This window comes from Azospirillum sp. SYSU D00513 (assembly GCF_017356015.1).
GTDB lineage: Bacteria > Pseudomonadota > Alphaproteobacteria > Azospirillales > Azospirillaceae > Azospirillum.
The window spans coordinates 1-56,927 of record NZ_JAFIQV010000020.1 but is presented as its reverse complement, the minus strand read 5'-3'; the positions used below and the strand labels follow the sequence as shown (position 1 = coordinate 56,927).

The 56,927-nt window shown below is 68.7% G+C and carries 45 protein-coding genes and 1 pseudogene (1 of these 46 running past the window's edge); 25 read left to right on the top strand and 21 right to left on the bottom strand.

Annotated features, from left to right (window positions below):
* Both JUB11_RS16120 and JUB11_RS16115 read right to left on the bottom strand, forming a co-directional pair.
* Positions 1 to 2,232, bottom strand: the 5' portion of a protein-coding gene (locus JUB11_RS16120) for a serine/threonine-protein kinase (RefSeq protein ID WP_348771443.1). The gene continues 378 nt to the left of window position 1, outside the view; 2,232 of the gene's 2,610 nt are visible here — the first part of the coding sequence; it begins with the start codon at positions 2,230 to 2,232; the stop codon falls past the left edge of the window.
* A complete protein-coding gene (locus tag JUB11_RS16115) occupies positions 2,226 to 2,372 on the bottom strand; it encodes a hypothetical protein (protein WP_207459590.1) in 147 nt (48 codons plus the stop codon). The genes JUB11_RS16120 and JUB11_RS16115 overlap by 7 nt, the downstream gene beginning before the upstream one ends.
* A 280-nt stretch (positions 2,373 to 2,652) precedes the next feature.
* On the opposite strand from JUB11_RS16115, the gene JUB11_RS16110 reads away from it, so the two are divergent.
* Positions 2,653 to 3,561, top strand: coding sequence for an aldose 1-epimerase (locus tag JUB11_RS16110; protein ID WP_207459589.1), 909 nt, complete (start codon positions 2,653 to 2,655; stop codon positions 3,559 to 3,561).
* A gap of 12 nt (positions 3,562 to 3,573) precedes the next feature.
* Here the strand turns inward: JUB11_RS16110 and JUB11_RS16105 are convergent, their stop codons facing one another.
* Positions 3,574 to 4,482: a hypothetical protein gene (locus JUB11_RS16105; protein WP_247887098.1), complete on the bottom strand. Its 909-nt coding sequence runs from the start codon at positions 4,480 to 4,482 to the stop codon at positions 3,574 to 3,576.
* Positions 4,483 to 4,777: 295 nt separating this feature from the next.
* Between JUB11_RS16105 and JUB11_RS16100 the strand changes: the two genes are divergently transcribed.
* The 3 genes from JUB11_RS16100 (at position 4,778) to JUB11_RS16090 (ending at position 11,928) form a co-directional block, all read left to right on the top strand.
* Positions 4,778 to 8,140, top strand: a complete 3,363-nt coding sequence (locus tag JUB11_RS16100; RefSeq protein WP_207459588.1) for a transglutaminase family protein — start codon at positions 4,778 to 4,780, stop codon at positions 8,138 to 8,140.
* 208 nt (positions 8,141 to 8,348) lie between these two features.
* Positions 8,349 to 11,003, top strand: a complete 2,655-nt coding sequence (locus JUB11_RS16095) for a circularly permuted type 2 ATP-grasp protein (RefSeq protein ID WP_348771442.1) — start codon at positions 8,349 to 8,351, stop codon at positions 11,001 to 11,003.
* 31 nt (positions 11,004 to 11,034) lie between these two features.
* Positions 11,035 to 11,928 (top strand): transglutaminase family protein, encoded by an 894-nt coding sequence (locus JUB11_RS16090; RefSeq protein WP_207459587.1) that lies wholly within the window; start codon positions 11,035 to 11,037, stop codon positions 11,926 to 11,928.
* Between the two features lie 102 nt (positions 11,929 to 12,030).
* On the opposite strand, the gene JUB11_RS16085 is transcribed toward JUB11_RS16090, so the two are convergent.
* The 3 genes from JUB11_RS16085 to JUB11_RS16075 all read right to left on the bottom strand — a co-directional run bounded on the left by JUB11_RS16085 (position 12,031) and on the right by JUB11_RS16075 (position 17,641).
* Positions 12,031 to 13,641 carry a peptide chain release factor 3 gene (locus tag JUB11_RS16085; RefSeq protein WP_207459586.1) on the bottom strand — a complete coding sequence of 537 codons (1,611 nt, stop codon included), beginning with the start codon at positions 13,639 to 13,641 and terminating at the stop codon, positions 12,031 to 12,033.
* A 182-nt stretch (positions 13,642 to 13,823) separates the two neighbouring features.
* Positions 13,824 to 14,840 carry an aspartate-semialdehyde dehydrogenase gene (locus JUB11_RS16080; protein ID WP_207459585.1) on the bottom strand — a complete coding sequence of 339 codons (1,017 nt, stop codon included), beginning with the start codon at positions 14,838 to 14,840 and terminating at the stop codon, positions 13,824 to 13,826.
* Positions 14,841 to 15,142: 302 nt separating this feature from the next.
* Positions 15,143 to 17,641 (bottom strand): glycogen/starch/alpha-glucan phosphorylase, encoded by a 2,499-nt coding sequence (locus JUB11_RS16075; protein WP_207459584.1) that lies wholly within the window; start codon positions 17,639 to 17,641, stop codon positions 15,143 to 15,145.
* Between the two features lie 788 nt (positions 17,642 to 18,429).
* Here JUB11_RS16075 and JUB11_RS16070 point away from each other — a divergent pair.
* Positions 18,430 to 18,903, top strand: a complete 474-nt coding sequence (locus tag JUB11_RS16070) for a sigma-70 family RNA polymerase sigma factor (protein WP_207459583.1) — start codon at positions 18,430 to 18,432, stop codon at positions 18,901 to 18,903.
* A 121-nt stretch (positions 18,904 to 19,024) separates the two neighbouring features.
* On the opposite strand, the gene JUB11_RS16065 is transcribed toward JUB11_RS16070, so the two are convergent.
* Positions 19,025 to 19,885 (bottom strand): SDR family oxidoreductase, encoded by an 861-nt coding sequence (locus tag JUB11_RS16065; protein ID WP_207459582.1) that lies wholly within the window; start codon positions 19,883 to 19,885, stop codon positions 19,025 to 19,027.
* A 426-nt stretch (positions 19,886 to 20,311) separates the two neighbouring features.
* Between JUB11_RS16065 and JUB11_RS16060 the strand changes: the two genes are divergently transcribed.
* Entirely contained in the window at positions 20,312 to 20,536 is a 225-nt protein-coding gene (locus tag JUB11_RS16060; protein WP_207459581.1) for a NepR family anti-sigma factor, read from the top strand.
* 81 nt (positions 20,537 to 20,617) lie between these two features.
* On the opposite strand, the gene putA is transcribed toward JUB11_RS16060, so the two are convergent.
* Positions 20,618 to 23,797 (bottom strand): bifunctional proline dehydrogenase/L-glutamate gamma-semialdehyde dehydrogenase PutA, encoded by a 3,180-nt coding sequence (putA, locus tag JUB11_RS16055; protein ID WP_207459580.1) that lies wholly within the window; start codon positions 23,795 to 23,797, stop codon positions 20,618 to 20,620.
* A 134-nt stretch (positions 23,798 to 23,931) separates the two neighbouring features.
* On the opposite strand from putA, the gene JUB11_RS16050 reads away from it, so the two are divergent.
* Together JUB11_RS16050 and JUB11_RS16045 are read left to right on the top strand one after the other, a co-directional pair.
* The gene (locus tag JUB11_RS16050; RefSeq protein WP_207459579.1) at positions 23,932 to 24,420 is read left to right on the top strand and encodes an Lrp/AsnC ligand binding domain-containing protein; all 489 of its coding nucleotides are present in this window, start codon (positions 23,932 to 23,934) and stop codon (positions 24,418 to 24,420) included.
* A 38-nt stretch (positions 24,421 to 24,458) separates the two neighbouring features.
* The gene (locus JUB11_RS16045; RefSeq protein WP_207459578.1) at positions 24,459 to 25,916 is read left to right on the top strand and encodes an alkaline phosphatase family protein; all 1,458 of its coding nucleotides are present in this window, start codon (positions 24,459 to 24,461) and stop codon (positions 25,914 to 25,916) included.
* Between the two features lie 10 nt (positions 25,917 to 25,926).
* On the opposite strand, the gene JUB11_RS16040 is transcribed toward JUB11_RS16045, so the two are convergent.
* The gene (locus JUB11_RS16040; RefSeq protein WP_348771441.1) at positions 25,927 to 27,273 is read right to left on the bottom strand and encodes a methyltransferase domain-containing protein; all 1,347 of its coding nucleotides are present in this window, start codon (positions 27,271 to 27,273) and stop codon (positions 25,927 to 25,929) included.
* Between the two features lie 446 nt (positions 27,274 to 27,719).
* Here JUB11_RS16040 and JUB11_RS16035 point away from each other — a divergent pair, with 446 nt between their 5' ends.
* Entirely contained in the window at positions 27,720 to 28,379 is a 660-nt protein-coding gene (locus JUB11_RS16035) for a transglycosylase SLT domain-containing protein (protein WP_207459577.1), read from the top strand.
* A 118-nt stretch (positions 28,380 to 28,497) separates the two neighbouring features.
* On the top strand, positions 28,498 to 29,346 hold the full coding sequence (rlmJ, locus tag JUB11_RS16030) for a 23S rRNA (adenine(2030)-N(6))-methyltransferase RlmJ (RefSeq protein ID WP_207459576.1): 849 nt from the start codon (positions 28,498 to 28,500) through the stop codon (positions 29,344 to 29,346).
* Between the two features lie 222 nt (positions 29,347 to 29,568).
* Here the strand turns inward: rlmJ and JUB11_RS16025 are convergent, their stop codons facing one another.
* Both JUB11_RS16025 and JUB11_RS16020 read right to left on the bottom strand, forming a co-directional pair.
* Positions 29,569 to 30,042 carry a winged helix DNA-binding protein gene (locus JUB11_RS16025; RefSeq protein ID WP_207459575.1) on the bottom strand — a complete coding sequence of 158 codons (474 nt, stop codon included), beginning with the start codon at positions 30,040 to 30,042 and terminating at the stop codon, positions 29,569 to 29,571.
* A 420-nt stretch (positions 30,043 to 30,462) separates the two neighbouring features.
* Complete coding sequence (locus tag JUB11_RS16020) at positions 30,463 to 31,110, bottom strand: TetR/AcrR family transcriptional regulator (RefSeq protein ID WP_207459574.1); 648 nt, start codon at positions 31,108 to 31,110, stop codon at positions 30,463 to 30,465.
* A 210-nt stretch (positions 31,111 to 31,320) separates the two neighbouring features.
* Between JUB11_RS16020 and JUB11_RS16015 the strand changes: the two genes are divergently transcribed.
* The 3 genes from JUB11_RS16015 (at position 31,321) to JUB11_RS16005 (ending at position 37,254) form a co-directional block, all read left to right on the top strand.
* Positions 31,321 to 32,520, top strand: coding sequence for an efflux RND transporter periplasmic adaptor subunit (locus tag JUB11_RS16015; protein WP_207459573.1), 1,200 nt, complete (start codon positions 31,321 to 31,323; stop codon positions 32,518 to 32,520).
* 68 nt (positions 32,521 to 32,588) lie between these two features.
* Positions 32,589 to 35,738: an efflux RND transporter permease subunit gene (locus JUB11_RS16010; RefSeq protein ID WP_207459572.1), complete on the top strand. Its 3,150-nt coding sequence runs from the start codon at positions 32,589 to 32,591 to the stop codon at positions 35,736 to 35,738.
* Positions 35,739 to 35,763: 25 nt separating this feature from the next.
* Positions 35,764 to 37,254, top strand: a complete 1,491-nt coding sequence (locus JUB11_RS16005; RefSeq protein WP_207459571.1) for an efflux transporter outer membrane subunit — start codon at positions 35,764 to 35,766, stop codon at positions 37,252 to 37,254.
* Between the two features lie 21 nt (positions 37,255 to 37,275).
* Here JUB11_RS16005 and JUB11_RS16000 read toward each other — a convergent pair whose 3' ends face one another.
* Positions 37,276 to 38,271, bottom strand: a complete 996-nt coding sequence (locus JUB11_RS16000) for an aldo/keto reductase family protein (protein ID WP_207459570.1) — start codon at positions 38,269 to 38,271, stop codon at positions 37,276 to 37,278.
* Positions 38,272 to 38,412: 141 nt separating this feature from the next.
* On the opposite strand from JUB11_RS16000, the gene JUB11_RS15995 reads away from it, so the two are divergent.
* The 4 genes from JUB11_RS15995 to JUB11_RS15980 are packed head-to-tail and all read left to right on the top strand — an operon-like array spanning position 38,413 to position 41,467.
* Positions 38,413 to 39,372 carry a diacylglycerol kinase family protein gene (locus JUB11_RS15995; protein ID WP_207459569.1) on the top strand — a complete coding sequence of 320 codons (960 nt, stop codon included), beginning with the start codon at positions 38,413 to 38,415 and terminating at the stop codon, positions 39,370 to 39,372.
* The gene (locus tag JUB11_RS15990; RefSeq protein WP_207459568.1) at positions 39,369 to 40,217 is read left to right on the top strand and encodes a metallophosphoesterase; all 849 of its coding nucleotides are present in this window, start codon (positions 39,369 to 39,371) and stop codon (positions 40,215 to 40,217) included. Before JUB11_RS15995 ends, JUB11_RS15990 begins: the two co-directional genes overlap by 4 nt.
* Positions 40,218 to 40,277: 60 nt before the next feature.
* Positions 40,278 to 41,291, top strand: coding sequence for a porphobilinogen synthase (hemB, locus tag JUB11_RS15985; RefSeq protein ID WP_207459567.1), 1,014 nt, complete (start codon positions 40,278 to 40,280; stop codon positions 41,289 to 41,291).
* Between the two features lie 17 nt (positions 41,292 to 41,308).
* Positions 41,309 to 41,467, top strand: a complete 159-nt coding sequence (locus JUB11_RS15980; protein WP_207459566.1) for a hypothetical protein — start codon at positions 41,309 to 41,311, stop codon at positions 41,465 to 41,467.
* A gap of 81 nt (positions 41,468 to 41,548) precedes the next feature.
* On the opposite strand, the gene JUB11_RS15975 is transcribed toward JUB11_RS15980, so the two are convergent.
* From JUB11_RS15975 to dapA, 3 genes are read right to left on the bottom strand one after another with little or no spacing between them, the layout of a single operon-like run.
* Positions 41,549 to 42,577 (bottom strand): methyltransferase, encoded by a 1,029-nt coding sequence (locus tag JUB11_RS15975; RefSeq protein WP_207459565.1) that lies wholly within the window; start codon positions 42,575 to 42,577, stop codon positions 41,549 to 41,551.
* A 16-nt stretch (positions 42,578 to 42,593) separates the two neighbouring features.
* Positions 42,594 to 43,070 (bottom strand): SsrA-binding protein SmpB, encoded by a 477-nt coding sequence (gene smpB / locus JUB11_RS15970; RefSeq protein ID WP_207459564.1) that lies wholly within the window; start codon positions 43,068 to 43,070, stop codon positions 42,594 to 42,596.
* A gap of 31 nt (positions 43,071 to 43,101) precedes the next feature.
* Positions 43,102 to 43,977 (bottom strand): 4-hydroxy-tetrahydrodipicolinate synthase, encoded by an 876-nt coding sequence (dapA, locus tag JUB11_RS15965; protein ID WP_207459563.1) that lies wholly within the window; start codon positions 43,975 to 43,977, stop codon positions 43,102 to 43,104.
* Positions 43,978 to 44,007: 30 nt separating this feature from the next.
* On the opposite strand from dapA, the gene JUB11_RS15960 reads away from it, so the two are divergent.
* From JUB11_RS15960 to JUB11_RS15950, 3 genes are all read left to right on the top strand, one after another.
* On the top strand, positions 44,008 to 46,017 hold the full coding sequence (locus JUB11_RS15960; protein WP_348771440.1) for a lytic transglycosylase domain-containing protein: 2,010 nt from the start codon (positions 44,008 to 44,010) through the stop codon (positions 46,015 to 46,017).
* Entirely contained in the window at positions 46,014 to 46,715 is a 702-nt protein-coding gene (locus JUB11_RS15955) for a haloacid dehalogenase type II (protein WP_207459561.1), read from the top strand. The genes JUB11_RS15960 and JUB11_RS15955 overlap by 4 nt, the downstream gene beginning before the upstream one ends.
* A gap of 197 nt (positions 46,716 to 46,912) precedes the next feature.
* A complete protein-coding gene (locus tag JUB11_RS15950) occupies positions 46,913 to 47,140 on the top strand; it encodes a hypothetical protein (protein ID WP_207459560.1) in 228 nt (75 codons plus the stop codon).
* A 144-nt stretch (positions 47,141 to 47,284) separates the two neighbouring features.
* Here the strand turns inward: JUB11_RS15950 and JUB11_RS15945 are convergent, their stop codons facing one another.
* From JUB11_RS15945 to fabD, 6 genes are all read right to left on the bottom strand, one after another.
* Positions 47,285 to 47,701 carry a DUF2934 domain-containing protein gene (locus JUB11_RS15945; protein ID WP_207459559.1) on the bottom strand — a complete coding sequence of 139 codons (417 nt, stop codon included), beginning with the start codon at positions 47,699 to 47,701 and terminating at the stop codon, positions 47,285 to 47,287.
* Positions 47,702 to 47,836: 135 nt separating this feature from the next.
* The gene (gene mltG, locus JUB11_RS15940; RefSeq protein WP_207459558.1) at positions 47,837 to 48,850 is read right to left on the bottom strand and encodes an endolytic transglycosylase MltG; all 1,014 of its coding nucleotides are present in this window, start codon (positions 48,848 to 48,850) and stop codon (positions 47,837 to 47,839) included.
* An 11-nt stretch (positions 48,851 to 48,861) separates the two neighbouring features.
* A complete protein-coding gene (gene fabF, locus JUB11_RS15935; RefSeq protein WP_207459557.1) occupies positions 48,862 to 50,124 on the bottom strand; it encodes a beta-ketoacyl-ACP synthase II in 1,263 nt (420 codons plus the stop codon).
* A gap of 97 nt (positions 50,125 to 50,221) precedes the next feature.
* The gene (locus JUB11_RS15930; protein ID WP_207459556.1) at positions 50,222 to 50,461 is read right to left on the bottom strand and encodes an acyl carrier protein; all 240 of its coding nucleotides are present in this window, start codon (positions 50,459 to 50,461) and stop codon (positions 50,222 to 50,224) included.
* 187 nt (positions 50,462 to 50,648) lie between these two features.
* Positions 50,649 to 51,386: a 3-oxoacyl-[acyl-carrier-protein] reductase gene (fabG, locus tag JUB11_RS15925; protein WP_207459555.1), complete on the bottom strand. Its 738-nt coding sequence runs from the start codon at positions 51,384 to 51,386 to the stop codon at positions 50,649 to 50,651.
* 7 nt (positions 51,387 to 51,393) lie between these two features.
* On the bottom strand, positions 51,394 to 52,335 hold the full coding sequence (gene fabD, locus JUB11_RS15920) for an ACP S-malonyltransferase (RefSeq protein WP_207459554.1): 942 nt from the start codon (positions 52,333 to 52,335) through the stop codon (positions 51,394 to 51,396).
* A 402-nt stretch (positions 52,336 to 52,737) separates the two neighbouring features.
* Between fabD and rpsF the strand changes: the two genes are divergently transcribed.
* The 5 genes and pseudogenes from rpsF to JUB11_RS15895 all read left to right on the top strand — a co-directional run bounded on the left by rpsF (position 52,738) and on the right by JUB11_RS15895 (position 56,812).
* A complete protein-coding gene (rpsF, locus tag JUB11_RS15915) occupies positions 52,738 to 53,172 on the top strand; it encodes a 30S ribosomal protein S6 (RefSeq protein ID WP_207459553.1) in 435 nt (144 codons plus the stop codon).
* On the top strand, positions 53,172 to 53,444 hold the full coding sequence (rpsR, locus tag JUB11_RS15910; RefSeq protein ID WP_207459552.1) for a 30S ribosomal protein S18: 273 nt from the start codon (positions 53,172 to 53,174) through the stop codon (positions 53,442 to 53,444). The genes rpsF and rpsR overlap by 1 nt, the downstream gene beginning before the upstream one ends.
* Before the next feature lie 40 nt (positions 53,445 to 53,484).
* On the top strand, positions 53,485 to 54,432 hold the full coding sequence (locus JUB11_RS15905) for a DUF2232 domain-containing protein (RefSeq protein WP_247887100.1): 948 nt from the start codon (positions 53,485 to 53,487) through the stop codon (positions 54,430 to 54,432).
* A pseudogene (gene rplI, locus JUB11_RS15900) lies at positions 54,432 to 54,887 on the top strand (50S ribosomal protein L9); the annotation flags it as partial. The gene JUB11_RS15905 and the pseudogene rplI, both read left to right, overlap by 1 nt.
* 395 nt (positions 54,888 to 55,282) lie before the next feature.
* Positions 55,283 to 56,812, top strand: coding sequence for a replicative DNA helicase (locus JUB11_RS15895; RefSeq protein WP_207459549.1), 1,530 nt, complete (start codon positions 55,283 to 55,285; stop codon positions 56,810 to 56,812).
* Positions 56,813 to 56,927 lie beyond the last annotated feature (115 nt).

Here is a 56,927-nt window from a genome sequence, read left to right as displayed (position 1 = left end):
GATCACGATGTTGTCGGGGCTGACGTCCCGATGGATCAGGCCCCGGTCGTGGACGGTCTGCAGGGTGGCCATGACCGGAGTCAGGATCGCCATGGCCCGCCGCAGATCGAGCCGTCCGCCATTGTCCGTCACGCAGCGCTTCAGGGTCGGCCCCTCCAGCAACTCCATCACCAGATAGGCGGTGCCGTTCTCCTTGAAGCAGTCACGGACGGCGACGACCCCCTTGATGTCCCGCAGCTGCGCCAGAAGCTGGGCCTCGTTGAAGAACTTCGCGAGGCCGGCGGCGAAGCTCTGCGCGTGCTCGTCGGAGAAGGGGGTCACCTGCGGGGTGCCGACGGCGCGTGCGATGAGGTTCGCCGGGTAGTATTCCTTGATGGCCACCCTGGCCTGATGCCGCTCGTCCCAGCCGATATAGGTCGCACCGAAGCCGCCCTGGCCCAGGATCCCGCCGGTCCGGTAACGCTCCTTCAGCCCCGTTCCGGGTGCGAGATGGATCCCTCTCCGATTCTCCATTCGGGCCGGATAGCCGCAAAGCCCGCAGGGCCCGACACCGGCCAGAACGGCGAAACAGCCCTGGCAGCGGAGCTGGGGCGGAGAGGCGGTCTGCGCCGGGGGCGTCGAATCCGGCGGGCTCGCCTGCGGCTCCATGGCGGCAACGCCAGCGGTGACGGTGAGGGTCTCTCCGGTCCGGCGCTGCGGCTGCGACAGTGTGCGGGAGCCCTGGCGGAGACGGTCGAGAAGCTCATGCAGCCGCTTGAGTTCGGCCTGGACGATGGTGTCGTTGCGGCGGGAGGATAGTTCGCCCTGGAAGCTCGGATGGCGGACGATCTCCATGATGTTCTGGCGCATCAGCGGCAGAGCGCCACCGTCGCGGACGATGCCGGAGCAGGCGAGTTCCGCGAGCCGGATCGCTCGGCGGCGCGGCACGGGCTCGACCGCCAGCAGGTGCCGTCCGAGCCTTCCCCGCTGGGCGTATTCGTCCACGATGTGCAGCGCGCGCCCGGCGATGCGCGCCCGCTCCGGCCCCGGAAGGCCGGACGACTCGATGGCCGCGACCGCCGCTTTCAGCCGGTCCCGGACCAGCTCCGTGTCCGCCGACCCGAAGACCATCGCCTCGACCAGCGCCTCGTTCCCGAGCGCCTGGTCGAAGGCGCCCACGATGTCGGCCATGAGCCGTGCGGCCAGCGGCGCCGTTGCCAGCGCGGCCAGATAATGGAGCGTGCAGACGAGGTCGGCCTGGACCCGGCACACCGCCCACACGGCCCGCTGCAAGGCGTCGGCGCTTCCCTGCTCCTCCAGGCGCCGGGCGAAGCGAATGGTGAGCGCCTCCGCCATGGGTCCGCCGCCGGCCATGCCCGCCGGTGTCAGAAGGTTGGCGAGCAGGGCCTGCAGCGTCTTTCCTTCGAGTTGCGGCTGTCCGGGCGCCAGAGGCTGCGGCGAACGGAGGTGACGGCGAAGCCGGTCCAGCACCGCCGCCTGCGCCACGGGCAGCTTGCCCTGGCGGAAAAGGCCGTTCAGCACGCCCATCCGGTCCGGACCGGCGCGGCCGACCGCGATGCGCCCGAGCACCAGATCGCACAGGTTCAGCAGCAGGACGGTCTGCGTGCTCCCGGTCCCGAACAGTTCCTGCATGGCGCCGGGGGAGGCCAGCAGATCTCCGATCACGTCATCCACCGCGGCGGTCAACTCCTCCCGGCGCTCCGGCTGGATGAGCTGGAGCAGCCGGTCGAGCTTGGCGCCCCATCCGCGGACGCCGGAGAGGTCGAGGCTGAGCGCCACGCGGCAATCATAGCCGGCGTTCCCGGTCGGGCTGCGCTCGGATCCCAGCAGGAGAAGCGTGTCGACGGCCGAGCGGACGTTCGGCGTGCGAGCGAAGGCGAGTTGGGCGTCTGCGGCCCGGGCGACCGTCTGCTCCAGCGCCCCTTCGATCGCCGCATGGCGTTCCGCCGCCGTCTGCCCAGATTGGCGGGCCTGGGCTGCCGCGATCCGCGCGATGAGGGCGCCGATCAGCTCCCTCTGCTCCAGGAGCGGGCGCAGCGCACGGCTGTTGTGGATCAGTTCGGTCGGGGTCAGCCACTGCGAGTCGAGCTGGCGGCGCAGGATGTTGCCGAGGACCGTTCGCCCGCCAGGGCCATGAAAATCGGCCAGGGTCCGGCAAGGCTCCGCCTCCTCCAGGATGGGAACCGCCCCATTCCCGGACTGGACGGGCCGCGCAGGCGCGACCTTCAGCACGCAATGACCTTTGGCAGGAACGGCATCGTCATGGGCGCGTGTCGATGGCCCTTTGCCGGATTGCCGTAGCGGATCGCGTTGAGATCCTGTTCCACCAGCCCTTGTTCCACAAGCCCGTATCTCCGGCGGTACGCCGCCATGGATGCTCTCCCGTGGTGCACCGCACCGAGATCACGTCATTGTCGCCGCCCTTTGGTAAAGGCATCGTATATGCCCATGGACTACATGGCGGGCCGCGGCGCCCGGATGCCTCCCCGGTCGCCTTCTGGCCCGCCCTGCGTCCGCGCACCGCGCCGGCCAGAGCATTCGGGATGTTTTCCGGTCTGCGGAGCGGCGGTCCACACAATGACATTGCGTGGGTCCCCCGCCATCCGTCACACTCATTGCGGTGCAGCATGCATCGTCGACCGGAGCCCGTACATGCTTGATGCCCTCGAGATGGTAACGTTGCGCAGCGGCGCGCTGGAATGCGTGCTGAATCCGCGTTGCGGCGGCTCCATCGGGCGTCTGACCTGGCACGGCCCGACGGCGGGCGGAGGCCCCGTCGAACTGATGCGTCCGGCGGCCGAGCAGCGGATGCGCGACGGTTCGGCCCACGACATGGCCTGCTACCCGCTCTTCCCCTTCTCCAACCGCATCGCCGAGGGGCGCTTCCACTTCGCGGGCCGCGACGTCGCGCTGCCGCTGAACCAGCCGCCCTGCCCCCACGCCATCCACGGCCATGGCTGGACTTCGGCCTGGCAGGTCGACCGCTGCGATGCCGCGTCCGCCCGGCTGAGCTTCCGCCACGCGGCCGGTGCCTGGCCTTGGAGCTACACGGCCGTCCAGACCTTCGGGCTGGAGCCCGACGCGATCACGGTCACGCTCGATCTGACCAACGAGGGTGACACGCCGATGCCCTCGGGCATGGGGCTCCACCCCCATTTTCCGAAGCCGGCGGGGACGCGGGTCACGGCCCGGCTCGGCTCGGTTTGGATGAACGATGCGGCGATGCTGCCCGACCAGCGCATTACCCTGCCCGAGGAGTGGGCCTTCACCGGCGGCGCCGTCATGGACGAGCTGGTTCTCGACAACTGCTTCGCGGGCTGGGACGGCGAGGCCTTCATCGCCTGGCCCGACCGCAAGCTTGGCCTGTCCGTCACGGCCGAGGGTCCCTACGGCCATCTCGTGGTCTATGCGCCGATGGGCGGGGATTTCTTCTGCCTGGAACCGGTCACCCACATGACCGATGCCCACAATCGACCGGAAGAGAGCGACAGCGGCCTGCTCAGCCTGGCGCCCGGCGAGCGGCTGTCCACCACGGTGCGCTTCGCCATCGAAGTCCTGTAGGGCAAGAGCCTCCTATTCCGGAAAGGCCCGCAGGATGGCTTTGATCTGGCGCTGGAAATCGGGGTCCTCGCGGTAGCGCGTGAGCACCGTCCGGTCCCGCTGGATGTAGAACATCATCGTGTCCCGGTCCGGCAGCGAGCGCGGGGATGGCTTCTCCAGAAGCTCGCCGTTCCAGTCGATGCGGGCGTTGAAGTAGCAGGCGCGCGAGAACAGCATGAACAGCTTGTTCTCTGGGTTCAGCTTTTCCCGCCGCAGCAGGGCGTAATAGTAATAGTTTCGCCCATGGAAATAGGCGGTGTGAATCGCCTGCAGCGCGGCGAACCGTTCGTCGGGATTCGTGAATTGCTTGATCTGGCGCTCCATCCGGAAGCCGGCGAGCAGATATTCCTTCGCCTCCGCCTCGAAGGAGAAGGCGCCACCGCGCATGAGCCCGACCTGTTCGCCATAGCGCCGGAGGATACGCATCAGGACGAGTTCCAGGAAACGCCGTTCGGCCGCGACCTCGTCGGGAATCTGTGGAAGCATGTCGAACACGTGCCGCAGATGGTAGGGATGACGGACCGTGACCACCGGCACGGTGCCGCCGCCACGCGCCGCCGGAGCCCGCCGGTTCGGCCTCTGCGCCGCCGCGGACACCGAGGCCACCACCGAGGCGAGCGTGTCCTGCATCTTCCAACGCAGGCGCGTGCCCGCCGACTGGCGTCCGAGACGCAGCCCCACGAGCAGGCGCTGGAAGCGGCCGCGCCAATTCTCCTTCGGCCGCTTGTGCGCCGGCAGGTCGGGCACGACCAGCGGCTTTCCCAATAGGTCAGGCTGCGGCGGCAGGGGATTGAAGTTGAAGTAGTTCCCGGTGACGACCCCGCGCGCCGTTCCCTCCCCGGCACCCCTGGCGCCGGCCGGCCCGGTGATCGATCTGGCCATCAATTTGGCCATCGGCGTGGCCGCCCGCAGAGCCATGGGACCGTCCATCCTCATCGACGACGTCCGGCGCGCCTGCCGCCCGGCACCACGAAACGGTGCCGGCGGGCCGCGCCCTCCCCCTTCGCCCTTGCGAAGAAAGATCTTTATAGCTCTGATAAGGCACGGGAAACAGTGGCCTTGGCCGCTTGTGCGGGTGCGTGGCTTTTGCGCAACGCCTCAGCCGCGCAGCCTGTTGGTCGAAATGCGTCGATGAAAACGTGCAACCGGCTCGGACTCTTGGGAGAGGTAGGCATAGATGGCGATCCACGTCGCGCTGAACCACAAAAGCATCTACCACTATGATCGTCTGGTGTCGTTGGGACCCCAGATCGTGCGTCTGCGCCCCGCCCCGCATTGCCGGACCCCCATTCTCAGCTATTCGCTGAAGGTCACGCCGAAGAAACATTTCCTGAACTGGCAGCAGGACCCCCAGTCCAACTTCCAGGCCCGGTTCGTCTTCCCGGAAAAGACCCGCGAGTTCATCGTCGAGGTCGACCTCGTCGCCGAGATGGCGTCGATCAACCCCTTCGACTTCTTCCTTGAGGAGAAGGCGCAGACCTTCCCCTTCGCCTACGAGCCCTGGCTGGCCCGCGAGCTGCGCCCCTACATGGAGACGGAGGAGCCGGGCCCCCTGCTGGCCGCCTATCTGAAGACCGTGTCGCGCGAGCCGACCGCGACGATCAACGCCATCATCGAGATCAACCGCCGCCTCCAGCAGGAGATCGGCTACGTCATCCGGCTCGAGCCCGGCATCCAGAGCTGCGAGGAGACGCTGGGCAACCGCACCGGCTCCTGCCGCGATTCGGCCTGGCTGCTCGTCCAGATCTGCCGCCACATGGGTCTGGCCGCGCGTTTCGTGTCCGGCTACCTGATCCAGCTCACCGCCGACCAGAAGGCCATCGACGGCCCCTCCGGTCCGGAGAACGACTTCACCGACCTGCACGCCTGGACCGAGGTGTTCCTGCCCGGCGCCGGCTGGGTCGGGCTCGACCCCACCTCGGGCCTGCTGGCCGGCGAGGGGCACATCCCGCTGGCCTGCACGCCCGACGCCTCCTCGGCCGCACCCATCTCCGGCCTCGTGGACGAGGCCGAGGTGGAGTTCCGCCACGAGATGTCGGTCACCCGCATCTACGAGGCACCACGCGTCACCAAGCCCTACGCTCCCCGGCAGTGGGCCGCCATCGACGCGCTGGGCAAGCGCGTGGACGCCTTGCTGAACGAGGGCGACGTCCGGCTGACCATGGGCGGCGAGCCGACCTTCGTTTCCGTCGACGACATGGAAGCGCCGGAGTGGAACACCAGCGCGGTCGGACCCACCAAGCGGCGTATGGCCGGCGACCTCATCCACCGGCTGATGCGGCGCTTCGCGCCGGGCGGCCTGCTGCATTTCGGCCAGGGCAAATGGTATCCGGGCGAATCCCTGCCGCGCTGGGCGCTGACCCTCTACTGGCGCCGCGACGGCGAGGCGCTCTGGGCAAACTCCGACCTGCTGGCGCGGGAGGACGTCGATTACGGCCACAAGGCTCCGGAGGCCGGGCTGTTCCTGGTCACCCTGGCGAAGAGGATCGGCATCGACCCGGCGCTGGTCGTCGCGGCCTACGAGGACCCCTGGCACTACATCCGGCGGGAGCAGCAGCTTCCCGTGAACGTCGATCCGCTCGACAGCAAGCTCGAGGATCCGGAAGAGCGCGAGCGCCTTGCCCGCGTCTTCGGCCGGGGACTGTCCGAGCCGGTCGGCTTCGCCCTGCCGATCAGCCGCAAGATGACGCAGCAGGGACCCGTCTGGCTGTCCAGCACCTGGCCCTTGCGGCAGGAGCGGCTGTTCCTGATGCCCGGCGACAGCGCCATCGGCTATCGCCTGCCGCTCGGCTCCCTGCCCTGGGTGGCGCCGCAGGACTATCCCTACCATTGGGAAACCGACCCCTTCGAGGAGCGGGCGCCGCTGCCCCCGCACCCGGTCCCCTTGCGCCAGCGCGCGATCAAGGGCGCCGACGAGCCCCCCGCCGGCCGTGGCATGCCCCCCGGCGCCCGTAGCGCGCAGATCCAGCGCGCGATGGCCGAGGTCCGCACCGAGATGCCGGAGGAAGGCAAGTCGGCCTGGTGGATCGTCCGCACGGCGCTCGCCTGCGAGGCGCGCAACGGGCGCATCCACCTGTTCATGCCGCCGATGAACACGCTGGAGGATTATCTGGCGATGCTGGCGGAGATCGAGGCCACGGCGCTCGAACTCGACCTGCCCGTGGTGATCGAGGGCTACCAGCCGCCGCGCGACCCGCGCCTGAACTCGCTGGCGGTGACGCCGGACCCCGGCGTGATCGAGGTGAACATCCAGCCCTCCGCTTCCTGGGACGAGCTGGTGCGCAACACCACCGCGCTGTACGAGGACGCGCGCCAGTCGCGGCTGGCTGCCGAGAAGTTCATGATCGACGGGCGCCACACCGGCACCGGCGGCGGCAACCACGTGGTCATGGGCGCCGCCACCCCGGCGGACAGCCCCTTCCTGCGCCGGCCGGACATGCTGCGCAGCCTGATCACCTTCTGGCAGAACCACCCGGCCCTGTCCTACGTCTTCTCCGGTCTGTTCATCGGCCCGACCAGCCAGGCCCCGCGCGTGGACGAGGCCCGCGATGACACGCTCTATGAGCTGGAGATCGCCTTCAACAAGCTGGACGAGGCGGCCTCCTCCAACGGCTGCCCGCCCTGGCTGGTGGACCGCGTGCTGCGCAACCTGCTGACCGACGTGCAGGGCAACACCCACCGCGCCGAGTTCTGCATCGACAAGCTCTATTCGCCCGACAGCTCCACCGGGCGGCTCGGACTCGTCGAGTTCCGCGCCTTCGAGATGCCGCCCCACGCCGAGATGAGCCTGACCCAGCAGCTGCTGATGCGGGCGCTGGTCGCGCGATTCTGGAACGCGCCCTACAAGAACCGGCTGGTGCGCTGGGGAACGGAGCTGCACGACCGCTTCATGCTGCCCTATTTCCTCCAGCAGGACATGGCGGACGTGCTGGCGGACCTGCGCGAGCATGGCTTCGATTTCCAGGAATCCTGGTTCGATCCGCACTTCAACTTCCGCTTCCCGGTCTACGGCCAGGTCAACCAGCGCAGCATCACGCTGGAGTTGCGCATGGCGCTGGAGCCCTGGCACGTGCTGGGCGAGGAGCCGGGCGGCGGCGGCACGGTCCGCTACGTGGACAGCTCCGTCGAACGGCTCCAGGTCCGGGTGAACGGGCTGATCGGCGAACGCCACATCGTGACCTGCCACGGCCGCCGCGTGCCGCTGATCCCCACGGGTGTCGAGGGCGAGTATGTCGGCGGGGTGCGTTACCGCGCCTGGCAGCCGCCGTCGGCCCTGCACCCGACCATCCCCGTCCACACCCCGCTGGTCTTCGACATTCTGGACAGCTGGGCTGGCCGGTCCATCGGCGGCTGCACCTACCACGTCATGCATCCGGGCGGCCGCAACTACGACACCTTCCCAGTCAACGGCAACGAGGCTGAGGGCCGCCGGCTCGCCCGCTTCTATCCCTACGGCCACACGCCGGGTCCGATGGACACCCCGTCGGAGGAGCGGAACCCGCAGTTTCCGATGACGCTGGACCTGCGCCGAGGCGGCTGAGCGCAGCCGCCAATCTCACCGGACGGAAGGCCCGGCAACCGCTCGGACACCTCAAGAGCTTGTAAGGAAAAGCCGAGCAAATCCGATTTGCAACACCCGGCCGGACGAGTCGTCCGGCCGGTTCCATTTTCGGATAGCGGCCTTGCATTGCCGGAAACGCACGTTCACACTCCTGGCGCTGTGAAACTCTCGTGAGCGTTCGAGCCCTGTGGCCGATTCAGACCAGATCTCCGCCGATGCGAACCTGCCCGGTCCGGGCGGTCCCCGGACGGTTCCCTTCCTGCAGGGGTCCCTGTTCGGCGAGGCGGACGCGCTCGGCTACGGTGGGGCCTACGTCTATGACGAGATGGTCACCGGCCAAGGCAAATTGCGGCCCCACTGGCAGACCTTCATGGGGACGCTGGGTCCGCTCGACCCCGACCTGATGTCCGACCGCTGGGAGGAGGCGCGGCGCCTCCTGCACCAGAACGGCGTCACCTACAACATCTACGCCGACCCGATGGGGATGGAGCGGCCCTGGCCGCTCGACATGATGCCCCTGCTGCTGCCCTCGCACGAATGGAAGGCGCTTGAGTCCGGGCTGATCCAGCGGGCGACGCTGCTCAACGCCGTACTCGCCGACCTGTACGGGCGGCAGACGCTGATCCGCGAGGGACGGCTGCCGCCCGCCGTGATCCACGCCGACCCCGGTTTCCGCCGGGCCGTCCACGGCATCCGCGTTCCCGGCGACATCCACCTGCATTCCTACGCGGTCGATCTGGCGCGCTCGCCGGACGGGCGCTGGTGGGTGCTGTCGGACCGCACCCAGGCGCCGAGCGGCAGCGGCTACGCGCTTGAAAACCGCGCGGTCATGTCGAAGGTGCTGCCGGACAGCTTCCGCCATTGCCAGGTGGAGCGGCTGGCGCCCTTCTTCGAGACCTTCAAGGAAACGCTGCTGTCGCTGAGCCCGCGCAAGGACCGGCCGCGCGTGGTCCTGCTGACGCCGGGTCCCTACAACGAGACCTATTTCGAGCACGTCTACCTCGCCCGCTATCTCGGCCTCACGCTGGTCGAGGGCGCGGACCTGACGGTGCGCGACCGGCAGGTCTATCTGAAGACGCTGAGCGGGCTGGAGCAGGTGGACGTCATCCTGCGGCGGCTCGACGCCGATTTCGCCGACCCGCTGGAGATGCGCGCCGACAGCTCGCTGGGCGTGGCCGGGCTGGTGGAGGCGGTGCGCGCCGGATCCGTGGTCGTCGCCAACGCGCTGGGATCCGGCCTGCTTGAGTCGATGGCGCTGAAGTCCGCGCTTCCGACGCTCTGCCGCCACCTGTTGGGGGAAGAGCTGAAGCTGCCGGGCGTCGCCGTCTGGTGGTGCGGCAACGACGCGGAGCGCGCCTACGCGCTGGACTCCCTGGAAAGCCTCGTCGTCAAGCCGGCTTTCCCAGCCCGCCCCTTCGAACCGATCTTCGGCAGCGACCTGTCGAAGGCCGAGCGGGCCGAGCTGGTGGAGAAGATCCGGCAGCGCCCCTGGAACTACGTGGCGCAGGAGCGGCTCGCCCTGTCCACGGCACCGGTCTGGCACGAGGGCAAGCTTCAGCCGCGCCCACTGGTGCTGCGCGTCTTCCTCTGCTCGACGCCGGACGGCGGCTACAGCGTCATGCCCGGCGGGCTGACCCGCGTGTCCACCGAATCCGGCAAGCTCGTCGTCTCCATGCAGCGCGGCGGCGGCAGCAAGGACACCTGGATCCTGTCCGGGCGCCGGCACGAGACGCCGCCGGCCCGCACGCGCCTTTCGCCGCCCGCCGACCCGGTGGCGGAGCCGATCAAGCCGGTGACGACCGACCTGCCGAGCCGCGTCGCCGACGGGCTCTTCTGGCTTGGCCGCTACGCCGAGCGGGCGGAGAGTGCCGTGCGGCTGCTGCGGGCCGCCCACACGCGGCTGACCGACGCGAACTTCCCCGGCGCCGGGGCGCAGATGCGCCCGCTCCTGTCGCTGATGGCCGGGCTCGGCCTCGTGCCCAAGGACTTCTCCGACGTGACGGAGACGGGGACCGGGCGCGGCCTCCAGAACGCGCTCAACGCCTCGGTGTTCGACGCGGACCATCCCTACAGCCTGCGCACCCAGATCGTCCGCCTGCACCGGACCGCCTATTCGGTGCGCGACCGCCTGTCGCTCGACACGTGGCGCGTCGTCTCGGCCATCGAGCGGCAGAGCCAGGGTCCAAGCAGCCATACAGGCAGCCAGACCGCCGGCACTCCGGGACAGCCGGGACAGCCGCCGCGCGCCCGCATCGACGCGGCCTCGATGCTGCTTCGGCTGGACGACATCATGATCAGCCTGGCGGCCCTGTCCGGCCACCAGCAGGAGAGCATGACGCGCGGATCCGGCTGGCGTTTCCTCGACATCGGGCGGCGCATCGAACGCGCCCTCCACATGATCGCGGTCATGCGCGGGGTGAACGTCGCCGACCTGACCCGCTACGACGCCAACACGCAGGAGGCGTCGCTCGCCATCCTGCTGGAACTCGGCGAGAGCGTCATGACCTACCGCTCCCGCTATCTGACGACGGTGCGGCGGGACGGCGTGCTGCAGCTGCTCCTCGCGGACGAGAGCAACCCGCGGGCACTCGCCTTCCAGCTCGCAGCGCTGCATGGCCACCTGACGGCGCTGCCCGGCGGCTCCATGCCGCGCAACGACGACCCGACGGCCAGCGCCGCCGGCATCGTGCGGACCGCCCGCGACCTGCTGCGGGATCCGGCGGCGCTGGGTTCGAACGCGGCGCTCCATTCCACGCTCGACACGCTGGCGGCGTCGCTGCCGGATGTGTCCAACCTCCTCGCACATGCCTATTTCAGCCATGCTTTCGCACGATCTGCCTGAGACGAGCGCCCCGCCCGCCGGCGCCGCCACGATGCGTTACCGCGTCCGCCACACGACGCGGTACGAGTATGGCGAGGACGTGCCGGTGGCCCATCACCTGCTGCACCTCACCGCCCGCCCCCACCCGCTCCAGCGGGTGCGCCGCAGCCAGCTCACCATAACCCCGGCGACGGCGCTGCGCGCCGACCACACCGATTATTTCGGCAATGCCCTGATCTACGTCGCCGTGCAGGAGCCCCACAGCAGCTTCGAGATCACGGCCGAGAGCGAGGTCGAGGTCTTCGCCGCACCCAGGCGCGACCCGTCCGCGACACCGCCCTGGGAGGCCGTCCGCGAGTCCCTGCGCGGCCTCACCGGCCCGGACGATGGGGCGGACATCGTCCAGTACGCCTTCGACAGCGCGCTGGTGACGGTTTCGCCGGACCTCGCGGACTATGCCCGCCCGTCCTTCACGCCGGGCCGGCCCGTCGCCGAGGCTTCCATCGACCTGATCCGCCGCGTCCACCGTGATTTCGCCTTCGACCCGTCGGCGACGACCGTGGCGACGCCGCTGTCCGTGGTCATGAGGCAGCGCCGCGGCGTCTGCCAGGACTTCGCCCAGGTGGTCATCGGCTGCCTGCGCGCGCAGGGGCTTCCGGCCCGCTACGTCTCGGGCTATCTGCGCACCCTTCCCCCGCCTGGCAAGCCCCGGCTGGTCGGTGCGGACGTCAGCCACGCCTGGGCCTCGGTATGGTGCGGCGGCGGGACCGGCTGGCTCGACCTCTGCCCGACCAACGACCGGCCGACCGACCAGGACTTCATCACCATCGCCTGGGGCCGCGACTACGCCGACGTCAGCCCCGTGCGCGGCGTCCTGATGGGCGGCGCCGGCCACGCCCTGACGGTCAGCGTGGATGTCGAGCCGCTGGAACAGGCGGCGGAGTAGAAGGTCCTCCCGTTTTCCGGGAGACGGCAAGGAAAAAGCCCCTCTCCCGACCGGCGGGAGAGGGGCTTTTTCGTGCAGGTCGGCTGGGCCGGATGCCGGCCGTCACGCCGCCGAGGTGTGGACCTTGGCGTTCTGCTCGCGCGTCTTCAGGAAGCGCAGCTTCGGGAAATCCTCCTGGGCGCGGTTCAGGTGCCAGGGGTTGCGGGCAAGGAAGACCAGGGCGCCGTCATGGTCCTCGGCGAGCGCCGAGCGGTTCAGGTCGATGAACTTCTTCAGCTCCGCCTCGTCGTCCGCCTCGATCCAGCGCGCGGCATCGACGCCGGCCCCCTCGAAACGGGCGGTCAGCCCGTATTCCGCCTCGATGCGGGCGGCGAGCACCTCGAACTGAAGCTGCCCGACGACGCCCACGACCCAGTCGGCGCCGGTCAGCGGCTTGAACACCTGGGACGCACCCTCCTCGGCGAAATGCTCCAGCGCCTTGCGCAGGTGCTTCACCTTCATCGGGTCGTCCAGCCGCACGCGCTGGAGCAGTTCCGGCGCGAAGCTCGGCACGCCGGTGAAGCGCAGGTCCTCGCCCTCGGTCAGCGTGTCGCCGATGCGCAAAGACCCGTGGTTCGGGATGCCGATGATGTCGCCCGGCCAGGCCTCTTCCGCCAGCTCGCGGTCGCGGGCCAGGAACAGCACGGCGTTGTTCACCGCCATCAGCTTGCCGGAACGGATGTGCTTCAGCTTCGCGCCGCGCTTGAACCGGCCGGAGCAGAGCCGGACGAAGGCGATGCGGTCGCGATGGTTCGGGTCCATGTTGGCCTGGACCTTGAACACGAATCCGCTGGTCTTCGCCTCGTCCGGCGCCACGAGGCGCTGGTCGGCCGGCTGCGGGCGTGGCGGCGGGGCGCTCTCGGCCAGGCTCTCCAGCAGCTCGCGCACACCGAAGTTGTTGATGGCCGAGCCGAAATAGATCGGAGTCAGGTGGCCCGCCCGGTAGGCTTCCAGATCGAAGGGCGGCATCAGCCCGCGGGCCATCTCCACCTCCTCGCGCAGCTTCTCCACCGCGTGGGCGGGCAGCAGCTCGTCGAGCTTCGGGTCGTCGAGGCCGTGGCACTCGATGCCCTCGTCGATCTCGTCGCCCTTCGTGCGGTCCATCAGGATCAGCCGGTCGCGGATCAGGTCGTAGCAGCCCAGGAAGTCGCGGCCCATGCCGATGGGCCAGCTCGCCGGCGTGACCTCCAGCGCCAGCGACTGCTCGATCTCGGAGATGAGGTCGAACGGGTCGCGCGCCTCGCGGTCCATCTTGTTGCAGAAGGTCATGATCGGCACGTCGCGCAGGCGGCAGACCTCGAACAGCTTCAGGGTCTGCGCCTCGATGCCCTTGGCGCCGTCGATGACCATGACCGCGCTGTCCACCGCCGTGAGCGTGCGGTAGGTGTCCTCCGAGAAGTCCTCGTGGCCCGGCGTGTCGAGCAGGTTGAAGGTGCGGCCGACATAGTCGAAGGTCATCACCGAGGCGGTGACCGAGATGCCGCGCTCGCGCTCCACCTTCATCCAGTCGGACTTGGCGCGCCGCTGCTCGCCGCGCGCCTTCACGGCGCCGGCCATCTGGATGGCGCCGCCGAACAGCAGCAGCTTTTCCGTCAATGTGGTCTTGCCGGCGTCGGGGTGCGCGATGATCGCGAAGGTCCGTCGCCGGGAAACGGCGTCCTGATGTTCGGACATGCGCCTTCCCGTCACTCTCGAAATGCAAATGGCCGAAATGAAAACGGCCGAATTGGAAACGGCGAAAAGGGCCGGGAGCGTCACGCGCCCCGCGGCCCTCTTCCTTGGCCCTATAGATAGCAGTCCGGCCGCCCCGGTTCCAGTCCCGCGGCGGCCGGATCGGCGGTGGTCAGACCCGCGCCTTACAGACTGAGTTCGGCGATCTGCACGGCGTTGAGCGCCGCACCCTTCAGGAGCTGGTCGCCGCAGACGAACAGGTCGAGGCCGCGGTCGCCGAAGACCGGGTTGACGCGGATGCGGCCGACCTCGACGTCGAACTGGCCGGTGGCGTTCAGCGGCATCGGGTAGACGCCGTTGGCCGGGTCGTCGGTCAGCTTCACGCCGGCCGCGTCGCCAAGCACCGCGCGGGCGGCGGCGGCGGTCACCGGCTCGATCGTCTCGATGGTGATGGCCTCGGAATGGGCGCGGTAGGTCGGGATGCGCACGGCGGTGCAGCTCACCGGCAGGTCCGGCAGGTCCAGGATCTTCCGGGTCTCCCAGGTCACCTTCATCTCCTCCTTGGTGTAGCCGTTCTCCTGGAAGGCGTCGATCTGCGGGATGACGTTGAAGGGGATCGGGTGGCGGAAGACGCTGTTGGTGACCGGGCGGCCTTCGAGCTGGTTGCGGGTCTGCTGCTCCAGCTCCTCCATGCCCTCGGCACCGGCGCCGCTGGTCGCCTGGTAGGTGGAGACGATCACGCGGCGGAGGCCGAAGGCCTTGTGCAGGGGGCCGAGCGCCACGACGGCGATGGCGGTCGTGCAGTTCGGGTTGGAGATCAGGCGCTTGGAGGGCTCGTAGGCGCCGGCGTTGATCTCCGGCACGATCAGCGGGATCTCCGGCTGATAGCGGAAGGCCGAGGAGTTGTCGATCACCAGCGGGCCGGCGGCGGCGATGCGGGGGCCGTGCTCCTTGGCGAAGTCGCCGGACACGGCAAGCAGAACGATGTCGCAGTCCTTCACGCGCTCATGGTTGAACTCTTCCAGCGTGATCTGGCCGAAGGGCGTCTCCACGGTGCGGCCGGCGCTGCGAGCCGACGCGAACAGGCGCAGCTCCCCGACGGGGAAGGAGCGGCTGTGGAGCACGTTGACCATTTCACGGCCGACGGCACCGGTGGCGCCGACGACGGCGACGCGGCGGGGAGAAGGGGAAGAGCTGCTCATGATCGTGTCCGTGTCCTGTTGTGTGCGCCCGCGCCGTTGCTTCTGAAACGGTGCCCTTGATGTGCCAGATACGACAAGGGCCCCGTCCGTCTCCGGCGGGGCCCTCGTGGGTGGTGAAGCGTCTCTACCGCATCTTCACGCGCCACTTCCGGACGGCCCGCCGGAGCTGGTCGTTTTGGTAGTGGTAATGATGATGGCGATCGAGCGGTTCATGATCCTATCCATAGACGAACACACGGCATTTGTGAAGTGTCCGCGTGTTCGCCCTGATTGTTATTTTCCTACCCAGTCAACCCTGCCGCTCAGGCGACGTCGTCGTCATTGACCTCCGGCTTGACCGGGTGCACGTCCCAGATCTCCTCGGCATACTCGTTGATCGTGCGGTCCGAGGAGAACCAGCCCATGTTGGTCGTGTTCAGGATCGCCTTGCGGGTCCATTCCTCGGAGTTGCGGTAGAGCTGCATCGCCGCTTCCTGCGCGCGGCAGTAGTCGGCGAAGTCGGCCGTGACCAGGAAATGGTCGCCGCCGTCCGTCAGGGCCTGGACGATCGGCAGGTAGCGGTTGGGATCGTCCGGCGAGAAGACGCCGGTCGAGATCATGTCGAGCACGCGCTTGAGGCTCGGGTTGGAGGCGATGACGTCGCGCGGGTTGAAGCCGCCGGTCACGCGCAAGTCGTTCACCTCCTCCGCCGTCAGGCCGAAGATGAAGATGTTCTCGGCCCCGACATGCTCTCGGATCTCGACGTTGGCGCCGTCCAGCGTGCCGATGGTCAGAGCGCCGTTGAGCGCCAGCTTCATGTTGCCGGTGCCCGAGGCCTCCATGCCCGCCGTGGAGATCTGCTCCGACAGGTCGGCGGCCGGCATGATGATCTCGGCGGCGGTGACGTTGTAGTTCGGCAGATACACGACCTTCAGCTTGTCGTGCAGGGCCGGGTCATGGTTGACCACCTTGGCGACATCGTTGATCAGCTTGATGATCAGCTTGGCCATGTGGTAGCTCGGCGCCGCCTTGCCGCCGAAGATCTTGGTGACCGGCACCCAGTTCACGGTCGGGTTGGAGCGCATGTCGTTGTACAGCGCGATCGTCTGAAGGACGTTCAGGAGCTGGCGCTTGTACTCGTGCATGCGCTTGACCTGCACGTCGAACATGCTGTCGACCTGCACCTCGACGCCGGTCTGGCGGGCGATGAAGGCGGCCAGCCGCTTCTTGTTCTTGCGCTTGGCGCGGCGGAACTCCTCGCGGAAGACCACGTCGTCGGCCTTGTCGCGCAGTGCGGCGATCTGGCTCAGATCATGGATCCAGCTCTCGCCGATGCGGCTGGTGATCAGCTCGGCCAGCGGCCGGTTGGCCTGGTGCAGCCAGCGGCGCGGGGTGATGCCGTTGGTCTTGTTGTTGATGCGGTCCGGGAACTCCGCGTGGAAGTCGGCGAAGACCGTCTGCTTCATCAGGTCGGTGTGCAGGGCCGACACGCCGTTGACCTTGTGCGAGCCGAGGAAGGCCAGGTTGCCCATGCGCACGCGGCGCTCGCCCCGCTCGTCGATCAGCGACAGGCGCGACAGACGCTCCATGTCGCCGGCCGCCCGGGCCTTGGTGCGGTTCAGGAACTTCGCGTTGATCTCGTAGATGATCTGCATGTGGCGCGGCAGCACCCGCTCGATCATCTGGACCGGCCAGGCTTCCAGCGCTTCGGGCAGGAGCGTGTGGTTGGTGTAGGAGAAGGTCGCCCGCGTGATCTCCCAGGCGCGGTCCCATTCGTAGCCGTGCTGGTCGACCAGCAGGCGCATCAGCTCGGCGATGGAGATGGCCGGGTGCGTGTCGTTGAGCTGGACCGCCGCCTTTTCCGCCAGATTGTCGAAGCTGCCGTGGTTCAGCATGTGGCGGTGCAGGATGTCCTGCATCGAGGCCGAGGTGAAGAAATACTCCTGCTTGAGGCGGAGTTCCTTGCCGGTCTCGGTCGCGTCGTTCGGGTAGAGGACGCGGCTGAGATTCTCCGACAGGATCTTCTGCTCGACCGCCTTCATGTAGGCACCTTCGTTGAAGTGCCCGAAGTTGAAGTCGCGGGTCGCGCGCGCCGACCAGAGGCGCAGCGTGTTGATCGTCTCGCCGCCGAAGCCGACCACGGGCGTGTCGTAGGCCATGGCCAGCACGCGCTCGCTGTCGACCCAGCGGTAGGCGCGCTCGCCGACCGAATCCCGGAACTCCTCGACCCGGCCGTAGAACTGCACGGGATAGAGGACCTCGGGCCGCGCGAACTCCCACGGGTTGCCGAACTGGAGCCACTGCTCCGGATACTCGACCTGCCAGCCATGTTCGAAGCGCTGCTCGAACAGGCCGAATTCATAGCGGATGCCGTAGCCGTAGCCCGGCAGGCCCAGCGAGGCCATGCTGTCCAGGAAGCAGGCGGCGAGGCGGCCGAGGCCGCCGTTGCCGAGTGCGGCGTCCGGCTCGGCGTCCAGGACCTCTTCCAGGTTCAGGCCGAGCTGGTCCAGCGCCTTCCGGCACTCCTCCACGACCCCCATGTTCGCCAGGCTGTTGCCGAGCAGGCGCCCGATGAGGAACTCGAGGGACAAGTAATAGACGCGCTTGCTGTCCTTCTTGTAGTAGGTCCGCGTCGTGTCCATCCAGCGGTCGACCAGCCGGTCGCGCACGGACAAGGCCACCGTGTGGAACCAGTCGCGGCGCGTGGCGGCCTTGGCGTCCTTGCCGACCGAATAGACCAGCCATTCCAAGAACGAGCGCTTGAGCCCGTCGACATCCAGACTGCGCCGTTCGATCTCGCGGGACTTGTATCGAGCGTCCATATGCTGACTTTCCGTTGTCCAAGGCCAGGGGGAGAGAGGGCCCGACGGAGGAAGGCCGCGTCCATGCGGGTCCTCCGAACAGGAGGCAGTATCCGGAATGTTGGTTAATAAAACTCTTAGGGATGGAGTCGGAAACGGTTTTCCTTCCATTCTCATGGCCGCGCCGCCAGCGGTCCAGTAAAGGGCCCGGCGGAAGCGGCCCGACGGGCGCCCGCGGCCCCCATCGACCGGCGCCGACGACCTGGGACAACTGCACCACAGTCGCGTCTTTATCGCAACTGCACAATCCGTACGGTTCGGCCGCCGGGCGCTCCCCGGAAACAAAATCCGGGCTCCACGGACCCCGAATCCGGCACCGGACGTTCCCTTCCCGGCAGAAACATCGAAGACGAACTAAGTCTTAGCCAAAATTTCCATTCGCCTTCCACGGAAGTTGAATTCCGTCGTTCCGTCTGGGGAACAACCCGTAAGGGGCCGCGTTTAGAAGGGGACGTCACGAGGAACGGAGGCAATACGGAAGCGCAAAGGCGCCTTCGGATTGCTCACGAGAGACCGGGAGACCGCAGATGACGACCATCCGAAGCAGGGGCCGACCCGCGAGCCGATTCGCCGCCGGCCCCGCCCTTGGGACGCCGTAGCGGCGACACGCCTACAGACCGACCGACACCGCGAAGCTCCAAAAAGGGCCGGCACGCCTCCAGCGCGCCGGAAAGGGGGAAGTCATCCCTCGCCCGAGGCGCCGCAAAGAGCCGCCTCGATGTGAAGAGAACCGTGGAGGAAGAGTAATCATGGCGTACTCGTTCGAATCCGAGCTGATCCGCTGCATGCCCAACCTGCAACGCTACGCCTGCAAGCTGACGCGCGACGCCGCGGCGGCCGAGGATCTGACCCAGGATTGCCTGGCCCGCGCCCTGTCGCGCCAGCACCGTTTCGAACCCGGCACCAACATGCAGGCCTGGCTCACCACGATGCTGAAGAACCTTCACTTCAACAATCTTCAGCGCGAGAAGCACGTCACCAAGATCGAGCTGTGGGACGGCGCCATGTCGGTCGAGGCCGCCCAGATCGCCCGCCTCGTCTTCCGCGACGTGGACCGCTGCTTCGGCGCCCTGACCCCCAGCCAGCGCAAGGTCGTGAAACTCGTCGCCATCGAGGGCCGCCCCTACCAGGAAGCCGCCGAGAAGCTGAACGTCTCCATCGGCACGATCCGTTCCCGCCTGTGCCGCGCCCGCGAGCGGTTGAACACGCTGATGGCCGCCTGACGGCCTTCTCCACGGAAAGGGCGGAGCCGGCGGGCTCCGCCCTTTTTTCTTGCCCTCCTTCCGGCTCCGGAACCCTCGGTCCAGGGCCGGCCCTGATGGAACCGGCCCCCTTGCCTTTGCGTCAGCCGTTGACGACGCTGCCGCCGTTGGGATGCAGCACCTGCCCCGACATGTAGGAGGAGTCGCTCGACGCCAGGAACACGAAGCAGGGCGCCACCTCTTCCGGCTGACCGGCGCGGCCGAGCGGCACGTCGGACCCGAAGCTCGCCACCTTGTCCTCCGGGAAGGTCGAGGGGATCAGCGGAGTCCAGATCGGCCCCGGCGCCACGGCGTTGACACGGATGCCGCGCTCGGCCACCGACAGGGCCAGCGACCGGGTGAAGGCGACGATGGCGCCCTTGGTCGAGGAATAGTCCAGCAGCATCGGGTTGCCCTTGTAGGCGGTGACCGATGTCGTGTTGACGATGGCGCTGCCCTCCTTCATGTGCGGCAGGGCGGCCTTCGCCATGTAGAAATAGGCGAAAATGTTCGTGCGGAAGGTCCGCTCCAGCTGCTCGGCGGTGATGTCCTCGATCTTCTGCTGGGGATGCTGCTCCGCCGCGTTGTTCACGAGGATGTCGATGCGGCCGAACTCCTCCACGACGCGGGCGATGGCGCGCTTGCAGGTCTCCTCGTCGCCGAGGTCGCCGCGGATCGCGGTGCAGGGCTGCCCCTCCTCCCCGACCAGGCGCTTGGTTTCCTCCGCGTCGTCGTCCTCGTTCAGGTAGACGAAGGCGACCTTGGCGCCCTCGCGCGCGAACAGGATGGCGGTCGCGCGGCCGATGCCGCTGTCGCCGCCGGTGATCAGGGCCACCTTGTCGCGCAGCTTGCCGCTGCCGCGGTAGTGGGGCGCCATGGTCGCGGGCTGCGGCGTCATCGGATCCTGGTGGCCGGGCTGCGTGTTCTGGTGCTGGGGCGGCTGACGGGACTCCTGCTGAGCCATGGTTCGCGTCTCCTTGGAATCGGGCTTCTGTGAATCGGGCTTCCGTTCGGGAGGGCCGCGCTCTTTCGAACGGCCCTGATGCCGCCGGACAACAGCCGCCGCCCGGCGCCGTTCCGCAAAAGTGTTTGCTGGAACAACCGCCTATAGCCGCTGTTACCACGCCATGCAGGAACGAAGGGGTGCCGGGCGGAATTCAGGGGAGCCGCCCGTCGGGAGGAACGCCATGCGGCCGGGTCGATCCGCTGAAAGAGCGGAGCACCCACCAAGGGTTGGAAGTCCCGATCGCACACCCCATAAGAAGAGGTAGGCGGCACGATCCAAGGCCTTCGGCGCGTACCCTCAGGGGTGCCGCACCATGTTGCGGTCGTGCCGCGGATCGTTTTCGTCTCTGGGCCCGGCCCCGGCGACGTTCCGGGAACGAAACACATGAAGCGTGTGACGATGAACGATATCAACGCCTATCTCGACGGCGCCCTCGACGAGGACAAGCGCCACGAACTCGAAAAAGCAGCCGAGGGCGACATGGAGATCAAGGCTCTCCTGTCGCAGCACCGGAATCACGTGGAGGAGCTTCACCGCCTCTACGACCCGGTGCTCGAGGAGCCGGTGCCCTCGCGCATGCTCGAGCTTTTACGCCGTCAGAAGAGCTGAAGCCTCCCGACCGGATCTGTCTTTGGTGGCGACCGGCCGGGCAGGTCGCCTTTTTTGTACCCGCCGCCCCGAGGAGGGCGGTCAGCCCTCCCCCTCGTCGGACAGGGACACGAGCGTCGTGTTGCCGCCGGCCGCCGTCGTGTTGACGGACAGCGTCCGTTCGGTCGCGAAGCGCATCAGATAATGCGGACCGCCGGCCTTGGGGCCGGTGCCCGACAGCCCCTCGCCGCCGAAGGGCTGCACCCCGACCACGGCGCCGATCATGTTGCGGTTGACGTAGGCGTTGCCCACGCCCAACCGGCCGTGGATGCGCCGGATCGTCTCGTCGATGCGGCTGTGGATGCCGAGCGTCAGCCCGTAGCCCGTGGCCTCCACCGCGTCCAGCACCGAATCCAGCCGGTCGGCCCCATAGCGGATGACGTGCAGCACCGGCCCGAACACCTCGCGCTCCAGCCGGTCGAGCCGGTCCAGCTCAAAGGCGCGCGGCGCGAAGAAGGTGCCGTGCGCGCATTCCTCCGTCAGCTCCGCCTCGAACAGTGGCTTGGCCTCGCGCGCCATGCGCTCGGCGTGGGCCGCCAGCCCGTCGCGCGCCTCGGCGTCGATGGCCGGGCCGACATCCGTGCGCAGCAGGGCCGGGTCGCCGACGCGGAGTTCGCGCGCCGCCCCGTCCAGCATGGCGATCACCCGGTCGGCGATGCCGTCCTGCACGAAGAGGACGCGCAGCGCCGAACAGCGCTGGCCGGTGGAGCGGAAGGCGCTGGTCACCACGTCGTCCACGAGCTGCTCCGGCAGGGCGGAACTGTCGGCGATCATTGCGTTCTGCCCGCCGGTCTCGGCGATCAGCGGCACGATGGGACCCGGCCGCCGGGCGAGCGTCAGGTTGATCGCGCGGGCCGTCTCGGTCGAGCCCGTGAAGGCGACGCCCTTGACCCGGACGTCCCCGACCAGCGCCGCGCCGATGCGCCCGTCGCCCGGCAGCAGGTGCAGCACCTCCGGCGGCACGCCAGCCTCCAGCAGCAGCTCCACCGCGCGGGCCGCCATCAGCGGCGTCTGCTCGGCGGGCTTCGCCACGACGGCATTGCCGGCGGCGAGTGCCGCCGTCACCTGCCCGACGAAGATCGCCAGCGGGAAGTTCCAGGGGCTGATGCAGGCGAACACGCCGCGGCCATGCAAGGAGAGCTGGTTCAGCTCACCGGTCGGCCCCGGCATGGTCTTGGTCTGGAAGTCGGCGCGCGCCCGCACCGCGTAGTAGCGGCAGAAGTCCACCGCCTCGCGCAGCTCGGCCAGCGCGTCGGGAATGGTCTTGCCGGCCTCGCGGACGCAGAGCGCCATCAGCTCGGCCCGATGCGTCTCCATCAGGTCGGCGGCGCGCTCCAGAACCGCGGCGCGCTCGCCGGCGGGGCGGCTCGACCAGCCCGGGGCCGCCTTGGCGGCGATCGCCAGCGCCCGGTCGAGATCGGCCTCGGTCGCCTCGACGACGGAGCCGGCGACGCGCCGCTGGTCCGACGGGTCGCGCAGCATCCGCTCCGCCCCGGCGGACGGCTTGCCGCCGACCAGAGGCGCCGCGCGCCAGCTCTTCGCCCAGGCCTCGCCCATTGCGGCCATCAGCGGATCGATCTGCGCCGCGTCGGACAGGTCGATGCCCGCGGAGTTCCTGCGCTCCGCCCCGAACAGGTCGAGCGGCTGGGGAATGCGCGGGTGCGGCTTCACGGCGAGCCGGGCGGCGCGGCTCACCGGGTCGGCGACGATCTCCGAGACCGGCACCTGATCGTCCTGGATGCGATTGACGAAGGAGCTGTTGGCGCCGTTCTCCAGCAAGCGGCGGACCAGATAGGCCAGCAGGTCCTCATGGCTGCCGACCGGCGCGTAGACGCGGCATGGCATCTCCGGTCCCACAATTTGGTGGTACAAGGGCTCGCCCATGCCGTGCAGCCGCTGGAACTCGAAGCCCCGGCCGCGCTCGCCCCGCTCGCCCGACATCTCCAGCACGGCGGCGACCGTCTGGGCGTTGTGGGTGGCGAACATCGGGTAGAGCCGGTCGCGCATCTCCAGCATCCGCCGCGCGCAGGCAAGATATGAGACGTCCGTGTTCACTTTGCGGGTGAAGACGGGGTAGCCGTCCAGCCCGCGCTCCTGCCCGCGCTTGATCTCGCTGTCCCAATAGGCGCCCTTCACCAGCCGGACCATGATCCGGCGGCCGGCGCGGGCGGCCAGCTCGCCCAGCCATTCGATGACGGCGATGCCCCGCTTCTGGTAGGCCTGGACCGCGAGCCCGAGCCCGTCCCAGCCCGCGAGATCCGGATCCAGTGCCACCGCCTCGAACAGGTCGAGCGAGAGTTCCAGACGGTCGGCCTCCTCCGCGTCCACGGTCAGCCCGATGCCGGCCGCCTTCGCCTGGAGGCAGAGCGCCTTCACCCGCGGCAGCAGCTCGGCCATGACGCGCTCGCGCTGGGCCACCTCGTAACGGGGATGGATGGCCGACAGCTTCACCGAGATGCCCGGCGACGCGTACACGTCCCGGCCCCGGCGGGCGGCCCCGATGGCGCCGATCGCCATGGCGTAGGTGTCGAAATAGCGCTGCGCGTCCCGCTCCGTCCGCGCGCCCTCGCCCAGCATGTCGAAGGAATGGCGGTAGCCGTGCTTCTCCTGGTCGGCGGCGCGGTCCAGCGCCTCCCCGATGGTGCGGCCCATCACGAACTGGCGGCCCATGATGCGCATCGCCCGCAGCATCGCCTGGCGGATCACCGGCTCGCCCGCCTTGGCGATCAGCCGGTCCATCACCTTGGACGGCTTGCCCTCGGTCTGCTCGTCCAGCCGGATCACACGGCCGGTCAGCATCAGCGCCCAGGTCGAGGCGTTGACGAAGATGTTGTCGGCACGGCCCAGATGGCTGTTCCAGTCGGCGGTGCCGATCTTGTCGCGGATCAGCGCGTTCGCCGTCTCGGCGTCCGGGATGCGCAGCAGCGCCTCGGCAACGCACATCAGGGCCACGCCCTCGCGGGTGGACAGGCCGAACTCCTGGAGGAAGGCATCCAGCATGCCGTAGCTGGTGCGCGCCCGGCGCACTCCCTCGACCAGCCGCGACGCCTCGGCCTCGACGCGGGAGCGCGCCTCGATCGGGAGCATGGCCCGCTGGACGAGCGCCTCGACCGCGCGGGTCTCGTCCATGCGGTAGGCCGGCCCCATGGCGGCGCGGTGCGTTCCGGCGGCGGAGCCGTGATTCGCGGGAGAGTTCGCGGAAGAAAGCGGCAGGCTGGACATCGCGGGGCACTCCGCACAACGGGTTGAGTTATCTTCGTTGTATTCCCTGTTTCGCCGAATGTGGCATGGTTCACGGCTATCCGAACAGGATAAGATCACACCCGGAACCGCCCTTCCCCGAAGGAAATTCGCCCATGACGGAGCGGCCCCTCGACTCGACCGACCTGAAGATCCTGCGCGAGCTTCAAGAGGATGGAAAGATCACGAACGTGGAACTCGCCAGACGCGTCAACCTCAGCGCCGCCGCCTGCCTGGAACGGGTGAAACGCTTGCAGAGCGAGGGATTCATCCGCAAATACACGGCCCTGCTCGACCCGCAGAAGCTGGGGGCGAGCCTGATGGTCTTCGTGGAGGTGGTGCTCGACCGCACCACGCCCGCGCGGTTCGACGATTTCAAGAAGGCGGTTCTGCGCATGCCGCAGGTGATGGAGTGCCACATGGTCGCCGGCGGCTTCGACTATCTGGTCAAGGCGCGCGTGCGCGACATGACCGAGTACCGGGCCTTCCTGGGCGAGTTCCTGGCCAACGCCGGCGGGGTGCGGGAGACGCACACCTATGTCGTGATGGAGGAGATCAAGAACGTGGTCGCCATTCCGCTCAACCCGCGTTCGGTGACGGCGTGACGGATTCGGCATTGCCCTTGCGGCCGGGGCGCGGCCGCATGGCCCCCTCCATCCTCCTCGGTCCAGCGCTCTACTTCCGGGGGGAGCAGGGCGACCGCTGGCGCCTGTCCGCCCTTTTCGTGCTGGATGGCGAGACGGAGCCCTTCGACCTGCGGGTGGACGGCGTCACCCTGCCCGTCCCGCCGCGCCATCTCGCCCGCTGGCGTGACCGGCATGTGTGGCGCTTCGACTTCGCCGTGCCGCGCGGCCTCCGCGACACGGAGGTCGCCTACGGCTTCGCCGACGGGCCGAACTGGACCCTCACCGTTCCCGGCCGCACGGGCCAGCCGCGGATCGCCTACGTCTCCTGCAACGGCGTGGAGCGGGAAGACCGGCTCGCCGGCCTCGACCAGCCGCGCAACGCGCGCTGGAGCGACCTGCTGGCCCGCCATGGCGAGCAGCGCTTCCACCTGCTGCTTCAGGGCGGCGACCAGCTCTACGCCGACGCGGTGTGGCGCGAGGGACCGCTGCTCGGAGGCTGGCGCAAGCGCTACGCGAAGGGAAAGGCGGAGGGCGAGTTCACCCAGCCCATGGCCGAGGAAGCCAAGGACTTCTATTTCGCGAACTACATGGGCGGCTGGGGCCAGCCGGAAACTGCGGCCGTCATGGCCGCCATTCCGTCGGTCATGATGTGGGACGACCACGACGTGTTCGACGGCTGGGGCTCCCATCCTGAAGAAGAGCTTCGGCACCCGGTGGTCCAGGGCGTCTACGGCGCGGCGCGGCACCATTTCTCGCTGTTCCAGCTCGGCTCCGGGCTGGACTCCCTGCCGGAATGCGTCTGGGGCGGCCCGGTCGGCACCTTCACCCAGGGCTTCCGGATCGGCGAGGTCGGCATCTTCGCGCCCGACCTGCGCAGCGAGCGCACGCCGGCCCAGGTGATGTCGGCGGCGACCTGGTCGCTCCTGCCGGAGTGGCTGGACCGGTTCAAGGGCTGCCGCCACCTCCTGCTGATGTCCAGCGTTCCGCTGCTCTTCGCCGACACGGCGGGGCTGGAGCGGGCCATCCGGCGGCTGCCGGTCCGCACCGGTTTCGAGGACGACCTGCGCGACCAGTGGCGCAGCCCCGCCCACGCCGAGGAATGGCGGCGCTTCCTCTCGCTGCTGATCGATTTCTCCCGCCGCACGGGCTGCCGCGTCACCGCCCTGTCGGGCGAGATCCACGCGGGCGGGCGCGGCCTGCTGCGCGGCGGCGGGGTCGAGATGTGGCAGCTCATCGCGTCGGGCGTCGTGCATCCGCCGCCCGGCCGGCTGCCCGCCTTCGCGCTGGAACGCATGGCGGCGTGGCGCGACCGGCCGCTGGACGGATACACGCTGGAGATGCCGCCCTTCCCCGAATCGGGAAAGCGCATCATCCGGCAGCGCAACTGGCTGTCCCTGATCTTCGACAACCGGGGGCAGATCCACGCCCGATGGGCCGCTGAGGGCACGCCGGAGGGTTACAGCCAGACCATCTAGCGCCGGCCTTCTACGAGGTGGGCTTCTCCAGCACGAAGAGCAGCCCCGGGATCGGCACACCCTTCTCGGTTCGCGGCGCCACCGGCTCCAGCGTCACCACGGCAAACCCCTGCTCGGAGGCCAGCCGGCGCAGGTAGGCCTCCGCATGGGCGTAGCGGCGCGACGGGCCGAGCGTGAAATCCTCGCCATCGCTGCGCTCCACCGTCGCGGCGAAGTGCCCGCCGGGGCGGAGAGCCCGGCGGGCCGCCGCGAAGAGCGGCGCGAGGTCGCCGATGTAGACCAGCACGTCGGCGGCGACCAGCAGGTCCCAGCTTCCGGGCGCGGCGTCCATCGCGGCGACCACGTCGCCGACCTGGAGATCGTCGTAGAGGTTGCGCTGCCGCGCCTTCTCGACCATGCGGGGCGACAGGTCCACCCCCGCGAGATGGCCGGCGAGCGGACGGAAGGCCTCGCCCCCCAGCCCCGTCCCGCAGCCCAGGTCCAGCACGCGCAGGCCCGTCCTGGGACCCGGCAGCGCATCCACGGCGGCGCGCAGCCGGACCGGGGCGACGTAGCCGAGCTTGCCCAGCAGATGCTGGTCGAAGCTGTCGGCGTAGCGGTCGAACAGCGCACGCACATAGGCGGCCGTCAGGTCCGTCGGGCCGCCGCTCTCCAGCGCCTCGATCAGAGCGGCGCTGCCGAGCCCATCCCCCTCGTCCAGGTCGCGGGCGCGGCGCAGGGCGGCCAGCGCCTTGTCCGGTTCGCGCAGGACGATCCAGACGCGCCCGATGTTATGATGAAGGGCCGCCTCATCCTCGTGCCGGCGGACGAGCGGCTGAAGCAGTTCCACGGCGGCCAGCGCGTCGCCCGACTCGACCAGCAGGGCGGCCAGCTCCAGCGCGGCCTCCAGGTCGCCGGCGCGCAGGACCAGCGCCTCCCGGTATTCGGCGATGGCCTCGGCGGAATGCCCACCGGCCACCAGCGCGCGGGCGAGGCACAGCCGTGCCGCGGCGGAATCCGGGCGCTCCTCCACCAGCAGGCGGCCCGACGCCACCGCCTCATCCGTCCGGCCGGCAGCCCGCAAGGCTTCCGCAAGGCCCAGCCGCAGGGGCCAGGAGCGCGGGTCGAGCGTCACCGCCCACCCGTAAGCGGTCACGGCGGCGGCCGCAGCCCCGGCGCCGAGCAGCGAGTCGGCGAGCGCGCCCCAGGCCTCGCCGAGGTCCGGCGCCAGGAGTCCGGCAGCGCGGAAAGCGGCGGCGGCCGCGTCCGGCGCGCCGGCATAGAGGCGCTCATAACCCAGTTCGAACAGGCGGTCGGGGGAAAGCGGCCCGGTTTCCGGGTCCGGCATCGGCAGATCGGTCGGCGGATCGGTCGGCACTGGGGCGCAGCCTTCGAGTCGAAACAGGCGCCGCTTATGGCATGGGGCTTCGCGGCCGGGCAAGCCGCATCCGAGGTGGCCGGTCTAGACCTTCGGCATTTGGGATAAATCCATTTTGATGCGGATGTCACAGGCGTCTTCGCACGTTTCGCGCCTGACATGAAAAACCGCCCTATTCCAACACCTTATGGCCCGATGTTCACGGTCTATTACCCTCGGCTGAAATGGATGGGTGACATTCGACAGTGCCTCGCTGTGGTATATCCAAGGCCTAAATAGGTTGACGGTCGATCAAATTTTTGGAAATGTCCCCTCGACGCCCGGTTGGTGGCGTTGATCTTTTCGAGGAGGCGGTCACCGTAAAGAGACTCGGTGACCGGAATGTGAGCCCCGCGCGGGGGGCCAGCCCGTTTCAGACGGGTAACTGAACGAGGGAGGTACCCGGTATGCAAGGACGACAGCAGCGTGCGCGCGTTCACTACGCCCGCTGGGCCGCTCTGGCACTCGGTTTCAACGTCATCGCCTTCCTCGGAAGCCCCGCAGCGGCGCAGGAAAACTGCGTCACGCACGCCGTCGAGGCGGAGCGCGAGTTCAACATCCCCTCCGGCCTTCTCGTGGCCATCTCCCTCGTCGAAAGCGGCGAAGGCGGCGCACCCAGCCCCTTCGCGATGAGCGTGCAGGGCCGTTCGGTCTACGCCCGCAACCCCGGCGACGCGGCCCGCCATCTGCGGGACAAGAAGGGCAAGCTTCTCAACAACGTGTATGTCGGCTGCATGCAGCTTTCGCTCAGCGTGCACCGCGCCTCCTTCGAGCCGGTCGAGCGCATCGTGCAGCCGCGCGAGAATGTCTATTACGCCGCCCGCCTGCTGCGCCGCCTCCATGGCGAGCAGGGAAGCTGGAAGACGGCGGTCGCCCGCTACAACGGCGGCTCGCTGCGCCAGGCGCAGAGCTACGTTTGCAAGATCTGGCAGCACCTGACGGAGCTGGACCCGCAGAGCGCCAAGCTGCTCGAATCGGCGCGCTGCGACAACAGCAGCCCCGCCTCGGTCGCGCCGCGCACCCGCCGCACCTTCCAGAACGCCCAGGAAGTCGCCTCCATCAACTGATGGAGCGCGCCCCACGCCGTCGGATGGCCAGGGATCCCGCGCCGGTTCCGCCTTCCCCGGCATGTTTCTCCCAGGATGTCTTGGCGGCGTCCTCCCGGATCGGGTAAACCCGTTCCTCATGAACTACCGTCATATTTTCCACGCCGGCAACCCGGCCGACGTGATGAAGCACGCCGTGCTGGCGATGATCCTGGATCATCTGCGCGCCAAGCCGACGCCATTCTGCGTGCTGGACACCCATGCCGGCATTGGGCGCTACGACCTGGAGTCGGAGCCCGCGCGCAAGACCCTGGAATATCAGGACGGCATCGGCCGCCTGTTCGGCGCGCCGCCTGCCCACCCCGCTCTCGCCCCCTACATCGAGGCCGTCTCCGCCCTGAACCCGGACGGCGTGCTGCGCTGGTACCCCGGCTCTCCGCGCCTGACCCGCGCGCTGATGCGGGAAAACGACCGGCTGGTGCTGGTGGAACTGCATCCGGAGGATTGCCGCACCCTGCGCGACGAGTTCAAGGGCGACCGCCAGACCTCCGTGCACTGCCAGGACGCCTATGTGGCGTTGAAGGCCCATCTGCCGCCAAAGGAGAAGCGCGGGCTCGTCCTCATGGACCCGCCCTTCGAGCAGCCGGACGAATACGCCCGTCTCGCCGAAGGGCTGAAGGCCGCGCACCGGCGCTGGCCGACAGGCATCTTCGCCCTCTGGTATCCGATCAAGGAGCGCCCTGCGGTCTGGCGCTTCCACGAGGCGCTGGAATCGGCGGGCATCCCGAAGATCCTGACGGTCGAGCTGACCTGGCACCCGGAGGACACCCACACCCGCCTGAACGGTTCGGGCCTGATGATCGTGAACCCGCCCTGGCGGCTCGACGAAAGCCTGCGCGAGGCCCTGCCCGCCTTGCACGCCGCCCTGCCCTCGACCGGCGGCGGCGTCACCGTGGACTGGCTGGTGCCGGAGGCCGCGCGGGAATAGCTCTCAAAAAACGCCACGGCGCGCCACGGGGATCACGTCCCCATGGCGCGCCGTGGATGCCAGGAACCGGAACCGCGGTGCGGGCGGTCGGTGCGTGGATGTTCGATGCCCGGTCTTTTGCCGCCTGATCTTTCGCTGCCTGAGCCTACGCCACGGGAACGGCCGCCGCTTGGACGGCCGGTGCGCCGGAAGGCGGCGTCGGCGTCGGCGTCGGCGTCGGCGTCAGGCCGCCGAGGTCAGCGGAAAGCCGCTGTAATCGAGCGAGGCCGACCAGAAACGCTCCAGCTTGCGCAGCGTCTCGTTCGCCTTGACCAGCTCCTCGTCGCTGAAGCCGGCCTTTTCCAGCGCCGACAGATGGCGCTCGAACATGCGGCTGATCTTCTCGCGGAGGTCGAGGCCCTTTTCGGACAGGCGGACGCGCACCGACCGGCGGTCGTGCGGCGAACGCTCCTGGCCCAGATAGCCGTTCTCGACCATCTTCTTGACGTTGTACGAGACGTTCGAGCCGAGATAGTAGCCGCGGGCGGTCAACTCGCCGACGGTCATCTCGTCCTCGCCGATGTTGTACAGGATCAGGCTCTGGACGTTGTTGATGTCCTGGATCCCGAGCCGGTCAAGTTCGGTCTTGAGCACTTCCAGAAAGTGGCGGTGAAGCCGTTCGATCAGGAGGATGCTTTCATAGTAGGGTTTGCGCACCGCGGTCTCCTATGGCTCTAACCGGATGGTGGCCGCTGCGGGACCCTTCCGGGTGACTTAATTGAGATTAACCGATCGATGACCGGCAATCATCTCAATTATTCCGGAAAAGCCCTCGCCCGATAGCCAGGATTTGCCGACGGCCCGAGGAGCGCCAACGGTGCGGCAGAACGCGCCCGGACCAAACCGCCGCCCGCACCCCCCGCCATGTCCGCTCCCCTCGCCGTCACGCCCGCTCCTTCACACCTGCCGGGTTTGAGATAAGTCTCGGAAGGATTTCGATACACTAACGCTCAAGAGCGCGGAAAGTGCCCGAGTCGCCCTCCCGAAAAGCGCGGTGGATGAGAGAATTTTTTCCGCCACGGCGCAACCCCGGGTAGCCCGGCGAGGTGCGCTCCAGCTGAGGGCGAAGCGCCGCCCTCAGCGGACTCCGTCCAAGAACAGCCCCACGGTGTCCTCCACCAGCCGCCGGACCTCGTCGCGCGCCGGCGCCTCCTCCGGGCGGAGCAGGATCTTCAGGTAATGCTCCCCGTGCAGGAAGCCGAGGAAGGTCGTGGCCGCGCGGTCCGGGTCCTTGACGCGGAGCTGCCCCCGCTCCGTCGCGGCGCGCAGATAGTCCGAGAGGATGCCCTGAACCGAATCCGGCCCGCCGCGCTGAAAGGTGTCGATCACCCTGGGGAACTGCTCGCTGTTCGCGATCAGCAGCCGCATGATCTTGGCGCTGTCGGTCGTCAGCAGCTCCTGCGCGAAATGCAGGCCGAATTCGGTCAGCGCTTGGCGCGGGTCGTCGTAGTTGAGGGAGATCTCCCGAAGCTGCTCCGTGAACTGGCGGCACTTGATGGACACGGCGCTCTCGAACAGGCCGGTCTTGTCGCCGAACGCCTCGTAGAGCGTCGTCCGTGACCCGCCGGAGCGCGCGATGATGTCGCTCAGCGTGGTGCGCTCGAACCCGCGTTCCATGAACAGCGCCCAGGCCGCGTCCAGGATGGCCTCCCTCCGGGCATCGCCGCGCGGGCCGGGAGCCCGCAGGGCGCCCTTTTGGCTGGCGGCCTTGTCGCCCTCACCCATTCCCATACCTTCCTGACAGGCTTTGTGCTTTGCACCATTGTGCTTTGCGCAAACTCGATGTACTGTATCATACAGTACACAGGCATTGGTTATCAACGTTAGGTTTGCCAGGCTGGCCCTGCTGCGGCGACTCCGACCCGGAGTCGCCTTTCGCGCTTGGGCGGTCCGGATGGCTCCTTTCAACAAACGTAAGTTCAAGGGATCGCGACCATGCATTACCGGTCAGTCAAAAACGCGTCGGCTGGCGCCGCCCTGTTCATCCTGGCAGCGTGCGGCATCGCCGGAGACGCGCTGGCCCAGCAGGGCGGCCCGGGGCGCCCGCCGCCCCAGGTCGGCGTCGTGACGCTTCATCCCCAATCGGTCGATCTCACCACCGAGCTGCCGGGGCGGGTCGCCGCCGCGCGGCTGGCCGAGGTCCGGCCGCAGGTCAACGGCATCATCCTGAAGCGCCTGTTCGAGGAGGGCGCCGAGGTCAAGGCGGGGCAGCAGCTCTACCAGATCGACCCGGCCCCCTACCAGGCGGCGCTCGACACGGCCAAGGCCGAACTGGCGCGCGCCGAGGCGACCGCCAATTCGGCGCGCACCAAGGCCGCCCGCTACCGCGACCTCGTGCGCTCCCGCGCGGTCAGCCAGCAGGATTACGAGGACATCGCCGCGACGCTGCTGGAGAGCGAGGCGTCGGTCGCCGCCGCCAAGGCGGCCATCCGCACGGCCCAGATCAACCTCGACTACACGAAGGTCACCTCTCCCATTGCCGGCCGCATCGGCCGCTCGGCGATGACGGAAGGCTCGCTCGTGACCGCCAACCAGGCGCAGACGCTGGCGACCGTCACCCAGCTCGACCCGATCTACGTCGATCTCACCCAGTCCAGCGCCGAACTCTTCCGCCTGCGCCAAGCGCTCGGCAAGGACGCGCTGCGCGGCGGCACGGCCAAGGCGCCGGTGCGCCTCATGGTCGGCGGCGGCGACGACGCCGTCTACGCCCATGAGGGCGAACTCCAGTTCTCCGAGGTGATCGTCGACGAGACGACCGGCTCGGTGCGCCTGCGCGCCGTCTTCCCGAATCCGAACCAGGACCTTCTCCCCGGCCTCTTCGTCCGGGCCAAGGTGACCTGGGGCGCCGTGACGGACGCCTACATGGTGCCGCAGCAGGCGGTGATCCGCCGCCCTGACGGCAGCGCCTTCGTGTGGGCCGTGGGCGAGGACCAGAAGGCCACCCAGAAGACGGTCAAGGCCGAGCGCGCCATCGGCGACAAGTGGCTGGTGTCGGAAGGCGTGACCCCCGGCGAGCGGGTGATCGTCGAGGGCGTCCAGAAGGTGGCGCCCGGCGCCCAGGTCAGCGTCGCGAACGTCGGCGGCCCCGGCGAGCAGGCCCAGGCGGACGTCCCGTCCGCCGGCACGGCCCGCTGAACCGCAAGACGCGGAAGCGGAATGACACGCGGCTGAACGCTGGCGAACGACAAGGTTAGAGCACCATCATGGCGAAATTCTTCATCGACAGGCCGGTCTTCGCCTGGGTGATCGCGATCGTGATCATGCTGGCCGGCGCCCTCAGCATCCTGAGGCTCCCGGTCGAGCAGTACCCGGCGATCGCGCCCCCCTCGATCCAGATCACGGCGAGCTACCCCGGCGCTTCGGCGCAGACGCTGGAAAGCACGGTGACCCAGGTCATCGAGCAGCAGATGAACGGCCTGGACTACCTGCGCTACATCTCCTCGACCAGCGACGGCACGGGCAACGCCGAGATCACCCTGACCTTCAACCCGGAGGCCGACCCCGACATCGCCCAGGTGCAGGTGCAGAACAAGCTGCAGCTCGCCATGCCGCGCCTTCCCCAGGAAGTGCAGCAGCAGGGCGTCCAGGTCTCCAAGGGCAACAGCACCTTCCTGATGGTGCTGGGCTTCGTGTCGCGCGACGGCTCGATCGAGCAGAATGACATCTCCGACTTCGTCGCCTCGCGCATCCAGGACCCGATCAGCCGCGTCACCGGCGTCGGCAACGTCACCCTGTTCGGCGCCCAGCACGCGATGCGCATCTGGATGGATCCGAACAAGCTGATCAGCTACGGGCTGACCACGACCGACATCGTGACGGCGATCACCGCGCAGAACGCCGAGGTGTCGGCCGGCCAGCTCGGCGGCGCGCCCGCCGTGCCCGGCCAGCAGCTCAACGCTACGATCATCGCCCAGACCCGCCTGGAGACTCCGGAGGAGTTCGGCAACATCCTGGTGCGCGTGAACACCGACGGCTCGCAGGTCCGCCTGTCCGACGTCGCCCGCATCGAGGTCGGCGCCGAGACCTCCGAGATCATCGCGCGCTACAACGGCATGCCCGCCGCCGGCGTCGGCATCAGCCTGGCGACCGGCGCCAACGCCCTGGACACGGCCGACGCCGTGCGGGCGCGGCTGGCCGAGCTGGAGCCGATCTTCCCGGAGAGCATGGAGGTCGTCTATCCGTACGACACCACTCCCTTCGTGACGATCTCGATCGAGGGCGTGGTCCACACGCTCCTGGAAGCGGTCGTCCTCGTCTTCGTCATCATGTACCTGTTCCTGCAGAACTTCCGGGCGACGCTGATCCCGACCATCGCCGTGCCGGTGGTGCTGCTGGGGACCTTCGGCGTGCTGTCGGCGGCGGGATTCACCATCAACACGCTGACCATGTTCGCCATGGTGCTGGCGATCGGCCTTCTCGTGGACGACGCCATCGTCGTGGTCGAGAACGTCGAGCGCGTGATGGAGGAGGAAGGGCTGCCGCCCAAGGAAGCCACCCGCAAGTCCATGGGCCAGATCACCGGCGCGCTGATCGGCATCGCCCTGGTGCTGTCCGCCGTGTTCGTGCCCATGGCCTTCTTCAGCGGCTCGACCGGCGCCATCTACCGCCAGTTCTCGCTCACCATCGTGTCGGCCATGGCCCTGTCGGTCGTGGTGGCGCTGGTGCTGACCCCGGCGCTCTGCGCCACCATGCTGAAGCCGCCCAAGCACGGGCACGGCCACGCCAAGCGCGGCTTCTTCGGCTGGTTCAACCGCACCTTCGACCGCTCGAATGCGCGTTACCAGAAGGGCGTCGCCCACATGGTGCGCCGCCGCCTGCCCTATCTCATCGTCTATGCGGCGCTCGTCGGCGGGCTGGCCGTCCTGTTCATGCGGCTGCCCACCGCCTTCCTGCCCGACGAGGACCAGGGCATCATGTTCACCCAGGTGTCGCTGCCCCCCGGCGCCACCTCCGAGCGGACCCTGACCGCCATGAAGGAGGTCGAGCGCCACTTCCTGGAGACCGAGAAGGAGTATGTGAACGGCATCTTCACGGTCGTGGGTTTCAGCTTCAGCGGCCGCGGCCAGAACGCCGGCATCGGCTTCGTCAACCTCAAGCCCTGGGACGAGCGCGAGGGCGAGGCGGGCAACGTTCAGACCATCGCCGGACGCGCCATGGGCGCCCTGTCGCAGGTCCGCGACGCCATGATCTTCGCCTTCACCCCGCCCTCGATCATCGAGCTGGGCAACGCCACCGGCTTCGACTTCCAGCTCGTGGACCAGGCCGGCCTCGGCCACCAGAAGCTGACCGAGGCGCGCAACCAGCTCCTGGGCATGGCCGCCCAGAACCCGGCCCTGATGGCCGTCCGACCCAACGGTCTGGACGACACGCCGCAGATGCGCGTGGACATCGACCGCGAGAAGGCGAGCGCGCTCGGCCTGTCGCTGGGCGACATCAACCGGACGCTGAGCGCCGCCTGGGGCTCCAGCTACGTCAACGACTTCGTCGAGAACGGACGCGTCAAGCGGGTCTTCCTCCAGGCCGACGCGCCCTACCGCATGCTGCCGTCGGACATGGAGCGCTGGTACATCCGCAACGCCAACGGCGAGATGGTGCCCTTCTCGGCCTTCTCGACCAGCCGCTGGGAATACGGCTCTCCGCGCCTGGAGCGCTTCAACGGCAACTCCTCCCTCAACATCCAGGGCCAGCCGGCGCCGGGCGTCAGCTCGGGTGCCGCGATGGCCGCGATGGAGGAGATCGCCTCGAAGCTGCCGCAGGGCATCGGCTACGAATGGCAGGGCCTCTCCTACGAGGAGCGGCTGTCGGGGTCGCAGGCCCCGATGCTCTACGCGCTGTCCATCCTCGTGGTCTTCCTCTGCCTCGCCGCCCTGTACGAGAGCTGGTCGATCCCGGTCTCGGTCATCCTGGTCGTGCCGCTCGGCGTTCTCGGCGCGGTGATCGCCGCCCATCTGCGTCACCTGCCCAACGACGTCTATTTCCAGGTCGGCCTGCTGACCACCATCGGACTGTCCGCCAAGAACGCCATCCTGATCGTCGAGTTCGCCAAGGACCTGCACGAGGAGGGCATGGGGCTGATCGAGGCCACGATCGAGGCCTGCCGCCAGCGGCTGCGCCCGATCCTCATGACCTCCTTCGCCTTCATCCTCGGCGTGCTGCCGCTCGCGATCAGCACCGGCGCCGGCTCGGGCAGCCAGAACGCCATCGGCGTCGGCGTGATGGGCGGCATGATCTCGGCCACCATCCTGGCGATCTTCTTCGTGCCCGTCTTCTTCGTGACGGTGATGGCGGTCGTCGCACGCTGGTCGCCGCGTCCGGCCCCGGTGAACCAGGCGGACATGGCGCAGGCGGACTGACGTGAAGAACGGAAAGAACAAGACCATGAAGAAACGGCGTCTCGCGTCCTCCCCCCTGGCCGCCTCCCTGGCCGCCATGCTGCTCGGCGGCTGCTCCCTCATACCGGAGATGGCGCTCCCGCCCGCACCCGTCCCGGCGAGCTGGCCCACGGGCGAGGCCTACAGGGCGTCGGCCGCGGCGCTGCCCGCCACGGCGGCGGCCGGCCCGGCCCAGGGGCCGGTGCTGAGCGATCTCGCCTGGCGGGAGTTCTTCCGCTCGCCCCAGATCCAGTCCCTGGTGCAGCAGGCGCTGGAGAACAACCGCGACCTCCGGGTCGCGGCGCTGAACGTCGAGCAGGCGCGCGCCAGCTACCGCATCCAGCGGGCCGACCTGCTGCCGACCGTGGGCGTCGGCGGCGGGCTGACCCGCCAGCGCACGCCCTCCAGCCTGTCGCCGCTCGGCCGGGGCGGCGTCTCCAGCCAGTACGACCTCAGCGTCGGCATCACCTCCTTCGAACTGGACTTCTTCGGCCGCGTCCGCAGCCTCCAGCAGTCCGCGCTGGAGAGCTATCTCGCGACCGACCAAGCCCGCGTCGGGGCGCAGATCGCGCTGGTCGCCGAGGTCGCCAACGCCTACCTGACCCTGCTCGCCGACCGCGAGCTGCTGAAGCTGACCGAGGACACGCTGCGCACCCAGCAGCAGTCGCTGGACATCACGTCGCGCAGCTTCAGCCAGGGCGTCGGGACGCAGCTCGACGTCGCCCAGGCCCGCACGGCGGTGGAGACGGCGCGGGCCAACCGCGCCACCTACCTGCGCTACATCGCCCAGGACAAGAACGCGCTCGCCCTGCTGGTCGGCGCACCGCTCGACGAACGCGCTCTCGACGCCGCACCGCCGCTGGACACCGGCGCCTTCGTCTCGGGCCTGCCGGTCGGGCTGCCGTCGGACCTGCTGCAACGGCGCCCCGACATCATCGAGGCGGAGCACAACCTGCGCGCCGCCAACGCCAACATCGGGGCGGCGCGCGCGGCCTTCTTCCCGTCGATCAGCCTGACCGCCTCGGCCGGCACGGCCAGTGCCGCGCTGTCGGGCCTGTTCGACGGCGGAAGCGGCGCCTGGACCCTGATGCCGCAGATCAACCTGCCGATCTTCGACTTCGGCCGGCGGGAAGCCAACCTGGAAAGCGCCAAGGTCCAGCGCGAGATCGGCGTCGCCCAGTATGAGCGCGCCATCCAGACGGCCTTCCGCGAGGTGTCGGACGCGCTGGCCGCCCAGGGCACGCTGGACGCCCAGCTTGAGGCGCAGACCGCCCTGGTCCGCGCGACGCAGGAAAGCTACGACCTGTCGATCCTGCGCTACAACCGCGGCCTCGACAGCTTCCTGAACGCGCTGGATTCGCAGCGGTCGCTCTATGCCGCCCAGCAGGAGCTGATCAACGTCCGCCTCCAGCAGCTCGCCAACCTCGTGACGCTCTACAAGGTGCTGGGCGGCGGGGCGCCGGAGGCCGCGGCCAGGCAGATGGCGTCGCGCAACTGACGCCCACTCGCCCGGCGGCGCTCAGCGGCCCAGCACGCGCCGCAGACGCCACCACAGGGCCGCGGGGGTGAAGCGGCCCGGAGGCCGCACGATGCGTCCGGCCTCCGCGAGCACCTCCGCCGGCAGGTCCAGCTCGGCAGCCCATGCGTTGGCGATCACCTGTTCCGGACGGGTGGCGCCGACGATGGCGGCGGAGACGTTGGGGTTGCTCAGCACCCAGGCGAGCGCCAGCTGCGCGGGCGTCACCCCATGAGTCTCCGCCAGCGCCCTCAGGCGCTGCACCGACTCCAGCACGGGACGGCTCAGCCACTCGCGCGGGAACCAGGCGCCCATCTCGGCGTCGGCGGCGCGCGACCCGGCCGGGACGGGGTCCTCCGGCCGGTATTTTCCCGTCAGCACCCCTTGCCCCAACGGCGACCAGACGATCTGGCCGATTCCGTTCTCGGCGCAGAGCGGGAACACCTCCGCCTCCGGGGCGCGCCAAAGCAATGAGTATTGCGGCTGGCTCGACACGAAGCGTTCCACGCCCGGCAGGGCGAGTGCCGCGCGGATTCGGTCCGCCGGCCATTCGGAAAAGCCGATGTACCGCACCTTGCCCTGCCGCACCGCTTCGGTCAGCGCCTCCATGGTTTCCTCCAGCGGCGTGTCCGGGTCGTGCCGGTGGCACTGGTAGAGGTCCACCCGCTCGACCCGCAGCCGCCGCAGGGAGGCGTCGAGCTGTTTGACTACCTGCGCGCGGGACAGCCCCCGGTCGGCCTCGGTCATGGGGAAGAACAGCTTGGTCCCGACGACGTAGGAATCCCGCGGCACGCCGGCCAGCGCTTCGCCCAGCAGCTCCTCCGCAGCACCCCGGCCGTAGATGTTGGCCGTGTCGAAGAAGTTGATGCCCTGGTCGAGCGCCGTGCGCACGCAGGCGACGGCGCGCTCCCGCTCCACCCCGCCGCCATAGGTGAGCCAGGACCCCAACGCGATCGCCGACACGTTCAGGTCGCTGTTGCCGAGCCGCCGGTACCGCATGCCCCCTCCTGTTCGTTGTCCTGAACCTGAAGTGAGGATCGCGGCGCGGCCCTGCAAACGCTCTTGCGGAACTCCGCCCCCCGCTGCCGCGTTGGGCGGGTGCGGGACGCCCCCCGCCACCGGACAGCAGGATCGACACCCATGAAAATGGCCATCGTTCTCAATCAATCCGCCGGCAGCCTGGTGGGGCGGCCGATCGACGACACGGTGGCCCTGATCCGCTCCGCCTTCGAGAAGCGGGGGACCGAGGTCTCCATCACCACGGTCGAGGGCGCCGCCTGCGACGACGCGCTGCGCAAGGCCATCGAATCCGACGCGGACACCATCGTGATCGGCGGCGGGGACGGCACGGTGCACGGGGCGGTCAACCGCATCCTGCCCACGGGCAAGACGCTGGGCATCATTCCGCTCGGCACGCTGAACCTGCTGGCGCGGGACCTCGGCACGCCGCTGGACCTCGAAGGGGCGATCGAGGCCCTGGCCGACGGCGAGAAGCGCGCCATCGACGTCGCCGAGGTGAACGGCAAGGTCTACCTGAACAGCTCCGTCCTCGGCTTCTACCCGGCGGTCGTGCAGGAGCGGGAACGCCAGCGCAAGCAGCACCGGCTGCTGAAATGGCCGGGCATGGTGGTGGCGCTCGCCAAGTCCCTGCACCGGCTCCCGATTCTCGACGTCGAGATCGACTGGGGCCAGGGGCCTCGCCGCATCCGCACGCCGATCCTGGCCGTGTCGAACAACATCTACGACGAAGGCTTCGGGCTGGTGCTGCGGCGCGAGCGGCTGGACAGCGGAAAGCTCGGCGTCCATGTCGCGCGCAACCGTGACGCCCGCAGCATCCTTCGCCTGATGGCACGACTCGTGATGGGGACCTGGAAGCGCGACGACGAGCTGGAGACGCTGACCGCGACCCGGCTGACCGTCCGCACCTTCCGCGGACGGCTGAAGATGGTCAACGACGGGGAGGTTCTGCAGATGAAGGCCCCGCTGCACTACAGCATCCGTCCCGGCGCGTTGAACATCCTCGCCCCCCGGCGGGAGCCCGCGCAGGACACCGCCCGGAACGGGGCGGCGGAAGGGGTGGCGGGGAGCGACGCGGCGTGAGGCGGATCGCCCACATCTCCGACCTGCATTTCGGGCGCATCGACCAGAGGGTGGTGGAAGGGCTCCTGGCCGACCTGAAAGCCCTGCCGCTCGACCTGATCGTCATCTCCGGCGACCTCGTGCAGCGCGCTAAACCCAGCCATTTCCGGGAGGCGCGCGCCTTTCTGGACCGGCTTCCGGTGCCCTACATGGTGGTGCCCGGCAACCATGACATTCCCGTCTACAACGTGCTGCTGCGCTTCACCGACCCGCTCGGCAACTACAAGCGCTTCATCAGCCGGGATCTCAGCCCCGTCCACATCGATTCGGAGATCGCCGTGCTGGGCATCAACACCGCCCGGTCCCTGATCTCGGACTTCTCCGAAGGGCGCATGAACCGCGCGCAGATCGCGCGGGTGCAGGAGGTGTTCGGGCCGGTCCCGGAGACCGTCTTCAAGATCCTCTTCACCCATCACCCGTTCCTGCCGCCGCCCGACGCGCCGGGCACCCGGCTGGTCGGCCGCCACAAGCTGGCCTTGCCGGCGCTGGAATCCGTGGGCGTGGACCTGCTTCTGGCCGGGCACCTGCACCGCGCCTATTCCGGCGACATCATGACGCACCACACCCAGGTCGCTCGTTCCATCCTGGTGGCCCAGGCCTCCACCGCGACCTCGACCCGGCTGCGCAACGAGGCCAACGCCTACAACCTCATCACCGTGGACCATCCGCGTGCGATCTTCGAGGTCCGGTCCTGGGAAGGGGCGGCCTTCACCGGCGGTTTGGTTTCGACTTGGATCAAACGGGACGACCGCTGGACTCTTGAAGCGCAGGATACGGGATTCAGACCTGTGACCGGCGCGGCTTGAGTCCGCCGCCGCCGGGGGCGTAGGATCGCGGCGTCTTCGTAAGGAAAGCGTACGAATCCAATGCCCTCCACCCCCTTCCCGACCAACCTCTCCTTCCCGCGCACCCGCATGCGGCGCAACCGCGCCGACGCCTGGACCCGGCGCCTCGTCGCCGAGAACAGCCTCAGCACCGACGACCTGATCTGGCCGGTCTTCGTCATTGAGGGGCAGAACCGCCGTGAGGCCGTCGCCTCCATGCCCGGCGTGGAGCGGCTGACCATCGACCTGCTGACGGAAGCCGTGGCCGGCGCGCGCGAGATGGGCATTCCCTGCGTCGCGCTGTTCCCGGTCGTGGGCGCCGAGAAGAAGTCGGAGGACGGGGCCGAGGCCTACCGGCCCGACAACCTGATGAACCGCACCATCCGCGCCATCAAGGAACAGGTGCCGGACATCGGCATCCTCGGCGACGTGGCGCTCGACCCTTATACCAGCCACGGCCATGACGGCATCGTCCGCGACGGCTATGTACAGAACGACGAGTCGGTCGAGGTGCTGGTCCGCCAGGCCCTGTCCCAGGCGGAGGCCGGCGTGGACATCCTCGCCCCGTCGGACATGATGGACGGCCGCATCGGCGCGATGCGCGACGCGCTGGACGCCGGCGGGCACGATCTGGTCCGCATCTGCTCCTACGCCGCGAAATACGCCTCGGCCTTCTACGGCCCCTTCCGCGACGCGGTGAATTCCGGCGGCTTCCTGAAGGGCGACAAGAAGACCTACCAGATGAACCCCGCCAACAGCGAGGAAGCGCTGCGCGAGGTCGCGCTGGACCTCAACGAGGGCGCGGACATGGTGATGGTGAAACCCGGCCTGCCCTACCTGGACATCATCCGCCGCGTGAAGGACGGCTTCGGCGTCCCGACCTTCGCCTATCACGTGTCCGGCGAATACGCGATGCTGAAGGCCGCCGCCCTGAACGGCTGGATCGACTACGACAAGGCCGTCCTGGAAACCCTTCTGGGCTTCAAGCGCGCCGGCACCGACGCGATCCTGACCTACACGGCGCTGGATGCGGCACGGATGCTGAAGCAGGGGTGAGGTTGGAGAGGTTGGAGATGGTGCAGCGCGACGACGAAAGGCGTGATGAAAAGGTCGAGGCACTGCGGTTGCTGATCGACGAACGCCGCGCTGGTGTCTTCATCGATCTTGATGACGGCGAAAGGGAAACCCGCGCGATGCTGGCGCGGAAGAGGAAGGCCCGGACGGCGCAATAAACTGCACAGTCCTCACCTTCCCGTCCCCTTTAATGCCGACCGGGTTTCCCTTCTCCGTTAGGAGGTTGGGAACCGCCTCAGTTACTTCGGCACCCCGCGCCAGACCTGATACTGGTTGGTTTCGGCCAGCAGGTCGGCGTGGCCGAAGGCGGTCTTGAAGAGCTTGCCGACGCCCGCGGTGCGCTGGGTGACGGCGATCAGGGCGCCGCGCAGCTTCAGGTACTGCTTGGTGCCCTTCACCAGATCCTCCAGCATGCCGAAATCCTCGTCCTTTCCCCGGTGGAGCGGCGGGTTGGAGACGATCAGGCCGAAGCGTTCGCGGGTGCCGAGCCCGGCCAGCCCGTCGCTCAGCACCAGTTCGGCGTCCGGCACATTCTGGCGCGCGGCGTGGAGCGCCACCGCGTCGATGTCCAGCAGGGTCAGCTTCGCCTCGGGCGCGCGTTCCCGCACGGCCCGCGCGATCACGCCGGCGCCGCTGCCGAAATCGAGCACGTTGGTGCCGGGGGCGATCTCCGGCAGCACGGCCAGCAGCGCCTCGGTGCCGGGATCGAGCCGGCCGTGGGCGAAGAGGCCGGGGTAGGAGACGAGGTCCAGCGGCTCCGCCCGGCCCGGCAGGGCGAAGGCCACCGTCTCCCGCCAGTCCTCCAGCCCGCCCCTGGCCGGCTCGGCGGTGCGACGGGTTTCCAGCACGCGGGCGCGGCGCTTGATGGACAGGGTCTCCCCCCCCTCCACCAGCCCGGCCAGCCGCTTGGGCGCGGAGGTGATGCCCTCGTCGTTGCCGCCGACGATCCACAGCGGCGCGCCGGGAGGCAGGCGGGCCGCCAGGGCGTGCAGGCTCATCTCGAAGGCATCCCAGCCGCGCGGCAGGCGCAGCACGGCCGCGTCGAACGGCCCTTCGGCGGGCCAGGGCGTGGCCGCCCTGCCCTCGCCGGCGATGCGGTTCCAGGAGACGGTCTCGGCCCCGCCCTCGGCGAGCGCCCGCTCCATGGCGCCGCCGGTGTCGCCGGCGACCAGGACACGGCCCTGCGGGCGGCGTTCGGACAGGGTTTCGGCGGCGACCTCCGCGATCGTGATGTCGCGGTCGGTCGCCCGGTTGGAAAGACGGCTCACGGCGTTCTGCCCTTCCTCAACCCCGGTCGCGCATCAGCCGCGCCTTGTCGCGCTGCCATGTGCGTTCCTTCTCGGTTTCGCGCTTGTCGCCCTTCTTCTTGCCGGTGCCGACGCCGAGCTGCACCTTCGCGATGCCACGGTCGTTGAAATAGATCTGCATCGGGATCAGCGTGGCGCCCTTCAGCTTGATGGCGCCCATGAGCTTGTCCAGTTCGCGCTTCTTCACCAGCAGCTTGCGCGGCCGCTTCGGCTCGTGCTGGAAGAAGCGGCCGGCCTGCAGGTATTCCGGCAGGTAGGCGTTGAACAGGTACAGCTCGCCCGACTTAAGCCCGGCATAGGCCTCGTTGATGCTCGCACGGCCGCCGCGCAACGACTTCACCTCGGTGCCGGTCAGCATCAGGCCGGCCTCGATGGTGTCGTCGATGAAATAGTCGAAGCGCGCACGGCGGTTCTGTGCGGCGATGCGCCTTGATTCGGGCTCGCTCGCGGCCAACTCCGTCTCCTCTAACTGTTGATGTCGCCGGTCAGGACAACAGCCCGGCCTTCGTCATGGCTCCGCGCACGATCGCCTTACCCTGCTCCGACAGGGGCACCATCGGCAGGCGCACCTCCTCGGTGCATTTGCCGAGCAGGCTCAACGCGTACTTCACGGGCACCGGGTTCGTCTCCACGAACATGGAGTCGTGCAGCGGAGTCAGCCGGTCGCGGAGCGCGAAGGCGGTGGCGTAATCGCCCTCGCGCCAGGCGTTCTGCATGTCCGCGCAGAGCTTCGGCGCGACGTTCGCCGAGACCGAGATGCAGCCCACGCCGCCCTGGGCGTTGAAGGCCAGCGCCGTCACATCTTCGCCCGAAAGCTGGGCGAAGTTCTCGCCCGCCTCAAGCCGCATGCGGGCCGGCCGCGCGAGGTCGGCCGTGGCGTCCTTCACCCCGACGATGTTGGGCAGCTTCGCCAGCCGGCCCATCGTGGCGACGGACATATCCACGACACTGCGGCCCGGAATGTTGTAGATGATAATCGGCAAATCCGCCGCGTCATGGATCGCTTTGAAATGCTGGTAGAGACCCTCTTGCGTCGGCTTGTTGTAGTAGGGCGTCACCACGAGCGCCGCCTGGGCGCCGGCCTTCCGGGCGTGGCGGGTCAGGCCGATCGCCTCTTCGGTCGAGTTGGAGCCGGTGCCGGCGATGACCGGAACCTTGCCCCCGGCCGCCTCGACGCACAGCTCGACGACACGGTTGTGCTCCTCGTGCGACATGGTGGCGGACTCGCCCGTCGTGCCGCACGGGACCAGTCCATGAGTGCCCTGCGAGACCTGCCATTCGACGAAGGACTGGAAGGCGGCCTCGTCGACTTTCCCGTCCTTGAACGGGGTCAAGAGAGCGACGATGGAACCGTGAAACATGCCTGCCACCTCCGACGGACTTCAAAAAAAGTGACGCGCACATTAGCCGCACCCGCCGGCCTGGGCAAGAGCGCCCGGGGGGCTCTGTTTGCTGGACTGACCAGCGTTTTCCTGCTGGCCTCGCTCCCCTTCGCCGGCGGCGCCCACGCGGCGCTGCTCAGCGGGGACGATCTGGCCGTCTACCGGCAGGCCTTTGCCGCCGCCGGAAAGGACCGCCACGGCGAGGCGCTGCGCATCGCCTCCCAGGCGCGGGAGAAGCTGCCGGCCAAGGTCATCCGCTGGCTGGAGCTGTCGGCCCCCGGCGGCGGCAGCTTCGAGGAAATCGCGGAGTTCCTGCGCGAGGAGCCGGACTGGCCCAACCAGGCCGCCCTGCGCCGCCAGGCGGAAAAGGCCATGCCTCCGGACCTCGGGACCGACTCCGTGCTGTCCTGGTTCCGGAAACACCCGCCGCTGACGCTTGACGGCTTCCGGCGCCACGCCGACACGCTGCTGGCCGCCGGGGAGACCGACCGGGCGGCCAAGCTCGTGCGCGACCGCTGGGTGTCGGCCGACTTCAGCGCGGGCGACGAGCAGGATTTCCTGGCGAGCTACGGCCGCCACCTGCGCACGCAGGACCACAAGGAACGGCTCGACCGTCTGCTGTGGGAACGGCAGGAGGCGCCGGCCCGCCGCCTTCTCGGCTTCTTCGACGACACCTACGACACGCTGATCGAGGCGCGGCTGGCCTACGACACCGACGCGCGCAACCCGGAAGCCAAGCTCGCCCGCGTGCCGGCGAGCCTGCGCAACGACGCGGGTCTGCTGTTCGATCAGATCCGCTACCTGCGCCGCAAGGGCGACGACGATGGCGCCCTGGCCCTCCTCGCCAAGGCCCCGGCGAAGCTCGGCAAGCCGAGCGCCTGGTGGACCGAGCGCCACATCCTGGCGCGCCGGGCCATCGAGCGGCGCGACTTCAACCTCGCCTACCGCATCGTCGAGGCGCACGGCCAGACGGAAGGCGGCGGCCTCGCCGACGCGGAGTTCCTGGCGGGCTTCCTCGCCCTGCGCTTCCTCGACAAGCCGTCGGAGGCCTTCGGCCATTTCCACAAGCTGTACCGTTCCGTCGGGGCGCCGATCAGCAAGGCGCGGGGCGCCTACTGGTGCGGCCGCGCGGCCGAGGCGCTGGGGCAGAAGGCCCAGGCCAAGGAATGGTTCGAGACGGCCTCGCAGTTCGGAACGACCTATTACGGCCAGCTCGCCGCGAAGCATCTCGGCGGCAAGGGGCACATCGACCTTCCCGGCGAGCCGAAAGTGAGCAACGCGGAGGCCACGGCCTTCGAACGGCGAGACCTCGTCCGGGCCGCCCGGATGCTCTCGGAGATCCTCGGCAAGGACGACAGCCTGACCACGGCCTTCCTGCGCCGCATCAGCCTGGACGCCAAGACCCCCACCGACTTCGTGCAGGCGGCCAAGCTGGCGCGCGAGGTCGGGCGCCGCGACCTGGCGGTCGCCGCCGCCAAGGACGCCGCCCAGGACAACGTCTTCCTGGTGGAGGCCGGCTATCCGATGATCAAGACTCAGGCCGACCGCCCGGAATCGGCCCTGGTGCACGCGATCATCCGGCAGGAGAGCACCTTCAACCCCCTCATCGCCTCGTCGGCCGGGGCGCGCGGCCTGATGCAGCTCATGCCCGGCACGGCGCAGCAGGTGGCCAAGCAGCTCGGCATCAGGAACCACAAGCTCGCCCAGCTTACCGCCGACCCCGACTACAATGTCCGGCTCGGCTCGGCCTATCTGGCGGAGATGATCGACCGCTGGAACGGGTCCTACGTGATGGCGGTTGCCTCCTACAACGCCGGCCCGGCGCGGACGCGCCAGTGGCTCGACCAGTTCGGGGACCCGCGCGAGGGCGCCATCGACATCGTGGACTGGATCGAGCTGATCCCCTTCTCCGAAACGCGCAACTACGTCCAGCGCGTCATGGAGGCGATGCTCGTCTACCGCGCGCGCATCCAGGGCAGCCGGGCCGACCTGAATCTCGACAAGGAACTGCGCCGATGACCACGGCCGCTACGACGGAACACGGCTTCGACGGCATCCGCGCCTGCGTCTTCGACGCCTACGGAACGCTGCTCGACGTCAATTCCGCCGCGCGGCGCTGCGAGGACGCGCTCGGCGGCGGCTGGGAGACCCTGGCCGCCACATGGCGCGCCAAGCAGCTCGAATACACCTGGCTGCGAAGCCTCATGGGCGACTACGCCGATTTCGAGCGGGTGACCGGCGACGCGCTCGACTATGCGCTGGAGCGGCACGGCGTGATCGGAGAGGGCTTGCGGGACCGGCTGATGGCGCTGTACCGGCAACTGGATGCCTATGGGGATGCGGCCGCCTGCCTCGGCACGCTTCGCGGGCGCGGGCTGAACACCGCCATTCTGTCGAACGGCTCGCCGGCCATGCTGGACGCGGCGGTCGCCGGGGCCGGGCTGGCCCCGCACCTGGACGCGGTGCTGTCCGTCGATCCCCTGCGCGTCTACAAGCCCCACCCTTCCGTCTATCAGCTCGCCTGCGACCGGTTCGGCGTGATGCCGGAGGCGATCCTGTTCGTCTCCGCGAACGGATGGGACGCCGGGGGTGCCGCGCGGTTCGGCTTCCGGGTGGCGTGGCTGAACCGCGCCGGTTTTCCCGCGGAACGCCTTCCGGCCGCACCCGCGGCGGTTGTGGACAGCCTGTCCGCCATCCCGGACCTTCTGCCGGCCTGAACCCGCGTGGCGGCGGTCGGGCAGTCGAAGGGGAACGCGGCCCAGTCACGGGATCGAGTCATTTACAAAAAGGGAGTAATCCGTACTGCCGGAAGCATTATCAACTGCATTTAATCTTCTTTTAACTATAACCGGGCTTAATTCCCTGGCGCATGCACTCGAATATGCATTCTCACCGTGACAAGGAAGCAGATTAAATGCCCGCTCCGATTGTGGCCGATGAAGTTCGCCAGGCCTGCCAGATCCATGCGCGTCTGCTCGACGCCTTCATCGATCTCACGCAGCGCGAGTTGGAGTCGCTTGCTCCCGGCTTCGTGTCCGAAAGCCTGACCGAGTCCATCGAAAAGCTGCGCATCGCCCGCAAGTCCTACGGCAGCCTCGGCGGCGTGATCGCCGTACCGGTCGCGGCGTCGCGGGCGGCCTGAGGCCGCGCTCATCGGCCGCGCTCATCAGGGTACCTGGCGGTTCTGGACCGCCGCGCGCGCGGGGCCACAGCGGCTCGGTCGCGTGCGCTTTCCAAGAGGCTCGGGGCTGCCGCGCAGTCCGGCGGGAGCAGCCCCGGCCGATGCTCAGGCCGGGACCGCCTTGCGGGCACGGGGCTTGCGCGCCGGAGCCGGCGCTTCGGCCGCAACGGCCTCCTTGGCGGCCGGCTTCTTCGCAGCCGGCTTGGCGGCCTTCGCCTCCGGAGCCTTCGCTTCGACGGGCTTGGCAGCGCCCGGCTGCTTGGCCGCTTTTGCTTCCGCCGGCTTGGCTTCGGCCGCCTTGGCGTCCGCGCCGGCTACGGCCTTCGGGGCAGCAGCCTTCTTCGCCGCGGCCCGGGCCGGCTTCGCAGCAACGGCCTGCGCCGCCTCCGCTTGGAACGGTTGCGCGGCCACTTCCGCCTCGGCCCTTACCCAGTGTTCGAAATCGCAGCCGTGCGGGCAGCCCTCTTCAAGCCAGATGGCGTAGGCACGCTCACGGGTCCGCTGATCGACGTCCGCGCTCATACAATCCTCCTCGATCGTCTAGGCACAGGCCGGCACGCGCAGCCCCTGTGCAATGGTGCGACGCGATGGTGCCCCAGCCGCGATTTCGGTGCAATTTGCTCAATGGTCGGAGGCCATAGGCGCGTGCATCGGCCTTTATTCCGATGACGTTTCGCCGTTTTCCGACTGTTTCTGCTGCACTGCACGCCAGCGGGCAACGTTCCGGTTGTGCTCGGCGAGCGTCTTGGCGAAGGCATGGCCTCCCGTGCCGTCGGCCACGAAGTAGATGAAGTCGTGGCGTTCCGGCTTGAGAACGGCCGTCAGCGACGCGAGCCCCGGATTCGCGATCGGCCCGGGCGGCAGGCCGTCCGCCACATAGGTGTTGTAGGGCGATTCGAAACGCCAGTCGGCGCGGGTCAGCGCCCGCCCGAGTTCTCCCGTCCCATCGGTCAGGGCGAAGATGACGGTGGGGTCGGACTGGAGCCGCATGCCGGCTTCCAACCGGTTCAGGAACACGCCGGCGACGCGCGCCCGTTCGGACGCGACGCCGGTCTCCTTCTCGACGATGGAAGCCAGCGTCAAGGCCTCTTCGGGCGTCCTGACGGGCAGATCCCCGTCCCGGCTCTTCCACGCCTCGGCCAGGGCCTTGTCCATGCCCTGCCGCATGCGCGCGACGACGGACGCGCGCGAATCACCGAAGGTGAAATGATAGGTTTCCGGCAGGAGGCTGCCGTTGGGCGGCACCGGCTCGACCGATCCGGTCAGCGCCTCCTCCTTGTCGAGCAGCGCCATCACCTGCACGGAGGTCAGCCCCTCCGGCACGGTGAGGCGGCGCACGACCGTCTTGCCCTGGCGCATTTGCTCCAGCACGCCGGAGATGCTGACGCCGGGCGCGAAGGCGTATTCGCCCGCCTTCAGCGGACGGCGGTCCCCGGCCAGTTCGCCGGTGAGCTTCGCCCCATAGAGGAACAGCAGCGGCTCATCCAGGACGCCCGCCCGGTCGAGGGTTTCGGCGATGGCTTCGAGCCCGCTGCCGCGCGGCACCACGACGGTCGCCGGGCCGTCGAGCGGCCCGGGCGCCATGACGCGCAGGGCGCCCCAGAAGGCGCCCGCCCCCCCGGCGGTGAGCGCGGCGAGTGCCGTGGCCGCGATGCGGAGGCCCCAGCCCATCGCCGCCTCCCTTACGCGAACTCCTTGAAGATCAAGGAGGCGTTCGTCCCGCCGAAGCCGAAGCTGTTCGACAGGGCCGCCGTCACGCGGCGTTCCTGCGCCACCTTCGGCACGAGGTTGACGCCCTGGCAGCTCTCGGACGGGTTGTCCAGGTTCAGCGTCGGCGGAACCACGCTGTGGTTCATCGCCTTGATCGAGTAGATCGCCTCGATCGCGCCGGCGGCGCCCAGCAGATGGCCGGTGGCCGACTTGGTGGAGGACATGGCGGCCGTGTCGAGATCCGCGCCGAACAGGCGGCGGACCGCGCCCAGTTCGATCTCGTCGCCCAGCGGCGTGGAGGTGCCGTGGGCGTTGATGTAGCCGATGTCCGCCGGGCTCATGCCCGCGCGCTTCAGGGCCATGGTCATGGCGCGGAAGCCGCCGTTGCCGTCCTCGGCCGGGGCGCTGATGTGGTGGGCGTCGCCCGACAGGCCGTAGCCGACGATCTCGGCGTAGATGTGCGCGCCGCGGCGCTTGGCGTGCTCCAGCTCCTCCAGCACGACGACACCGGCGCCTTCGCTGATCACGAAGCCGTCACGGTCCTTGTCGTAGGGGCGGGACGCCTTCTCCGGCGTGTCGTTGAAGGCTGTCGAGAGCGCGCGCATGGCGGCGAAGCCGGCGATGCCGAGGCGGGTGACCGCCCCTTCCGTGCCGCCGGCCACCATCACGTCCGCGTCGTCCCACATGATCAGGCGCGCCGCGTCGCCGATGGCGTGAGCCCCGGTCGAGCAGGCGGTGACCACCGAATGGTTGGGGCCGCGGAAGCCGTGCTGGATGGAGATGTGGCCCGAGGCCAAATTGATGAGGTTCGCCGGGATGAAGAAGGGCGACAGGCGCCGCGGCCCCTTCTCGTGCAGCGTGATGGCGCCTTCGGCGATGCCCGGAAGGCCGCCGATGCCGGAGCCGACCATGACGCCGGTGCGCTCGCGCTGCTCGTCGTTGCCCGGTTCCCAGCCCGAATCCTTCACCGCTTCCTGGGCGGCGGCGATCGCGAAGAGGATGAAGTCATCCATCTTCCGCTGATCCTTGGGCGGAACGAAGATGTCCGGATTGAAGAGCCCCTCGCCGTCTCCGCGCGGAACCTGGCCGGACACGCGCGAGGCGATGTCCGAGACATCAAAGCCCTGGGTCGCCCGGATGCCGGAAGCGCCGTTGACCAGGCGGTCCCAGTTGTGCTTGTGGCCGACACCGAGCGGCGTGACCAGACCGAGGCCGGTAACGACGACACGTCTCATGGGAATTCCCTTGGTCTTCTTTTTCCGTTCTGACGGAATGTCCACGACGGCCAGGCCCGTTCCTTGGTGCCTGGCCCCCGGAGTCCTGCCGCTGGGGTCAGGCGGCGCTCGACTTGTTGATGAAGTCGATGGCGTCCTTGACCGTCAGGATCTTCTCGGCGGCGTCGTCCGGGATCTCGCAGCCGAACTCTTCCTCGAAGGCCATGACCAGCTCGACGGTGTCGAGGCTGTCGGCGCCCAGGTCGTCGATGAAGGAGGCATTCTCCGTCACCTTGGCTTCCTCGACACCGAGGTGGTCCACAACGATCTTCTTCACGCGCTCGGCGATGTCACTCATGTTCCTGAACCTTCCAATCCTTGAGACGGCAATCTTTGAGACCGCTTGGGGGAAATCCGGCCATACCACACGCGGGTCCGCGTGTCGTTCCGCCGCGAAAAGCCCCGTCCGATAACACATTTCGGCAGGCTTGACCAGCGCCCGAGGGCACCGGCCGCCGTCCGTTCCGCTGCTTTTTAGCGAAACCTCAGATCATCGCCATGCCGCCGTTGACGTGCAACGTCTGGCCGGTGATGTAGGAGGCCTCCTCGCTCGCGAGGTACACGACCCCGGCGGCGATCTCACCCGGCTCGCCCATGCGGCCGGCCGGTATTCCGGCGAGCAGCTTTTCCTTCTGCTCGCCGTTCAGCGCGTCGGTCATCGCCGTGGTGATGAAGCCCGGCGCGACGCAGTTGACGGTGATTCCACGGGACGCCACTTCGGCGGCCAGCGCCTTCGACATGCCGATCATGCCGGCCTTGGAGGCGGCGTAGTTGGTCTGGCCGGCGTTGCCGGTCACCCCGACGATGGAGGTGATGCCGATGATGCGGCCCCAGCGGCGCTTCATCATGCCGCGCAGCACGCCCCGCGACAGGCGGAAGGCGGCGGTCAGGTTGACGTCGATGACGGCCTGCCAGTCCTCGTCCTTCATGCGCATGGCGAGCTGGTCGCGCGTCAGGCCGGCGTTGTTGACCAGAACATCGATCTGGCCGAGTGCTGATTCGGCGTCCTTGACGAGCTGTTCGGTGGCCGCCGCGTCGGCGAGGTTGCCGGGGACGACCCGGGCGCGCTCGCCCAGCTCGGCCGCCAGCTCCTCCAGCGGGCCGGTGCGCGTGCCGGACAGGGCGACCGTGGCGCCCTGCGCGTGCAGCGCGCGGGCGATGGACGCGCCGATGCCGCCGGATGCTCCGGTCACCAGAGCCTTCTTGCCGGTCAGATCGAACATTGTAGCCTCACAGCGTCTTGAGGAAGGATTCGACATCGGCCGGCCCCTGGATCGACACGGCCGACAGCTCCTTGTCGATGCGCTTGGTGAGCCCGGCCAGGACCTTGCCGGCGCCGACCTCGACCAGCGTCTCCACGCCCTGCTCCTTCATGAAGAGCACGCTCTCGCGCCAGCGGACCATGCCGGTCACCTGCTCGACCAGCAGGCGGCGGATCTCGTTGGGGTCGGACACCGGCGCGGCGGTGATGTTGGCGACCAGCGGCACCGCCGGTGCCGAGATGGTCACGGATGCCAGCGCCTCGGCCATGGCGTCGGCCGCCGGCTGCATCAGCGGGCAATGGAAGGGCGCGCTCACGGTCAGCCGGACGGCGCGCTTCAGCCCGCGCTCGGCGGCCAGCACGACGGCGCGGTCGATCGCCTCGGTGGCGCCGGAGATCACGACCTGGCCGACGGAGTTGTCGTTGGCGACGGTGCAGACCTCGCCCTGCGCCGCGTCGGCGGCGATGGACTGGGCCTGCTCGATGTCGGCGCCCAGCAGGGCCGCCATGGCGCCCTTGCCGACCGGCACGGCCTTCTGCATGGCCTGCCCGCGCAGCTTCAGCAGACGCGCCGTGTCGGAGAGCGTGAAGGCTCCGGCGGCGCACAGCGCCGAATACTCGCCGAGCGAATGGCCGGCCACGAAGGCGGCATGCTTGGCGAAATCGACGCCGCCCTCGCTGGTCAGCACGCGCATGGCGGCGACGCTGACGGCCATCAGGGCCGGCTGGGCGTTCTCGGTCAGGAGCAGGTCCTCTTCCGGACCCTCGAACATCAGGCGCGACAGGCGCTGGTTCAGCGCATCGTCCACCTCCTCGAAGGTGAGGCGCGCGACCTCGAACGCTTCGGCCAGTTCGCGGCCCATGCCGACGGCCTGACTGCCCTGTCCCGGAAAGACGAACGCCCTGCTCATGACCCTTGAAAACCCTGTTCTTTGGAGCGCCCGGAAAGCGGCGCCGCTGCGAAATTGCGCGACAGTCATACCGCCCGTTCGCGGCAAGTCAAGCGACGCGACGTTTTTCCCATTCACACGCCGTTACCCCCGGCGGTTTTCCGGACTTCAAGCGCAGGTGCCGAGCCGGCCCCGCTGCATTGCACACCGCCCGCCGCGCTCTTTTCGGCGGAAAGCGCCGGATTCCTGCCGAATCATGCCGTTCGGCCTAGGAAATGCCTTGCCCGCCGGCTTTTCCTGTGTATAGTGCGCGCCTTCCAAACTCCTTGCCGGTTCGCGCTAGCTGCCGGCTAGGCCCGGGCGGCTGGCCGGTCCATCGGGGACCGACGCAGCGCCGGACCATGAACAGCCATGGGGAGTCATATGGCTTTGTACGAGTGCGTGCTGATCGCACGCCAGGACATCTCGGCCGCGCAGGCCGAGCAGCTCGGTGAGCAGTTCGCTCAGATCATCCGCGACAACGGCGGTGAGGTCTCCAAGACCGAGTACTGGGGTCTGAAGACCCTCACCTACAAGATCAAGAAGAACCGCAAGGGTCACTACACCCTGTTCAATCTCGACGCGCCGGCCGCCGCCGTCGCCGAGATGGAGCGGAACATGAGCATCAACGAAGACGTGCTGCGCTACATGACGCTGCGCGTCGACGCCCTCGACGCCAACCCGTCGGCGATGATGCAGAGCCGCGGCGAGCGTGGCGACCGCGGTGACCGCGGCGACCGCGGCCCGCGCCGGTTCGATGACCGCGGCCCGCGTCCGCCGCGCCGCCAGGAAGCCGCTGCCGAAGGGGAGACCGCGTAATGAGCGACAAGCAGACCACGGGCGCTCCGGCCCGCACCGGCGGCCCCGCCCGCCGTCCGTTCTTCCGCCGCCGCAAGACCTGCCCGTTCTCGGGCGCGAACGCCCCGGCGATCGACTACAAGGACGTCAAGCTCCTGTCGCGCTTCATTTCCGAGCGCGGCAAGATCGTCCCGAGCCGCATCACGGCGGTTTCCGCGAAGAAGCAGCGCGAACTCGCGCGCGCCATCAAGCGCGCCCGCTTCCTGGCCCTGCTCCCCTACGTGGTGAAGTAAGGCCGAAGCGTTCGGCAAGGGCATAGGTGCCTCCATGAGAATGGCCTTGGCCGCTTCCCTGGGAAGCGGGCTGGTCAGCGCGGTCTTCTCCCTGTCGGCGGTGTTCGGCGGGTTCGGCGCGCTGATCCTGGGCTATCTGACGACCTTTCCGCTCTTCCTCGTGGGGCTGTCGCTCGGGTTTCCGGCGGCGCTCATCGCGGGGCTGGCGGGGTCGGCGGCGGTCCTGCTGATGTCGGGCAGCCTGCTGGCGGCGGCGGTTCACCTGGTCACCGGAGCGCTTCCGGTGCTCCTGGTGGTCAAGCGGTCGCTGCTGGCGCGGCCCGCGTCGGAAGGCCCCGAAGGGGGCATCGAGTGGTACCCGCCCGGTTCGGTCCTGATGGAACTGACCGGGCTGGGCGTCGCGGCCTTCCTGGCCGTCACGGTTCTGGCGCTCGGAGAGCCCGGCGGGCTCGAGGGCGTCGTGCAGCGGGCGCTGTCCGGCCTGGCCGGAGAGGTGTTCGACGCGCAGGGCGCCCCCGCCCCGGAACCGGGCGCGTACTGGATCGTCTCGGCGATGCCGGGGCTGGCGGCGATCTCATGGCTGACCATGGCGATCGTCAACGCGGCCCTGGCGCAGGGGGTGCTGATGCGGTTCGGCCGCAACCGGCGCCCGTCCATGCGGCTGGACGACATCGACCTGCCGCAATGGACCGTCCCGGCGTTCCTGGCGCTGGTGGCGGGGGCCTCGGTGGCTCCGGACCCGGTCGGGTTCATCGCTCTGAACATGGCGCTGATCCTGGCCGTGCCCATTGCCTTTGCCGGGCTTTCGGTGGTGCATGCGATGGTCCGGGGACGGTCGGCAAGGACGCCGATCCTCGTCGGGTTCTACATGTGCCTGTTTCTCTTCGGTTGGCCGATCGTGCTTATGGTCGGCCTGGGCATGATCGAGCAATGGATGGGGCTGCGCCGCCGTTTTCGGCCCGCCGGCCCTCATCAGGAGGACGAGTGATGGAAGTTATTCTGCTGGAGCGGGTTGAGAAGCTCGGCCAGATGGGCCAGATCGTGAAGGTCAAGCCCGGTTACGCCCGCAACTATCTTCTGCCGCAGAAGAAGGCGCAGCGCGCGACCAAGGCGAACCTGGCTCAGTTCGAGACCCAGCGCGCCCAACTCGAGGCCGCGAACCTGGAGCGCCGCAAGGACGCCGAGCAGGTCGCCGCCAAGATGAACGACGTGACGGTCGTGGTCATCCGCCAGGCCGGCGAGACCGGCGTTCTCTACGGCTCCGTCGCCGCGCGCGACATCGCCGAGGCGCTGACCGCCGCCGGCTACACCGTCGACCGCCGCCAGGTCTCGATCGAAACCCCGATCAAGACCCTGGGCCTCTTCAAGGTGCGCCTCGTGCTGCACCCGGAAGTCAGCCTGTCGGTCACGGTCAACGTCGCCCGTTCGGCCGAAGAGGCCGAGCTTCAGGCCCAGCGCGGTGGCATGATCACCGCCGCCGACCTGGACGACGACGAGGACGAAGAGACGACGGCCCCCGAGGCCGACGAGACCGAGGACAGCGAAGAGGCCTGATCGGCCCCTTCACGCCGTCACCGTTCGTCCGGGAACCGCCCGCCTCAACCGAGGCAGGGCGGTTTTCGCGTTTCCGGGCTCCGCCATCCCGCCTGCCCCGCCGGGATGCTCGGAAAAGGCTGGAGCCTCACAGGCTAAGCTCAAGCCAGTCACTTGAGATCACTTGTATTTTCGGCTTATCCCCATGATTGTCATCCTGTGGATGATTCTTACCCACAGGTTTTTGGGAGGGGGAGAATCGCTTGGCACAGCCGAGTCCACCGGCCCTTTGCTAGAGTGCCCGCATGGACGACAAAGCAACCCAGCTCTTCGAGCCGCGCCTCTCGGAAGGTGCTGCCTCGCGCCTCGGCACCGTCAAGCCCGTGCCGGACTACCGCACGCCCCCGCACAACGAGGAGGCCGAACAGGCTCTGCTGGGCGCCATCCTGGTGAACAACAAGGCCTATGAGAGGGTCAGCGAGTTCCTCAGGCCGGAGCATTTCTACGACCCGGTCCACCAGCGCATCTACGGCGCGATCCTGAAGCTGGTCGAGCGCGGCCAGATCGCGAACCCGGTGACGCTCAAGAACTACTTCGAGAACGACACCGACCTCGTCGCGGACGGCGGGGCCGCCTATCTCGCGGAGCTGGCGGCGAACGTCGTGACGGTGGTCAACGCCGGCGATTATGGCCGCACCATCCATGACCTGTTCCTGCGCCGGCAGCTCATCGAAGTCGGCAGCGACATGGTCAACGAGGCCTACCGCCACGACCTCGACAGCACCGCGCTGGAGCAGATCGGCGAGGCGGAAAAGCAGCTCTTCGACCTCGCTTCCAGCGGCGACGTGAAGGGCGGCTTCGTTCCCTTCATCGAATCGGTCAAGCAGGCCATCGCCACCGCCCAGGTCGCCTTCGGCCGGTCGAGCCACGTGACGGGCGTCACCACCGGCCTGATCGACATCGACCGCAAGCTCGGCGGCATGCACCCGTCGGACCTGATCATCCTCGCCGGACGCCCTTCCATGGGCAAGACGGCGCTCGCCACCAACATCGCCTTCAACGCGGCCAAGGCCCACATGCGCACCAGCGGCGAGGAAGGCGGCGTCGTCGGCTTCTTCTCGCTGGAAATGTCGGCGGAGCAGCTCGCCACGCGCATTCTCGCCGACGAGGTCAAGGTGCCGGGCGACAAGATCCGGCGCGGCGAGATCCGCGACACGGACTTCCCGACCTTCGTCCAGGCGAGCCAGGATCTGGCGCGCTGCCCCTTCTACGTGGACGACACGCCCGCCCTGTCCGTCGCGGCGGTCCGCACCCGCTGCCGGCGGCTGAAGCGCACGTCGGGCCTCAGCATGGTGGTGGTGGACTATCTCCAGCTCCTGCGCGGCTCCTCGACGCGCGGCAGCGAGAACCGCGTGCAGGAGATCTCGGAGATCACCCGCGGCCTGAAGGCCATCGCCAAGGAGCTGGAAGTCCCGGTCCTGGCGCTGTCCCAGCTCAGCCGCGCGGTCGAGCTGCGCGAGGACAAGCGGCCCCAGCTCGCCGACCTGCGCGAGTCGGGCTCGATCGAGCAGGACGCCGACGTGGTGATGTTCGTGTTCCGCGAACAGTACTATCTGGAGCGTGCCGAGCCGTCGCGCCGGCCCGACGAGAACGACGACAAGTTCAACGACCGTTACCAGCGCTGGCAGCAGCGGCTGGGCGAGGTGCACAACACCGCCGAGGTCATCATCGCCAAGCAGCGCCACGGCCCGATCGGCACCGTGCGCCTGCATTTCGACGGCCAGTTCACCAAGTTCAGCGACCTGGACCAGAACCACGGGTCCTACGGCGAGTAGCCGCCACCGTCCGTTCGGGGCGGTCGTGTCGCTAACAAGTCAAGTTGGCCGGTTTTCGTAACATGTGAGTTGGCCGCTCTGTTCGCTATTTGGACCGGGGGCATGCCCCCGGTCC

What these genes read in the sequence shown, in the direction of transcription:
- JUB11_RS16115 (WP_207459590.1), bottom strand. Translation starts at nt 2,372, where the DNA reads ATGGCGGCGTACCGCCGGAGATACGGGCTTGTGGAACAAGGGCTGGTG.
- JUB11_RS16110 (WP_207459589.1), top strand. Translation starts at nt 2,653, where the DNA reads ATGCTTGATGCCCTCGAGATGGTAACGTTGCGCAGCGGCGCGCTGGAA.
- JUB11_RS16105 (WP_247887098.1), bottom strand. Translation starts at nt 4,482, where the DNA reads ATGGCCAGATCGATCACCGGGCCGGCCGGCGCCAGGGGTGCCGGGGAG.
- JUB11_RS16100 (WP_207459588.1), top strand. Translation starts at nt 4,778, where the DNA reads ATGGCGATCCACGTCGCGCTGAACCACAAAAGCATCTACCACTATGAT.
- JUB11_RS16090 (WP_207459587.1), top strand. Translation starts at nt 11,035, where the DNA reads ATGCGTTACCGCGTCCGCCACACGACGCGGTACGAGTATGGCGAGGAC.
- JUB11_RS16085 (WP_207459586.1), bottom strand. Translation starts at nt 13,641, where the DNA reads ATGTCCGAACATCAGGACGCCGTTTCCCGGCGACGGACCTTCGCGATC.
- JUB11_RS16080 (WP_207459585.1), bottom strand. Translation starts at nt 14,840, where the DNA reads ATGAGCAGCTCTTCCCCTTCTCCCCGCCGCGTCGCCGTCGTCGGCGCC.
- JUB11_RS16075 (WP_207459584.1), bottom strand. Translation starts at nt 17,641, where the DNA reads ATGGACGCTCGATACAAGTCCCGCGAGATCGAACGGCGCAGTCTGGAT.
- JUB11_RS16070 (WP_207459583.1), top strand. Translation starts at nt 18,430, where the DNA reads ATGGCGTACTCGTTCGAATCCGAGCTGATCCGCTGCATGCCCAACCTG.
- JUB11_RS16065 (WP_207459582.1), bottom strand. Translation starts at nt 19,885, where the DNA reads ATGGCTCAGCAGGAGTCCCGTCAGCCGCCCCAGCACCAGAACACGCAG.
- JUB11_RS16060 (WP_207459581.1), top strand. Translation starts at nt 20,312, where the DNA reads ATGAAGCGTGTGACGATGAACGATATCAACGCCTATCTCGACGGCGCC.
- putA (WP_207459580.1), bottom strand. Translation starts at nt 23,797, where the DNA reads ATGTCCAGCCTGCCGCTTTCTTCCGCGAACTCTCCCGCGAATCACGGC.
- JUB11_RS16050 (WP_207459579.1), top strand. Translation starts at nt 23,932, where the DNA reads ATGACGGAGCGGCCCCTCGACTCGACCGACCTGAAGATCCTGCGCGAG.
- JUB11_RS16045 (WP_207459578.1), top strand. Translation starts at nt 24,459, where the DNA reads ATGGCCCCCTCCATCCTCCTCGGTCCAGCGCTCTACTTCCGGGGGGAG.
- JUB11_RS16035 (WP_207459577.1), top strand. Translation starts at nt 27,720, where the DNA reads ATGCAAGGACGACAGCAGCGTGCGCGCGTTCACTACGCCCGCTGGGCC.
- rlmJ (WP_207459576.1), top strand. Translation starts at nt 28,498, where the DNA reads ATGAACTACCGTCATATTTTCCACGCCGGCAACCCGGCCGACGTGATG.
- JUB11_RS16020 (WP_207459574.1), bottom strand. Translation starts at nt 31,110, where the DNA reads ATGGGTGAGGGCGACAAGGCCGCCAGCCAAAAGGGCGCCCTGCGGGCT.
- JUB11_RS16015 (WP_207459573.1), top strand. Translation starts at nt 31,321, where the DNA reads ATGCATTACCGGTCAGTCAAAAACGCGTCGGCTGGCGCCGCCCTGTTC.
- JUB11_RS16010 (WP_207459572.1), top strand. Translation starts at nt 32,589, where the DNA reads ATGGCGAAATTCTTCATCGACAGGCCGGTCTTCGCCTGGGTGATCGCG.
- JUB11_RS16005 (WP_207459571.1), top strand. Translation starts at nt 35,764, where the DNA reads ATGAAGAAACGGCGTCTCGCGTCCTCCCCCCTGGCCGCCTCCCTGGCC.
- JUB11_RS16000 (WP_207459570.1), bottom strand. Translation starts at nt 38,271, where the DNA reads ATGCGGTACCGGCGGCTCGGCAACAGCGACCTGAACGTGTCGGCGATC.
- JUB11_RS15995 (WP_207459569.1), top strand. Translation starts at nt 38,413, where the DNA reads ATGAAAATGGCCATCGTTCTCAATCAATCCGCCGGCAGCCTGGTGGGG.
- hemB (WP_207459567.1), top strand. Translation starts at nt 40,278, where the DNA reads ATGCCCTCCACCCCCTTCCCGACCAACCTCTCCTTCCCGCGCACCCGC.
- JUB11_RS15980 (WP_207459566.1), top strand. Translation starts at nt 41,309, where the DNA reads ATGGTGCAGCGCGACGACGAAAGGCGTGATGAAAAGGTCGAGGCACTG.
- dapA (WP_207459563.1), bottom strand. Translation starts at nt 43,977, where the DNA reads ATGTTTCACGGTTCCATCGTCGCTCTCTTGACCCCGTTCAAGGACGGG.
- JUB11_RS15955 (WP_207459561.1), top strand. Translation starts at nt 46,014, where the DNA reads ATGACCACGGCCGCTACGACGGAACACGGCTTCGACGGCATCCGCGCC.
- JUB11_RS15950 (WP_207459560.1), top strand. Translation starts at nt 46,913, where the DNA reads ATGCCCGCTCCGATTGTGGCCGATGAAGTTCGCCAGGCCTGCCAGATC.
- JUB11_RS15945 (WP_207459559.1), bottom strand. Translation starts at nt 47,701, where the DNA reads ATGAGCGCGGACGTCGATCAGCGGACCCGTGAGCGTGCCTACGCCATC.
- mltG (WP_207459558.1), bottom strand. Translation starts at nt 48,850, where the DNA reads ATGGGCTGGGGCCTCCGCATCGCGGCCACGGCACTCGCCGCGCTCACC.
- fabF (WP_207459557.1), bottom strand. Translation starts at nt 50,124, where the DNA reads ATGAGACGTGTCGTCGTTACCGGCCTCGGTCTGGTCACGCCGCTCGGT.
- JUB11_RS15930 (WP_207459556.1), bottom strand. Translation starts at nt 50,461, where the DNA reads ATGAGTGACATCGCCGAGCGCGTGAAGAAGATCGTTGTGGACCACCTC.
- fabG (WP_207459555.1), bottom strand. Translation starts at nt 51,386, where the DNA reads ATGTTCGATCTGACCGGCAAGAAGGCTCTGGTGACCGGAGCATCCGGC.
- fabD (WP_207459554.1), bottom strand. Translation starts at nt 52,335, where the DNA reads ATGAGCAGGGCGTTCGTCTTTCCGGGACAGGGCAGTCAGGCCGTCGGC.
- rpsF (WP_207459553.1), top strand. Translation starts at nt 52,738, where the DNA reads ATGGCTTTGTACGAGTGCGTGCTGATCGCACGCCAGGACATCTCGGCC.
- rpsR (WP_207459552.1), top strand. Translation starts at nt 53,172, where the DNA reads ATGAGCGACAAGCAGACCACGGGCGCTCCGGCCCGCACCGGCGGCCCC.
- JUB11_RS15905 (WP_247887100.1), top strand. Translation starts at nt 53,485, where the DNA reads ATGGCCTTGGCCGCTTCCCTGGGAAGCGGGCTGGTCAGCGCGGTCTTC.
- JUB11_RS15895 (WP_207459549.1), top strand. Translation starts at nt 55,283, where the DNA reads ATGGACGACAAAGCAACCCAGCTCTTCGAGCCGCGCCTCTCGGAAGGT.